Source organism: Lyngbya sp. CCY1209, assembly GCF_055795065.1.
Genome location: NZ_JAYFER010000379.1, coordinates 1 through 53,507 on the forward strand (window position 1 = coordinate 1; position 53,507 = coordinate 53,507).

A 53,507-nucleotide genomic window follows, 5' to 3' on the forward strand; every position below is an offset into this window, starting at 1 on the left:
CACCCGAGGGGGTGAAAGCCTTACCGGGAGGCTATTTCAGGCATTTCAGCCCTATTTCACTCCCGAACGAATCGCACGACTTCCCTATCTATAGCAGTGTGAAAGGATTCGTGAAAATTCGATCCGGTCAAAGCCCCCATAATTGGGGGTTTGGGGGCTAGATATGTTTCATGATGACTTCCCTATCTATTCTGACTCAACGCCCGTTCGTAAACCCGCCGGTTGTCTCGGACGGACTGTTGCAAATCCACCATCGGATGGGGATAGTCCACCCCCAAATGTACTCCAAATTGCCGTTGTTCTGCATTTGATAACGTCCAGGGGGCGTGAATCTTCGATGCGGGAATGGCAGATAATTCTGGCAACCAATGTCTGACATATTCCCCTTTGGGATCGTAATCTTTCGACTGTTTGGGGATGTTGAAATAGCGGAAACCCCGGGCGTCGTTGCCCACCCCGGCCGTATAGTTCCAATTTCCCCAATTGCTGCAGACATCGTAATCGATCAGCAGGGACTCGAACCATTCGGCGCCGATTTGCCAGTCGATTCCCAAATTTTTTGTTAAAAAACTCGCCACATTTTGCCGCCCCCGGTTGGACATGAACCCCGTCGCCGCCAGTTCTCTCATGTTGGCATCGACGAGGGGAAATCCGGTGGTCCCAAGCCGCCAGCGATCGCACTGTTCCCAGTCCTCCCGCCAGGGGATCTCCACCCCCTGCAATCCGGATTTTCGGAAGATTTTGTCGCCGTGTTTGAGGCAGATAAAGCGAAAATAGTCCCGCCACAACAATTCAAATATTAACCAATAAGTCGAATCGTTTTTGACCCGATTTTCTTCGTATTCCCGGACTTGTTGAGCGATGAAGCGGGGAGAAAGGCAACCGGAAGCCAACCAGGGGGAAAATTTGGAGGAATAGTCGGGACCCAACATTCCGTTTCGGGTTTGCTTGTAGTTTTTCAGACAATCCCGCTCCCAAATATAGTTGTTTAATCGATTCAAACCCGCCGTTTCGCCGCCTTGAAAGTTTAAAACGGCGCGGCTGTCAAAAACTGGAGGTTCGAGTCCGAGTTCTTCTAAGGTGGGAATGGAACCGGGTTCGATGTCGGGTAAGGGGGGCAAATTTTTGGGGGTTGGAAAAGCTGGATAAACGGTCGATTTTTTTTCGACTTGTTTTCGGAATTGGGTAAAAACTTCGGGGATATTTTGTATGGGAAAGGGCAGGTCTTCGAGATGATAGAGGGTCGCGCCCCAAAAGGATTGGGTCGGGATATCGGTGCTGTTTTTGAGATTATTTTCGACGGTAATTTCTTCTGATGTGACTTCTTTGTGATAGTAAATTTTATCGACGTTTAATTTTTTTGCGATCGCGGCAATTGCCATTTCGGGATGTCCGACTCGCACCACCAAATCGCATCCCAATTGTTGTAAATTATGGCGCAAATTTGTAACACTTTCAATTATAAACTGCGCTCGAAATGAGCCGGTTTTCGGAAATCCGAAGGCAGTTTTTCCGAATTTTCGCGGGTCGAAACAGTAAACGGGTATAATTTTGGCATCCGCTTTCAGGGCGACGTGCATCGGTTCATGATCGTGCAGGCGGAGGTCGTTTCGATACCAAATTAAAATTATTTTTTGATTCACCACAACACTCGACTATCGCTTTTTTTTAAGGGACTTTTTCAGCAGATCGGGAATTTGGGAGGGGCGTGTGGCGACGGGAATTTTTGCTTTTTTGAACGCCGCAATTTTGCTCTGGGCCGTGCCGGGGTGGGCGGCTTCCGTAAATTTGGAGGTGATGATCGTGCTGGCGTGGCCGATGAGTTGGACTTGGGGGGCGTGGAGTCCGGCGATGTAGGCGACGACGGGTTTATCGATGGTTTCGGCGATGTAGGATGCGGCCTCTTCTTCGCTCGCGCCGCCCACTTCTCCCACCAAAACGATCGCATCGGTATTGTCGTCCTCGTCCAAAATTTGCAGCCACTGGATGAAGGACGACCCCACAATCAGGTCACTGCCGATGCTGACACCGAGGGACTGGCCAAATTTGGCGCGGGTCAGGATTTGAGCGACTTCGTAGGTGAGGGTGCTGCTGCGGCTGATCAGGCCGATGGGACCGGGGGTGTACAATTCGCCGGGGTGGGTTCCCAACAGTAAAGTGTCGGGGACGATGATCCCGGGACAGTTGGGGCCGACGACGAGGGTTTCCGTGGCTTCGGCCTTCCGAACCAGGCGCACCATGTCCAGCGGTGGCATTCCCTCGGTAACGATCACGAGTTGGCGGATGCCGGCGTCGATCGCCTCCAGGGCCGCGTCGAGGACTTCGTAGGGGTGGACGAAGATCACCGTCGTATCCAGGGGGCCCACAGCCGCCTGGGCCTGTTCCACCAGGTCAAATACGGGGATGTCGTCCCCCTTCGCACCCCCCCGGCCGGCGCTGACGTAGGCAACGACGTTAGTCCCGTAGGCTTTCATCTTCAGGGCCGCGCGGAGCGACGAGTCGGAGGCTCTCAAACCCTGAATAATGACTTTGCTATCTGGCGTTAAATTCATGTCAGTTCTGGGAATCGTGAACTATCGGGCCGAAGCCACCGCTTCGGTGACGGCATCATCCAAGGTTTCGACGAGCGTCACCGGCAGGTCTTCAAAAAGCCCTTGGGTCGTCTTGAGGTCAGTCACGTTCAGGCGGAGGACGATTTGGGGAAGGGGGCGATTTTGTCCGCGCCCTTTCAAATGGGCCGCGATCGCCTCGGCCAGGGGATCGGCGGCGGTCTGGTGGCCGAGCCAGTTGACCAAAACCACTTTCACCCGGTTCGATCGCATCACCAATTCCAACCCCCGGCAGAGGCGGTCGCGGAGACTCTCCGAGGCCTCGAAATCATCTTCACCGCCCAAATTCAAGAAATTCGCCGGTTTGCCCTGGGCTGCGATCACCTGGTCGAGGGTCGTCATCGTCAGGGCCGCGCCGTTGCACAGGATGGCGATATTGCCGTCGAGTTCCACCAAATCGGGGCGGTCGGGGGGCAAAACCGCCTCCCGGACAGTTTCCAAATGGTCTTCCCGGGACGGTTCCGGTTGGTTGCGGACCAACATCACCAAATCCGCGTGGCGCCCGAGTGCCCCATTGTTGGCGACCACCTTCCCGTCCAGGGCCATCACCTCCCCGGTGGGACTGATGCCGAGGGGGTTAATTTCCACCAAATCCAGGTCTTTGTCCACGAACAGGCGGTACATTTTCTCCACGATATTGCTAACGGCGAGGTGATGGTGGTCTTGCAACCCCATTTTCACCATCAGGCGGCGAGCGTAAAAGGGGGAAAATTCCTGATCGACCACCACCTGTTTGATGTGGGACAGGGTCGCCTCCACGTTCACCCCCCCTTGCAGGGAGCCGAGGAGCAGGGGGCGGCGGATCACCGGGTCAAGGATCACCGCCAGATAGAGTTCCTGGTCCGCGTCGTATTTGGCTTCCGCCAGGAGGACCTGGGGATATTCGTCCCGGATGGGGAGGTTAAAAATCGTCTGGGCGGCGGCCACCGCGTCGATGGTATTTTCGACGAACTTGATCCCCCCCGCCTTTCCCCGCCCCCCCGAGCGGACTTGGGATTTGAGAACCACCGGATAGGGAATATTCAACCCTTTGAGATCGTGGGCGCGATCGATTCGCTGGGAGGGCAACACCGGGATTGCCATCTGGCGAAATAGGGTTTTTGCTTGGTACTCTAGCAAATCCATGGGACTCCGTTCTAAAAAACCGACTCAAACCTATCCATGGGTTGTCCAAATCTCGGCTGGCGTTGGATGGGCTCGATGTTTTCTTCGGAGCTTCGCCGAAGGAAGTGTCGGCACTCTCCGGTCCACCGGCTGACACGGGCGAACTGCCCGCCATCCCTCGACTCCGCTCGGGAACCATTGCCAAATTTTTAGCCGCATTCAAGTCTCGATCGCAGTCAAACCCGCATTTTTCGCAGCGATACACTCGCTCCGATAACGGCATCGAGTCTTTGACGTCAGAGCCGTTTGAACGACTAAGCCAAGATGACAACTTCCAGAAAGATGGGATGGACCCATTGTCCGGCTCGATGCAACAAAACGCCTCAACCCCCGAAAATTCCGTGAACAGACCAATATTGAGAATGTTTAGCTAGATTTTGGGTTTCTGTCAAACACCCTCAAGGGCGATCAGGGGTTCCTTGATGGACCGTCTTCACCCATTTGAGACGTTTCGGACGCACCGAGATGCGGACGGTCGTGCTGGCGACGACGATCAGCCAATGAAACATATACACCGTACCACGGAGGGTCTGAAACAATGTAGTGACGTAGGACACCCGGGGGAAGTTGGGGGTGCGATCGCCGGTTTCCGAGGTTTCCGTCGCGCCTTCAGCGGGGGCGTCCGGCAGCGGTTTCACCGTCCCCAGGCTGCGGCGCAGGCCGACGAACATCCCGAACAGGGAGAGGGTGACGGCCAGCAGGGTGATGGGGGTGGTGACGGGCGGACGGCGGAGGATGGCGGACAGGAGCAGGTCGGGGACGGCGGCCATCGGCAGCAGGTATTGGGTGACCAAAAAGCCGAACAGATCGACCTTTTTGCCGAAGTTGAGGCGATCGCCGAGGAGGAATTTCCCGTAGTCGAGATAGCGCTGGTAGCCGCCTTCGGCCCAGCGGTTGCGCTGGTGCCAGAGGGCCCTCGGGCCGGTCACGCCTTCTTCAAAGACGACGGCTCGATCCAGGAAGGCGATGTCCCAGCGGTCTAGGTGCAGGCGGAGGGTGAGGTCGAGGTCGTCGGTGATGGTTTCTTCGCACCAGCCGCCGCAGGTTTCCAGGGCGCGGCGGCGGACAAATTCGCCGTTGCCCCGCAGTTCCCCGATGCCGCCGACGGCGACGCGCTGTTTTTGGAAAAAGGCATCCAGAGCCATCTCGGCGGCCTGGGAGCGGGTCCAGAAGTTGAAGGATGCGTTGGCGATCGCCTTTTGCAGTTGTACGGCTCCCACCCGTGCGGCCCGAAATTCGGGGACGACGTGCCGCAGCAGGTCGGGGGCCACCTGGGCGTCCGCATCGAAGACGCCGACGATTTCGCCGCGGGTCAGGGGCAGGACTTGGTTGAGGGCGCCCGACTTGCCGCCGGTGGCGGTTTCGTCGCGGCGGAGGACGTTGAGCTGCCGGTAGCGTCCGGCCAACTCGTCGAGGACCGAAGGGGTGCGATCGCTGCTGTTGTCGTCGATGACCCACAATTCGTAGCAGTGGGCCGGGTAGTCGAGATTGCAGAGGTTTTTGACCAAGTTGCCGATCACGGCCTCCTCATTCTTGGCGGCGACGAGGAGGGAGACAAAGGGCCAGTCGTCTCCGGCCGGCTCCGGCTCGATTTCCCCCCGGCGGGGGTCGGCGAACAAAACCCGCAGGGCGTGCAGGGTCAAGACACCGCCCAGACCCCAGAGCAGCCAAGCCCCCCAGGAAATCAAGTGCAGGGTGAGAGTCCCGCCCCAGATGACGGTGAGGGCCGCGGCCGCCTTGCGCCGCCGGTGTTGATAACACTGGGGGGGGACCGACAGGGCGTCCGCGTCGCGGGGGGCGGGTTGCGGGGGCCGGTGGGGGGCCGCGATCGCGCCATTTGGCAGGTTTCGGAAGCGCCGGATATTCCGCAGGGGAAATCGGGGAGTCCGTCGGGTGCTATGGGACGGGCCCGAATCCCGGGGGTTCTGGCGCATTTCATATAACCCGGTCGTGCCTCGACTGGTCGGATTCTGACGCTGATGGTTCGGCCGAGATGTCTCTGGCATAGATGATCTCAATTCAATACTCAATGGTCGTTCCTCTACATTGTCCTCCACCCGGAGCGGGGATTCACAGGTCGTCGAGTTCCCCCGCCCGAAGGCATCGTCAGGCGATCGCGCCGGCCGGTTTTCGAGCCGTAATTCCGACCCCCGATGAGAATCAATGCTGCTATATAGTATCCAACATTGTCGGGAAATTCGCCGGTTGATCTTCGGGTATCGGCGCATCCGAGGAAGGCTCGGGTCCGCCAAGGGACTCACCCGTCGCCTAAGATGGAAGAGATGGGCGTTCGCAGGAGTTTGACCATGACCGATTCGGCCGCAGTCCTCAAAGAACTCAAACCGGCGGAGAAGCGGGAAGTCGGGGTTTATCTGCCCTACTACGATGACAAAAAGCGGCGGTATTTGCCGTTGTCGATCAGTCTCTACCGAGAAAAAAGCCTGGAGGGGGCGCGAAAAATTGACGGCGGGGAGGACATCCCCTTCGTGGCCACCTGGAGCGTTTCGACGCTGCCGGCGGACCTGACCCGATGTCGGGTGATGTTCGACGGAAACGCCGATCTGAGCTACGAAGTGATCATGGCGAATTATGAATTCATCAAGTACCTGATCGATATCGTCCACAATTTCCGCCTCAACCACACGATCGATTTTTCCCAGGAGTTTTACAAGCGGTTGCTGCACATGGAATCGTGACCGGAAATGCGATCGCCTCGCCGACCCCTCTCACCCCCGGCGGAGGGCGGGCGATCGATGAACGTGGAAACCTTTATAATGGGGGCACCCGTCGCCCGAGTGCGTCCGGAGAAGGGGAGAATTGGGGTCGCCCCGCTACCCGGCATGACGATGACAGGTCAGCGACACCGAACCCGCCCCCCGTGAAGTGATGTCCGGAAACATCAGATTCTAGGAAATGGCGTTGAATGCAAGTGGAGGAGTCAATTGCGTGGCTAAATCTGCCAAGTATCTTTTAATCGGATCGATCGAACCTTACAGCGGCAAGTCTGCGGTCGCCCTCGGTTTGGCTTATCAGTTGAAAAATCGGGGGTTTGACGTGGCTTACGGCAAACCCCTCGGGACGGACATGGATGGCGCTCCGGACGGGGGGGGAGATGCCGACTTTCAATTTATCGCCCAAACCCTGGGACTTTCCGAATCCCACCTGCGACCGCCCGTCGTGATGCTCGACGACGCCACCATTGACCAGCATCTCCACCATCCGGACAGCGCGGGCTACCGCCGGGAGCTGGCCGGTTATCGGGAACGGACGGGGGGGGATTGCGTGTTGCTCGAAGGTCCGGGAACCCTGCAGGAGGGGAGTCTGTTCGACCTGTCGCCGATCCGGATCGCCGAGGTGTTGGACGCCGCGGTGATGTTGGTCGTCCGCTTCGACTCCCAGCGGTTTTTGGACGAGTTGCTCTCGGCCCGGGAACGGTTGGGCGACCGCCTGCTGGGCATCGTCGTCAACGACCTGACGCCGGAGCACTCCGAGACCCTTCAAACTCGGGTCCAACCCTTTTTGGAAAGTCACGGCATCCCGATTTTGGGCCTGCTCCCCAGACACGCCCTGCTGCGGAGCGTCACCGTCGGCGAACTGGCCCGGCAGCTCGACGCCCAGGTCGCCTGCGGCCGGGAGCGGTTGGACCTGATGGTGGAGAGCCTCAGCGTCGGCGCAATGAACGTGAGTTCGGCGATGAAGTATTTCAGCCAATCGCACAACATGGCGGTGGTGACGGGGGGCGATCGCCGGGACATCCAAATGGCCGCCCTGGAACAATCGACTCACTGCCTGATCTTGACGGGACAACTGCCCCCTGACCCGATGGTGATCGCCCGGGCCGAGGAGCTGGAAATTCCGATCCTGTGCGCGGACCTCGACACCCTGACGACGGTGGAGATCATCGACCGCGCCTTCGGCCGGGTCCGCCTCCACGAAGCCAGCAAGGTGGAGTGCATCGCCCAAATTATGGCGGAACACTTCGACCTGTCCCGACTCCTGGAAATGACGGGTTGGGAAGCGATCGCCCCCGCCAATTTGGCTTGAGATCCCGTCTGTCCGGCGACCCGAAACTCCCCGTCCGCGCCCGGGCCGCTCCGCTCTCAACGGTCCGACCGGACGAATTTGAGTCCGAGCAGTCGGCTCATTTTTTTCAACAATTCCTCATACTCAAACGGCTTGTCTACAAAATCATCGCATCCGACGGAGAGCAGCGCTTCGCGATCGCGGTCGAAAACGCTGGCCGTCAGGGCGATGATCGCCGTTTCCGCCCCGCCGGGGGAGTTCTTGATCTGGCGGGTGGCCTCAAAGCCATCCATCTCCGGCATCCGCATATCCATCCAGATCAGGTGCGGGTGCCAGTCCGACCAGATTCGGACCGCCTCCCGGCCGTCCCTAGCCCGCCGGACTTCAAAACCGGCGCGGGTGAGAAACTCCGCCAAAACGAAGCTGTGGCTGGGGTCGTCCTCGGCCACCAAAATCCGATAGGTGCGGCCGTCGGGGACCCGTTTCGCGGTGGTGTCGGACGGGATTTTTGCACGGTCCGCGATCGCGGCGGTGGTGACCGGAATTTCAAAAAAGAATTTCGCCCCCCGACCCACTTCACTGGCGACATCCAATTCCCCCCCCATCACCCGCACGAACTGATAGCTGATCGCCAAACCCAAACCCGTGCCTTCAAAGGCCTTCAACCCCGCTTCGGTTTGGGCGAACGGCTCGAAGAGTCGGTCCCGTTCTTCTCGGGAAATTCCCGGCCCGGTATCCTCCACTTCAAACCGCAGGTGCAACAGGTGATCGTCCGGCGTCAAAACTTGTTGGGGTCCGCTGCGCGTCACCCGCAACGTCACCGTCCCGGCCTCGGTAAATTTGATGCCGTTGTCCAACAGATTTAACAGCACTTGGCGGAGTTTGCCGGCGTCCGCCACGACGGGTTGGGGAATGTCCGGATCTCGCTCGAACTCGAGTTTTAACCCCTTGGATTCCGCCCGCATTTTCAGCAGGTGTTCGAGGTTGTCCAACAGTTGAAAGACGTCGAATTCCGTTTCCTTGAGTTTGATCTGTCCGGCTTCGATTTTGGACATATCCAACACGTCGTTGATCAGCGCCAGCAGGTGGCGCCCGCAGCGGATCACCGTCTCTAAATATTGGTGGTGCTTGACCGAAAGGTTCGGGTCCCGCAGCATCAGTTGGGTAAAGCCCAGGATCGAATTGAGCGGCGTCCGCAACTCGTGGCTCATCCGGGCCAGAAACTCACTTTTCGCCCGGTTCGCCCGGTCGGCCGTCTCCTTCGCCTGCTGCAAAATGACGGTCTGCTGCTGGGCGTGGATGAGCAGTTGCGCCAACTTCTGCTCCGCCTGCTTGCGATCGCTGATATCCGTCACCATCGCCAGGGTGGCGATGCACTCCCCCGCTTCGTCCCGGATGGGATTGGTGGAAATCAAGGTCCACAGGCTGCCCCCGTCCCGCCGGGGCAGACACAGCTCGTGCTGGCCCGGGTCGCCCCGGCGGGAATTCTCGCACAAATGTTCGGCTTCGGGGATGTCGGCGAGGGCGACGCACTCGGTGGGGGAGCGCTCCGAAATGTCCTCGGCCCTATAGCCCAGCATGGCGGCCATCTGGGCGTTGGCGTAGATCGTCCGGCCGTCGCGGGCGATCATCCAAATTCCCTCCCGGGCCGTCTCGACGATCTGGCGGTATTTTTCCTCGCTTTGGCGCAGGGCCTCCTCGGCCCGCCGGCGGTTCGCCCGTTCCCGGCTTTCCCGCATTGCCCGCCCCACGGCCAGGGGCAGCCGCGACAGCCGCCGTTTCAAGACGTAATCCGTCGCCCCCAGTTTCAGGGCGTCGATCGCCTGTTCTTCCCCCAACTGTCCGGAAACCAAAATGAAGGGCATCTCCGGGTCGAGTTCCCGGGCAATTTGCAGCGCGCTGATGCCGTCGAAGGCGGGAAGGGCGTAGTCGGCCAGGATCAGGTCGTATTTTTCGGTGTTCAGCGACCGGACAAATTCATCCTGGTTTTCGACGCGCATCCAGCGACATTCAATCCCCGCATTGGTCAGGATCGTGCGGATCAGTTCCACATCGACCGGATCGTCTTCGAGCAATAAAATACTCAACATGGATGGGGCAGGACTATATAATGGTGGGCGATCGCGGATTCTGACCGTGCGGGTTGAGAATGCACAATTGACCATTCAAATCTTACCAAATTTTGGGGGGACAACTCATCCTCCCCAAGTCAGATTTCCGCGTCCGCCCGCCGTTTGTATTCTTTCAAAATCGCCCCCGCCAGGTACAGGGACCCGCACAAAATCACCGGTTTCTCAGAGGTGGTCAAAACGCTCTCCAAACCGGCGATCGCATCGGCGTGGGTGCGGCAGGACCCCAAATCCGGACACACAGTCCGGGCGAGGGCGGCGAGGTCTTCGGGAGCGGCGGAACTGTGGTCGGGGACGGGAACCAAATCCAAGCGGTCGCCGGGGCGCAGCAGGGCGCGAAAAATGTCGGCGTGGTCTTTGGTGGAGAGCATCCCCATCACCCAATGAATGGGAGGGACAATCACCCCGAATGCTTGCAGGTCGTCCGCGTACCGTCGCAACTCAGCCGCGGCCGCCCGGTTGTGGGCTCCGTCGATCAGAAATTGGCGGTCGCCCCGGGCGACCCACTGCAGGCGCCCGGGCCACCGGGTTTTGGCGATTCCGTCTGTAACCGCCCGGTCCGGAACCGCCCACCCCTGTTCCCGCAGGACGTCGATGGCCGCGATCGCGATCGCCGAGTTGACCAGTTGCACCCGCCCGGGCAGGGGGAGCCGGTACTCCAGACCGTTGTAGGAAGCGACCGGCTCGAAGGGGTGGGATGTCACGAGTCGGGCCGGCTCCACCCACATAGCCGGACAGCCGAGTTCGTCCATGCGGTCGGCGACCACTTTCCGGGCTTCCGGGGGCAGGGGACCGACGATGGCCGGCCGGCCGGGTTTGAGGATTCCCGCCTTTTCCCGGGCGATGTGGGCGAGGGTGGGGCCGAGGCGCTGCCGGTGTTCCAGGCTCAGGCTGGTGATGACGCAGGCGATGGGGCGCGCGATGACGTTGGTGGCATCGAGACGCCCCCCCAGCCCCACTTCCACCACCGCCACGTCCACGTCCTGTCCGGCAAAATACAGCCAGGCCGCCGCCGTGATGACTTCAAATTGGGTGGGGGAGGGTTCGTCTTCGGGGATGGCCGCGGCGACCTCTCGGAGGAGGTCCCGGAAGTCGGCTTCGGAAATGGGGACGCCATTGATATTGATGCGTTCGGTCCAATCGACCAGATGGGGGGAGATGTAGCGCCCGACCTGATATCCGGCCTCCGCCAAGATGGAGGAGAGGTACGCGCAGACGGAGCCTTTCCCGTTCGTCCCGGCGACGTGCAGGGTCGGGACTCGCCGCTGGGGGTCGCCCAAGCGGTGCAGGAGGGTTTGAATCCGCTCCAAACCGAGGTGGACGCCGAAGCGCTGGAAGGGTTGTAAGAGAGTTTCGAGGTTCACGGTGTCGCTGTGTCGGGGGGTTCGGTCGCGTTGCTCTCAAAAATTAACCGGGCGGGGTCCCCGAATCCCCAGGCAGGGTTCGACCCCGATACCGGTCAGGTTTTTTTCGGCTCGGATGGGGCGGTCTCCTCCAGGGGAAACCGCTTCAAGAGCGATCGCAGGGAGTTGCGCGGAATGTAGGGCCACCCGCCTTCGGATTCGATCTCCCGCAGCAAATGATACAGTTCCTGTCTGTTTTTCGGCAACGTCTTCTGAAACAAATCGTCCCGGATTTCCTGGTGCAACCGCTCCAAAGTCCGCAGCAAGGCCAGCAGGGCTCGCCCGTCTCCCCGCGCTTCCTCCGCCAGCTCCTCAACGGTCTGAGTCAGCATTTGCAATGCCTTGTCAAAATCGGTCTCGCGCTCCATCATCATCGGTCACTTATTTCAAGGATACGAATCGCGGTGGATTCGGCTTCGATCATAGCTCCAACTCCCCCGCTATGAAAGCGCGATCGGGAAATTGACTCGCGTCCGTCAACTCGACGCCGAAAAATTTGTACTTCCCGTAACAAAAAGGTCCCGAGCCGTGTAAAATGCTGTATTGGACAGCTTACACTCGCGGTCGGGCAGACCGTGAAAGCTTGGGTCGGGCCCGGCTACAACCCGGACGTTGTAAAATTCCGGTGCCCCGCGAAGCCAGAATCCTCATCCCTATTCGGGCGAGGAGCGTTAACCTGTCCCCATCGCCGAACAATTTTCCATGGGACTCAGAAATTGGGTCTCAAGTCTCGTCCTTTTGGGGCGGGGAGCGTCAGAACGTATCGACCGACATCTGGTCAGGGGGTCTCCTCGGAAAAAAGAGTCGCCGTCGGGGCGATGTCGGCGCGTTTCCTCTGGGGAAAGAAGGGTCGCTGACGACGGGGGACGACCATCCCGCCAGTTCAGTCGGCCCGATGTTACATAACGTGTTCAAACCGTGGCTTCAGAAGTCGTTGCCGATTTCTGGAAACTCGAAAATTGCATCACATATCGATTTTGGATATTGAGGTTGAAAATGAGATATCGCGCTTTAGTGGCAACACTTTTGGCTTTGTGCCTGAGTGTGCTGACAGCTTGCTCGGAGAGTCCCGAAGCAAAAGATCCGGCATTGTTGACTTATGATGATATTCGGAACACCGGTTTGGCTGTGAAGTGTCCCAGCCTTCCCGAAACGGCTCGGGGTTCGATCCCCCTCGACTCGGACACCACCTATGAAATTTCCGGTTTGTGTTTGGAACCGACCACCTACTTCGTGAAAGAAGAACCCAGCAACAAACGCCAAGAGGCGGAATTTGTCCCGGGCAAATTGCTGACCCGCTTCACTTACAGTCTCGACCAGGTGGGGGGAACTCTCAATTTTGAGGAGGATGGCAGCCTCAAGTTTACCGAAGAGTACGGTATTGACTTTCAGCCGATTACGGTGCAACTGCCCGGTGGCGAGCAGGTGCCGTTCTTGTTCACCATCAAAGGACTCGTCGCCAGCAGCCAATCTGGGTTAAATAGCATTAATACGTCTACAGATTTGGAAGGGGATTTTGACGTTCCCTCCTATCGGGGTTCCACCTTCCTCGACCCGAAGGGACGCGGTTTGGCCTCCGGCTACGATAATGCCGTCGCCCTGCCGGCGACCGCCGACGAAGAAGACTATATTAAAGCGAATGTCAAACTCGCCGACACCCAGTTCAAGGCCGGTCACATTTCTTTACAAGTCGCCAAAGTTGACGGCGAGAGCGGCGAAATTGCCGGCATTTTTGAGAGCGAACAACCTTCCGATACCGACCTGGGCGCTCAGGAAGCGGTTGAGCTCAAAATTCGGGGCACGTTTTATGCCCGGATTCAGCCCAAAGCCTGATTGGGCGGTTTGCGAAGCGAACTGATTCCCTCGAGTTGAAGAGCCGTTTTCAGAGGGACGATGCGTCCCTCTTTTTTGAGCTTTTGTCAACTTTTTGACAAACCGTTGCCTGGGGGGCGGGAGTCATCTTGCCGGCGATCGCCTTTTTGGTATATAATGGTTAGTCGGGATCATAATAATTGAGCCGGTTTCCACAGACCCAGCTCGCCGTCCGAGCAGCCCGGGCCGCGCCGTTTGACCCGTCCGGTTCCAAAAGCGCGGACGACTTCCCCGAGAGATTGAAAGCTGGAAAGTGTCGGGACAGGGAAACCGGGTCGTGTTTGTCAGCCCTTTGTGACTCGGGTTACAATTTATACAAGCCAGTACCCCCGCTCTACCTACACCAGGACGCCATGCAGACGACAGTCACCAACCAGCTCAAATCTGACAGTTTGGAGTTGCTGCGCGAGTATCAGCACTCCCCATCCAACGACCTTCGCAACCGGCTCGTCCAGCTCAACATCGGGTTAGTCCGCAAGGAAGTTCACCACTGGATCAACCAGTGTGCCGAAAGTTACGACGACCTGTTGCAAGTGGGCTGCATCGGCTTGATTCGGGCGATCGAGCGGTTCGATTTGTCCAAGGGCCACGCTTTCAGCTCCTTCGCCATCCCCTACATCCGGGGCGAGATCCAGCACTACCTGCGGGACAAAAGTCCGTCCGTCCGGGTTCCCCGCCAGTGGTTGACCCTGCATCGGAAAGCCGCCAAATGCACCCAGGTGCTGCAAATGGAGCTGGGGCGGAAGCCGACCGACGCCGAAATCGCCGCGGCACTGGAGATTTCCGTCGAGGAGTGGAACGAGGTGAAACTGGCCTCCCGCAACCGATCGCCGCTGAGTTTGGACGCGCCGGTTCAAGACGAAGAGGAAGGGGCGACGAGTCTGGGCGACCTGGTTCCGGACACCCGCTACCGCAGCTTCCAACTGGCCCAAGAAGATCAAATTCGCCTCCAACAGGCCCTCGCCCACCTCGAAGACGGAACTCGCAAGGTTTTGGAATTCGTGTTTCTCTACGACCTGACCCAAAAGGAAACCGCCGAGCGGATGGGAATCAGCGCGGTGACGGTATCCCGTCGCGTCAAGCGGGGGTTGAATCTCCTGAAAACCATGATGGGCGGGACCACCGACGAGTGACGTCGCCCTCGGATCTGCCTTGATCGCAGGTGGGTACTGTTTGCCGAAAAGCCCGATGATTCCTTGCATCGGGCTTTTTTTGATGTCGGTCCCGGGGGGTGGGAAGCAAACTGAAAGAAAATGCCGGTTCGGGCAACCGGCCAGAACGGGCAACAGCCTAAAGCTGCTCCATTTCTGCTTCTAACATCCGGACTAAATGTTCGTCTCCCTTGGCTTTGGCGACTTCGAGCCGGTGTTCCAGGCGCTTTTGGATGTTGGCCCGGTGGGTTTCGGATAATTTGCTGGCGCCTTTACGGTGATTTTTGTTCAGCATGGACTGTTTTTGACTCCCATTTGTGCAGGTTTTTGTTCCTGCCCCCATTATATCCGCTTTGGAGATGCCTTGAAAGCACCGCTTCCAGGCGATCACCAGCCTGATCTATCTAATCGGTCGCATTTCGCCACCTCAGAATCCTGTTGTGCCCGACCGAAAGACCCATTTCGAGCAGGCGAATCATCGGGGCGGGTTTGGCGATCGCCCACAGGTTGACCGCCAGGCAGGTACTCCCCAAACAGAGTAAGATAAACGTGGGGGCCATCACCACGCCGATGGCGAACCAGGTCCAGACGTGGGCGACCATGATCCCCGCGTACAGACTGGCGAACCCCGCCATCACGAAGGTTTGTCTCCCGGGCCGCCCCAGGGCGGTAAATAGAATCGTCTGCAGGGTGGCGATCAGGTTCATCGGCACCAAGAAGGCGCAGATCGTCCCGCAGTTTTGCCGGGAAAATTCGGCTAGAGCATTGAAGTCCAAAATCATCGAAATTTAAAATTGCTGCAACTGCCCCAATTGTAATCGCAGACTTTTCAAATTGCGATCGCATTTGTGAAAATTTAAGACTTCCGAAATAAAGCGGCTCTCCGCGAACAATTTAATCGAAATTTAATCATCTTTTTTGCGGAGTGCGGTCGTCCAAAAGTTGGTGAACATCATCAGCATCGCCCCCAAAAAAATAATTCCGGCGAGTCCGAGGGCGATCGCACTTTCCCAATCAATTGTATCCATCGATATCGCTCGAATCCTTCACTGGCATACCTTAGCACAAATACTCCCCCGATGCGGGGGCCGCCCGAAATATCCCGTCGGAGAGAGATCCCCGCCCCGCCCAGATTTTGTAACATCTCTTAATATAGTAGACAGAAAGACGCGAGACACCACACACCTATGGCTACAGACAATCAAAAAGCAACTTGGGACGGCGGTCGGTTCCTCAAAACCCTCGGCTATTTCGGCGTCATCCCCTTCGTCGGCAGTTTTCGCTGGATACAGAAATTATTCGGCGGGGACGCGCCCAAACCGGGCCAACCCGCCGAAGTCGTCCTCGTGGCGGGGGCGACGGGAGGCGTCGGCAAACGGGTCGTCCGACGCCTGCAACAGAAGGGTGTCAAGGTGCGGGCACTGGTCCGAGATGCCAGACGGGCCCGACAAATCCTCGGTCAAACCGTCGATGTCGTCGAAGCCGACATCACCATCCCGGAAACCCTCACGCCACAGGTGATGCAAGATGTCGCGGCGGTCATCTGCTGTACGGGGACGCGGGTGCAACCCGTCGAGGGCGACACCCCCACCCGAGAAAAATATTACCAGGGCATCAAATTTTACCTGCCGGAAGTCGTCGATACCCCGGAATATGTGGAATATAACGGCATCAAAAACCTCCTCGACGCCGCCCCCAATTATTTGCGAAATTCCGGTCAAAAAGTCTTGTTCGATTTCACCAAACCTTCGACAGAATTGAAAGAAACTTGGGGGGCTTTGGACGACGTGGTGATGGGGGGGACGAGCGAAAGTTCGCTCCGTTTGATCGGCGATGCGGCCCTATTTGCTGGGACGGTTTCGACGGCGAATTCCGGGGGGTTCGTCTCCGTGCGGACTCGCAATTTTGAACCGGCCCTGGACTTGTCGGAATTTGAAGGCATCGAATTGCGCGTCAAAGGGGACGGAAAGCGATATAAATTGATCGTCCGCAACGATGAAAAGTGGGACAGCATCGCCTACTGCTATTCCTTCGATACGATTTACAATATTCCCATCACCGTCCGGATTCCCTTCGATCGCCTCATTCCCGTGTTTCGTGCCCAAACCCTCAAAGACAATCCCCCCTTCGATGCGCGTCAGGTTTACGCCTTCCAGGTGATGCTGAGTAAGTTTGAATACGACGGGGAATTGAACCCGAAATTTGAAGCCGGAAATTTTCAGCTTCAAATCGAGTCCATCAAAGCTTATGGCAGTGCGGTCAAACCCCGCTTCGTGATGGTGAGTTCCGCCGGAGTCACTCGGCCGGGGAAACCGGGATTGAACTTGGAGGAAGAACCGCCGGCGGTGCGGATGAACGACCAACTGGGGGGGATTTTGACCTGGAAATTGCGGGGGGAAGATGCGGTGCGGTCGAGCGGTATTCCCTACACCATTATCCGGCCTTGTGCGCTGACGGAAGAAGCCGGGGGGGAACCGTTGATGCTGGATCAGGGGGATACGATCAAGGGAAAAGTCAGCCGGGAAGATATTTCCGAACTCTGCATTCGAGCGTTAAATGACCCCGAAGCTGCCCATGTTACCGTCGAAGTGAAAGAAGCCGAAAGTGGCGATCGCATCGATGGCGATACGAGCCTATTTTCTGCGGTCAAATCCGACCGCGATCGCCAGGCGATCGGAGTTTAAAATTCATCTCCCCCGACTCGGGGGAGGTCGAATCTTGTCGAACTTGGACAATTGGGGTATGATCGCCGTATCGATACGGAGGTCAGACCCCAGTTTCGATCTCTTCACATTGGGTCAATTCCGAACCGCCATCGCGATCGCCCCCAAATCTGGCAGAAATTCACCCCACTCTCAGCCGTCTCAGCTCAACTCTGGAGGGCACGATCGTCGTTCAACAGACCCGAAATTACCCCGATTTGGGGTGGGGAGCGTCGTCGCGATCGGCCGTTTCTTGGCTGCAAGCCGCGCGATCGCAGGGATCGCGATCGTGTCAAGTTTTAGGGGCAGAGAAAACTAAAATGGGGGCGCAACATCACCCCCACTTTGCCACTCATTTCAGTCCCGAAATTTTAAATCTCGTCCCAGCCACCGACACCGGAGGACATCACATAACTGGTGACGCTGGCTTCAAAAAAGTTCGCCTTGGTGTGGGCTTCTTTTTTGGTGTCAGAAAACCGCTCCAAATGAGTGTAAGGACTCTTGTTGTATTTCTCATCGGAATAGAGGGGATCTAACCCGATCGCCCGCAGACGGATGTTGGCGAGATATTTGGTGTACTGTTCGGTACTGTGTTCGGTGATTCCCAAAATGTTGTTCCCGACGATATGGTTCGTCCACCGACATTCGTGCTGGACCGCCGCATCGAACATTTCGTAAACGTAATCCTTGGAATGGGGAAAAATTGCCATCGCTTCGGGAATGATTTTTTGGAAGAGCCGGACATGAGATAGTTCGTCCTTTGCGTTCGGTGGGTTTCGTTAATCCCCACCCGTCTTTTTAGACTGCTACCCGTCACCGGGCAGAACAGACCATATCATAATCCTCAATTGAGGATTCCCCCCGCTTCGAGCCACTTGGCCCTACTCCGTTTCCGGATGGTCGTTGCACGTTCCCTTTCAGGCTTCGCTCAGGATTATCTATTTCTAGATTTCCCCTGAATTCAAGGGGTTTTCGATTGCCATTGCTGACAAAAGCCGCTACTTGTTAACGGTTAATCATCTTGAAAATGTCGGCACTTCCCGGCATCAACATTCGGGATGCGAGGTTGTAAAAGAAGATGACGCTATTACCCATCCTTTCGGTAGGGGCTAGAACATACCATTGTCCCGGTCGGGACACTCACCCTCTGTTCGTTGAACGTTCCACCGAGTCGGCGGCTTCGCTGCTGATTGCCCATTGTTCTGGCCGGATGCCTTACGGCTTACGACCAATCCCCCAACTTTTTTCTGCTCTCGCACCTTCGCGTTTATCCTTTCGGATTCCGATTTGGTATGGAGGCTTTAGGGCTTCCCAGCAATTTGGCGAGTTTTCATCAACACCTTGCGATGCTGCGGGGCTACTCAACTAACCCGTTGTAAAAATACATCCCCTCCAACAAGTAATCTGCCACCAGGGAAACAAAGTAATTTTCCGGGGTGGGATCGTCCACATATTGCTGATACAATCCAGCGATAAACTCGCAGCGATCGCGCAATACTTTGTCCGTCCGCCAGAAGTCGTAGACGTAGTTTCTCCGATCCGAAGGAATGATGGTTTCAATCATGTATTGATACCCGAGTTCAGAAAGGTTCGCAAAGCCTTTCCCGTGGACTAACCACAGCTACCTATCACTAGGTAGAGCAGACCATATCTTCATCCCTTTGGGATGCTCCCCATTTCCACTACCATTAGCTTGTAGTGTACGAGCGTCGCGCTCTGGTCGTTGAACCAGAATCAGCTATCTAGTCCATTGACTTATGTGCTGATTATATTGGCTGCTGATTGTCTCTATTATATTCTAATTAACAGAGAGTTCCCAGCAATTAGAGGAGTTTTCGACAGCCGTTACCGACTGAAGGAGCTATCGATTAACTCTGATTGTGCATTCCTTCTTGGGAGATTTGTTCCGCCATGCACAGGCTAACTTCGGGGGCGGTGACGCTGTTTTTAATGTACGGAATGTTGCAGGTTTGAATGGAATCCAAGAACGTCAAATAAGACAGAATTCCGTCAAATGCAACCCGTTCATCCGGGGTTAAATTCGTGTAATCCACCACATCCTGGGTGATGTCCAATTTTTCGGGTCATCGTGTTCGGTAAAGTTCGCTAGGCTTTACCCGCTTTATTCAAGCTGCTGTATGTCGCCACACAGATCGGACTATATCATCATCTAAAGGTTTAGATGTCCCCCGCTTCGACTGTCGATCGCTTACAGCCTACACCCTTTCGGGTTAGTCTCTACACCTTCTCATTTTTAGTGAGCTTGGCACGGTATTGTCTGCTCAGAGTTCCACCGTTTTCAGGGGATTTAGTCTGGGCTACCCTTGATTTAGTTAACCCAGAAATTCTCGCGCATTTGTTTGTACAAGCCAACCGCCCAAGAATAGCGGACATCGTTGAGTTGCATCAGGTTGGTAGTTTCTCCAAACCACATCGAACGGTGTTCGACGTCATCATTCCCATCGGGGTTGAAGATGGGATTGAGTGGCATTTGGGTAACTTCTTTGTTGTTGTGACCGTTAAAATTGAGGATGAGCGACATTTTTCCATCTAGAGAATAGATTATTTGCTGCGATTAAAAAAAGCTGAAAAATCGGCTTTTAATCGGCGGCAAAAACACCAAACAAAGACTGGAAAATCAGGGATTCTCCCGACCGAGGATTTGGTGACAATGAGTATTATAACGAATTCTTTTTAAATTGACCATGAAAGACCCCCGGCTTTCGCCCGGAGGCCCTTCATTGAGTCCCGCGTTATCACAAAATGAGACGATCGCTAATTCGCACAAGCCACGCAGGCATCGTCCGCTTCTTTAAAGCTGTCCCGCTGCACCGTCCTCACATAATAGACGGCTTTGCAGCCCTGTTCCCAGGCGCCCATGAGGGTTTCAAAGATGTCTTTAGCTTTGATACAGCGATCGGGTTCTTCGGGGAAGTAAATGCCCTGATTTAAGTTGAACATTAGTTCCATGGAAATCCCCGTATCGATCCACTGCTGCATGGTGGCGACAGCCTCGACGACCACTTGCTGGTTAAGGGTTTTATTTTCCGGGTAAAACCAGAAGTAATCTTTGATAAAGGGAGGAGCGATGGGGACGGTTCCTTTCGCCCATTTGTCGTAGAAAAAGCGACTGTAGCAGGGCAGGACGCTGGCGGTGCAGCCCTGAACCAAGGAAGAGGAAGTATTGGGCGCGATCGCAGTTATATGGGAATTTCTAATCCCATATTTTTTGATATCTTCGCTCAACTGCTGCCACCGTTCGGGATAGTAGGCGCGATCCAAAAACCACTCCACCGGCTTGGCGCCGATCAACTTTCCTTCACTCCAGGAACTGCCCGCAAATGCCGGATAAGCGCCCCGTTCCTTCGCCAATTCCATCGAGGTTTGGGTACAATAAAATCCGATATCCTCAAACAGGTGGCTAATTTCCCGCAAGTCGCGGTAGGAGAGGCGACGTTTCGCCAGCCAGTCCGCCAACCCCATCGCGCCGACGCCGATGGTGCGATATTTGTCGTTATGGACGCGGCTACCTTCAAAAGGAGGGTGGCTCAACTCAATGGTATTGTCCAAAATCCGCACGGCGATCGCGCAAACTTGGGGGAGATCTTCTAAGTCCAAATTCGCCAAGTTTAAACTGTTGAGGTTGCAGGTGTGGCTCTCTTCCCCCGGCTTGACATTAGACCAGCTCTCTTGACATTGCCCTGTTAGAATCCCATTAAACATTCCCAGGTGACGCTTGGGTTCAGTGAAGCAGTAGGTGTCATCCCGACGACAGGTTAGCTCGACTCGTTCGACCTTGATGAAGTGGCTGGCATTCCGCTGAGGTTTGCGCGGATTCCAACTCAGTCGATGTGTTTGAAGTCCCAACTCGGACAGCCGGTTCAACCCGTTAGACGAGATAGTAAGACGGTAAGCACTTTGACATCGGTAGTCTTTGTACCCCCCTTTACCGTCAGGCATGGGCTGCCATCCTTCTTCAACGTGTTGACCAACTTTCGAGTCAACACCGAGAGTTTGCAACATGAAACGAACGTCGAGCAGGAATCTTTTTTGGGTTGACACGATCGCCAGACTTTCGTTTACACCGTTGCGGTAAACACAGCCATCAGAATCGAGCAACCCAGCCAGCCAATCCAACCGAGAGCGCAAGGTATAGCCGTTCAACGGAACCGTGTATTTTTTAGGAATGTCTGGGGGTAGCTTGCAAACGAGACGGTCTTGCTTGATATCATCGCAGACGGCGATCGCCCCAGTCTCCCGAGAATACCAACGGCTCCCCTGACGTTTGTTCCGGACATCGAGTTGGCTCAACAACTCTTTTTTGACCCCGTACAAATCTAACTCGGGCAACCCCTCACCCGAGTAGCTTCCGTCGCCGGTAAAGAAACCGGAGGTGTAAGCATAGGGAAAGTCGATGTCATCTTCAGACTCAACCAAAGGTAGCTGATATTTAATCAGCTTGTCACCGGGCTTCAACTCGCTCGCTTCAACACGCCGGGGCTGGGATTTGTAGGAGTCCTGAATCCAGAAATGGTGGTAATAGGTACATTCGAGACTCACCCCGTTGCTAAAGTGGACTTTGAGCAGGGGTTGATTTTCCCCGGTCTTCCGCACCAAGACGTTAGACCACTCAGACCCATTCCAGACGTTAACGTATCGATCTTTGAGGTCAACGATGGGAATTTGTCCCCGGTCAGTCAAGACTCGGGTTTCGGGGGCGACACACAAATTGCCCCCCGGAATATAACCTTCGTGTTGGTTGGGGTTGGCGCGGTTGGAGGTATCTTTAAACCACAGATAAGGCATCCCCGTTTCCACCTGCGATCGCATGATCGTTTTGAACAGTTCCCGGGCGTTGATCCGCTTGTAGAGCACCAATTCCGACTCGACGGCGGCTTCGATTTTTTGATAGGCCCTCTCAAATTCTTCGCCCCACAATTGGGCCAATTCGATCCCCAATTTGGTGCGGACTTCGTAGGGGTCAACCAGGGTCCAATCCCCGCGATCGCGCACCCGTCGCATGAACTCGTCAGTAATCACCAATTGCGGGAAAATATCGTAGGCTTTGCGACGCTGGTCGCCGTTTTCCGTCTGCATTTCCAGGAATTCCGGGACGTCCAAATGCCACACGTCCAGACTGACGGTAATCGCCCCGGCCCTGCGGCCCCCCTGGTTGACGGCGATCGCGGTATCGTTGAGCAATTTAATCCAGGGAATTACCCCCCCAGAAGTGTTGGCTTTGCCCATCACCCAGCTACCCGTCGCCCTAACCGGGCTGACATTAACCCCCACACCACCGCCATTTTTGGAGATGCGGGCGGCATCTTTGATGGTGTCGAAAATGTTCTCCAGATTGTCGTCCATGCCCATGATAAAGCAGGAACTCAGGGACCCGTGGGGAATTCTCAGGTTGCCCAAAATCGGTGTCGCCAGGGAAATTTGACGGCGGGCGATCACTTCGTAGAATTTCTTGGCCCAAAACAGGCGATTTTCCGGGGCCTCCACCGCCGCCAGCAACAGGGCGCAGGTCAGCAGGGCCTCCTGGGGCAGTTCTTCCGGCAACAGATACCGCTTGGTGAGTAACACCGCCCCGGCATAATCATAATCCTTGTCCCACTCCGGTTTAATCCAGGTTCCGGCCTCCTGCAATTCCTCGTGAGTGTAGGTTAGAATGCGATCGTCGTACTGACCCGCCTCAACTTTGGTGCGGACGGTTTGCGCGTAATCCCCATACTCGTATCCGCGGCTGACGAGGGTATCTTTCCACAGACTCCAGATGTGCAGGCGCCCGGCCACATAGCGCCAGTCCGGGTCCGAAGGGCTGCACAACTCCAGGGCACAGCCGATCAGGTTATCTTGAATTTCGCGGGTGGTGACTCCGTTTCTGAGGCGGGTGGTGAGTCCGGCTTCCAAGGTGATGGGGTTGGCGTCCAAATCCGCGCAGGCCCAATTCACGACAGCACGAATTTTGGAGACGTCTAGGGGAGTGGGCGATCCATCGCGCCGGATCACCTCAATTTTGCCGTTGAAGGGGCTATCGGCTGTGGGCGAAAGGGTCTGTTGCATGATCTGCATGATCGGTTCGAGAAGTGTTAAGTAACGCTTTCCCAATGTACTGCAAATCTATATCTGGTGACAGGTATTGACAAAATTTTTTTTTTCCGCTATATCTGGTGTATCTCAACGTGTGTAAGGCGATCGGGCGATCTCAAAGTTCAAATCGAAAATCTGTATAAAGTCATACCAACCGCCCCGAATCCGGGGGATCGGGTGGGGCTAAAAATTTAAAATTATCAATTGTCAACTATCAATTATCAATTAATCCAGTGTTATGATGGATATCTTTGACGATCGCAGAATTTGACTATTGTGGCTACCCAATCAACGACGCCAAACCTGACCCCCGAAGACCGAGCCGCCCTGGACGACAAGCTCTCGCAGCGTTTTATCGAGCTGGACCCGGCGGGCTACTTTATCATTTACATCGATCGCGATGCCGGGTTGATTTGCGCGGAACACTACAGCAACGACATCAACGAAAAGGGCCTCGCCGTCGATCCCGACACCGGGGAACCCTTCCCCTGCAAGGGGCCCCTCAAACGTACCCCCATCGGCATCTACCGGGGCAGAACCGCCAAGGAACTGGGGATCAAAATCACCGAAGAAGCCGACCCCTGTCCCCTGACTTGTTACGATCACGCCCTGTACCTAGGACGGGAATTCGTGCGGGCGGAAATGGCGTTGAACGGCGGACAGGAATACATCCAAGATTGACCCAAAAATGAGGAGGCTCGGGTCGAGTCAACCCGGCCTCCCGGCGACCGACGCCAGGGGTGGAAACGAATTAGAGATCGCCACCCCGAAACGCCAGCAGAACAATCACCACCGGACCGGCAATCACGATCAGCGACAGCATGAGTAACTGGGCAATCAGTTCAAAATTGATGCTGCTGAACAAGTTTGTAATAAAGTCCATTGTGCCTCCCAACAAAACCGGATTCAGTCAAAAAAAGCTGATGATACAAACCAAGGGTTTATCATATCAGGCGATCGCGCCGTTATTTTAAGGAACGTTACAAAACTCAATACTGCGATCGCCTTTTGCGATCGCGGCCCCGTGCTAACGCGACCCCAACGGGGTTAAAATGTCTCACAACGCCCACCTTAGAGAATCATTCAGTACCTACCGTGACCGAACAAAAATCCTACAAAGACACGGTCAACCTACCCAAGACCAAGTTTGACATGAGGGCCAACGCCGTCAAACGGGAACCCCAACTGCAACAATTCTGGGCCGAAAACCGAATTTACGAACGCCTGTCCGAAAGCAATCCCGGCGATCGCTTCATCCTGCACGACGGCCCCCCCTACGCCAACGGCGCCCTGCACATCGGCCACGCCCTGAACAAGATTCTCAAGGACATTATCAACCGCTACCAAATGCTTCGGGGGCGGAAAGTTCGCTACGTCCCCGGCTGGGACTGCCACGGACTCCCCATCGAACTGAAAGTCCTGCAAAACATGAAGCAGAAGGAGCGGGAACAACTCACCCCCCTCACCCTGCGCCAGAAGGCGCGGGACTTCGCCCTGAAAACCGTCGAAGAGCAAAAGGCCGGATTCCGGCGATATGGCGTTTGGGGGGACTGGGACGACCCCTATCTGACCCTGAAGCCCGAATACGAAGCGGCCCAGATCGGCGTCTTCGGCCAGATGGTCCTCAAAGGTTACATCTACCGGGGCATGAAACCCGTCCACTGGAGCCCGAGTTCCCAAACTGCCCTCGCCGAGGCTGAATTGGAATATCCCGAGGGCCACACCTCCCGCAGCCTCTACGCCGCCTTCCAGGTGACGGGTGCGGCGGAACCGGTGAAGGAAATATTGACCCCCTATCTGCCGGAATTGGGGGTGGCAATCTGGACGACGACACCCTGGACGATTCCCGGAAATTTGGCCGTCGCCCTCAACCCGGAATTGACTTACGCCGTGGTGGAAACCGGCGAGGGCGAAACTCCCGTCCACTTCAAATATTTGATCGTGGCGGCGGAATTGGTGGAACGCCTCTCAGCCACCTTCGGGCGCGATTTGACCGTGAAAACCACGGTGAAAGGGGAACACCTGGAAAATTGCACCTACAAGCATCCGCTGTTCGATCGCGAAAGTCCGGTTGTCATCGGCGGGGATTACGTCACCACCGAATCCGGGACGGGTTTGGTGCACACCGCACCGGGACACGGCCAGGAAGACTACATCGTGGGGCGGCGCTACGGTTTGCCGATTTTGTCCCCCGTGGACGGCAACGGCAACTTCACCGAGGAGGCGGGACAGTTCGCCGGGTTGAACGTGCTCAAAGAGGGCAACGGGGCGGTGATCGAGGCGTTGCAGGCGATCGGTTCTTTAATTAAAGAGGAGCCCTACCAGCACAAATATCCCTACGATTGGCGGACGAAAAAGCCGACGATTTTCCGGGCGACGGAACAATGGTTCGCCTCGGTGGAAGGGTTCCGGGAGGAGGCTTTAAAAGCGATTAAAGATGTGCGTTGGATTCCCGCCCAGGGGGAAAACCGGATCACGCCGATGGTGGGCGATCGCTCCGATTGGTGCATCTCCCGACAGCGCAGTTGGGGGGTTCCCATCCCAGTTTTTTATGATGAAGAAACTGGGGAAGCTTTGCTCACGGAAGAAACCATCGCCCACGTTCAAAACATTATCGGCGATCGCGGATCGGATGCCTGGTGGGAACTGTCCGTCGAGGAATTACTGCCCGAATCCTACCGCAATAATGGCAAAACCTACCGCAAGGGCACGGACACGATGGATGTCTGGTTTGACTCCGGTTCTTCCTGGGCGGCGGTGGCCCAACGGCGGGAAGAATTGGGCTATCCGGTGGAGATGTATTTGGAGGGGTCGGACCAACACCGGGGCTGGTTCCAATCCAGCTTATTAACGAGTGTCGCCAATAACGGATTTGCCCCCTACAAAACCGTTTTGACCCACGGATTTGTCTTGGATGAAAAGGGACAAAAAATGAGCAAATCTTTGGGCAATGTGGTCGATCCGGCGATCGTGATTGAGGGGGGTAAAAATCAGCAGCAGGAACCGCCCTACGGCGCGGATATTTTGCGGCTGTGGGTGTCTTCCGTGGACTATTCCGCCGACGTTCCGCTGGGTAAAAATATCCTCAAACAGATGTCGGATGTGTACCGGAAGATCCGGAATACGGCGCGATTTTTATTAGGAAATCTGCACGATTTTGACCCCAAAAAAGATGCGATCGAGTATGACAAACTGCCGGATTTAGACAAATATATGTTGCACCGGATTACCGAAGTGTTTGCCGAGGTGACGGACGCTTTCGAGAAGTTTCAATTTTTCCGGTTTTTCCAAATGGTGCAGAATTTCTGTGTCGTGGATTTGTCTAACTTTTATCTGGATATCGCCAAGGATCGCCTCTATATCAGTGCGGCGGATTCATTCCGGCGGCGCAGTTGTCAGACGGTGTTGGCGATCGCGCTGGAGAATTTGGCGAAGGCGATCGCGCCGGTTTTGTGCCACATGGCCGAGGATATCTGGCAAAATCTGCCCTATTCCACGTCTTATTTATCCGTGTTCGAGTCCGGCTGGGTGACGCTGGACGACACCTGGAAACAGCCCGATTTGGCGACAGTTTGGGTAAAGCTGCGGGAGATCCGCGGCGAGGTTAACCAGGTGATGGAACAGGCGCGGAAGGATAAGGCGATTGGGTCTTCTTTGGATGCGAAGGTGTTGCTTTATGTGGAAGATGAGGGACTGCGGCAACAGTTGGAAGGGATGAATCCGGCATTCGGAGAAAATAACGGCGTTGACGAATTACGCTATCTGTTCATTTCCTCCCAGGTGGAATTGTTGGAGAGTACCGAACCCCTGAAAGGTTTGGAGTACAAAATGGAGTCCGAACCCCTCGGGGTGGGGGTGGTGAAAGCGGACGGGGAAAAGTGCGATCGCTGTTGGAATTACTCCGTCCATGTGGGCGAGTCCTCCGAAGATCCGACCATTTGCGAACGCTGTGTTTCGGCTTTGGGCGGTGAATTTTAAACTCATTTTTGACCGACTTTTCGTTCCCGCACCCACGTCAAACTCAGCCATTCCCCCGTCTCACTGTAACGCCGGATCAGGCGATCGCGCCGATTGTCTTCCACCAGCCAACCCGCCTCCAAAAAGAACGGGTTTCCCCTCGGTGCCCGTTCCGGAAATGTCGCCGACGCCCCGTCCGGCAACATCGACACCCGCACGGGTGGGGAACCGTCATCAAAATAGAGGTTGGAGTCCTCAATTCGCGCCGTCGAGCACACCCGAACCGTGCCAAATTCCAACGTTTGTACCAGCCGTCCCCCCCCGTCCAACCGCAACTCCAACCGGGTGGGGACGATATCCGGAGACAGCCAACTCGGAGAAATCGTCACCGCCTCCCCTTCCCAAGTCCCCAGCAACGCCTCCAGCGTCAGGGGGGGACGTTCCGGGGCATCCGTGCCCGCCCTTTTTTCCCGGATTAGGGTGAAGCGATCGGGATCTCCTTCCGGGGTGAAGATCTCCACCAGACGCAGGCGACGATTGTCCGCCACAAACCCGAACTCCGCACCGAACGCGGACAGGGGACTGCGTTGAATCGTGCCCTGGGAAAACGCGCCGCCATCAAAAAATAAAATATCCTTTCCCAGCGATCGATACTCCCGCACCACCTCATCGGCGGGGGAGTCGGGGGGAAACCGCCGCAGGGTGAGGCGGACGGCTTTGTCATCCTCCAACCCTTCCAACAACAGCCGACTGGGGGTATCCTTCAAAATCTCCCCCGCCGGAGAAACTTGAGTAAACGAACCCTCCCAGTCTCCCAAATTCGTCAGAAAATTTTCCCACTGCGATCGCATCTCAAATCTCCCGCCCTTCTAAAATTCTGCATTCGGAATTTCGTCAGGTTCCCTCAGTCAATTCGCAAATTGAACGGCAACCGAGTATAAACCCCCCGGGGATCGTTGAGATTTCGGAGAACCGCCAGTTCTTGGTAAAGTTGCATCAGTTCGGCGGTGAGGGGATCGGTTTGTCCGACTTCTCCGATGACGAGACTTTCCAAAAGCCGTTCCTCGAAACTGCGGGTTTTCGGATATTCTTCGATTTTCCAATCGTCTCCGAGTTCCGCTTTTTCGGCGACGGCGACGATCGCATCTTCCAAACCGCCGATCTCGTCCACCAACCCCAACTCCTGAGCCTGCATCCCCGACCAGATGCGGCCCTGGGCAATTTCCTCGACCTGGGTTTCCGGCAATTTTCGGAACTCCGCCACCCCGGCGATAAAGCGATCGTAAATCAGATCCACGATCGCCTGAATCCGTTCGAGTTCTTCGGGGGTTTTCGGGCGGCTGGAGGAATCGAGATCGGCGAAAGGTCCCGTTTTTACCCCGTCCCAGGTAATGCCATTTTCGTTGGCAATTTCTTGGAGATTAAATAAGAGTCCGAACACCCCGATCGAGCCGGTGATCGTGTTGGGTTCGGCAAAAATGCGATCGCCGGCCATCGAAATCCAATAGCCCCCCGATGCGGCGTAATTGCCCATCGAAACCATGATCGGTTTTTCCTCCCGCATCAACTCCACCTCCCGCCCGATCACCTCGGAGGCCGTGGCGCTGCCCCCCGGACTGTTCACCCGCAGGACGACACCTTTCACGTCTTCATCTCGGCGCAATTTCTGCAACTCCGACGCCAGACGATCGCCCCCAATTTGACTGCTCAAACCCCGGCCGTCAACGATTTCCCCGTCGGCGTAAACCACCGCAATGGTGTTGCGGCTGGTGACATCCCCCGCCGCCATTTTCACCACCTCCGGCGTTTTGGCGTAGGCCGCGACTCCGATTTGCTCGAAGGGTTGTTTTTCTTTCTCCTTTTCTCCCGTCAGTTCGCGGAAGTCGGCCGCGACTTCATCCGTGTAGGCGATGCGATCGACGAGTTGGCGATCGACGGCATCTTCGGCTACCAAAATCCCGTTCTGCTCGACAATTTCCCGAACCTGCGGGGCGCTCAAACTGCGACTTTCCTGGATGGGGAGCACGAATTCCCCCCACAGGTCGGCCAGCAATTGCCGGGTTTGTTCGCGATTTTCCGGACTCATTTCTTGCCGTAAAAACGGCTCGACGGCGGATTTATATTCGCCGACCCGCGTCACCTGCACCCCGACGCCAAATTTTTCCATCGCCCCGGCCAAAAACATCGTTTCCGAACTGAGTCCGTTCATTTCCACCGTTCCCATCGGGTGGATGACGACGGTATCGGCGACCGAAGCGAGATAATATTCCCGTTCCGTCCAGTCGGTATCGTAGGCGATGATGGTTTTGCCCGCTTCCCGGAACCGTTCCAAAGCTTGGCGGACTTCTTTCAAGTTGGCAAATCCCGTGGGGGTGGTGCCACTGGCCCCCCGCAGGTACAGGGCGACAATTTGATCGTCCTGGCTGGCGCGCGCGAGGGTTTCCAACAACAACCGCAACTGCATCGAACCCGTCGGGTCTTCGGCCAGAGTCTTTTGCAACACTTCCGGCGCCGTGGATTCGGGAGAGGTGTCGCTGATGCCGAGGGAGAGGTCGAAAACCAGCACGGATTTGTCCGTCAGACCGGTTTCCGCCTTCTTGGAGGTGCTCGCCACGATCAAAAAAGCCAGTCCCCCGATGCCGAATATCGTCAGGAGAATCAGTCCCAGGAGATTTCCGACCAGACTGGCTAGGGTGTATTTCAGAAAGTCTTTCATGGGGAGAGGTGCGGTGTAGGAGTGGGAGCGAATCTGAGAACCGTGAGCGTCAACTGATTCTTTAGATCTATTTTATCTATTTTAATTCTTCCAAGGCCCGCGATCGCTTCAGGGCTTCCGGAGTCGCATTCCCCGTACAAAATAGCGCGGTGGAGAGTTCCGCCACCAACATTTCCAACAGGCTATCGACGGCGGCCTCCGATTCGGCCGCGGCCTGCAAAAACGGCCAGGCCAACCCCGCCAAGTCCGCCCCCAGGGCGATCGCTTTGGCGACGTCCAACCCGTTGCGGAGTCCCCCGGAGGCGATCAGGGGGATCTCGGGTGCGATCGCCCGCACTTGTTTCAGACAGGTCGCCGTCGGCAAACCCCAGTCGGCGAAGGTGGTCCCCAATCGCCGCCCTCGGGGATCTTTCGCCCGTTCCCCCTCGATCCGCGCCCAGGACGTGCCGCCCGCCCCCGCCACGTCGATCGCCGACACCCCCGCCGCGATCAGTTTTTCCGCCATCTGCCCGGAAATGCCGTTGCCCACTTCCTTGGCGATCACCGGGACAGGGAGTTCATAGCACAAGTCGTTGATTTTGTCAAGCAATCCGCGAAAATTCGTGTCGCCCTCGGTCTGGATGCACTCCTGCAGCGAGTTCAAGTGCAAAATCAGGGCGTCGGCCTCCAGGAGATCCACCACCCGCCGACACTGTTCCAAACCGTAGCTGTAGTTGAGTTGCACCGCCCCCAAATTGGCGAACAACAGGATATCCGGGGCCAGCGATCGCACCGCGAAGGTGGGGGCGACCTCCGGCCTTTCCACCGCCACCCGCTGGGAACCGACTCCCATCGCGATTTTGTGTCGCTCGGCGACTTTGGCGAGGCGGGTGTTGATCAGCTTCGCCTGTTCGGTGCCCCCGGTCATCGAGGAAATCAGCAGCGGCGCCCCGAGGGATTTTCCCAGAAATTCCGTCGAGATGTCCACATCACTGAGATTGATTTCCGGGAGACAGGAGTGGATGAACCGGTAGCGATCGAATCCCGCCGTCTGCCGGCGAAACTGCACGTCCTCCTCCAAACAAATTCGCAGGTGGTCTGCCTTGCGGCTTTGGGTCTGGCCGGAGGAGTCAACGGAATCAGACGGCCGGTTGGTCGGTGTGGGTGGTCGAGACATTGCTGGCAAAACGCAAACTGCACGTTATTCAGTATCCCTCAATCTGGATGTCCGTTCCTGAAATCGAAATATTTCTTACCTCGCCGAGAAACCGGCGATAACTAGAAACCGGGTTTCTACTCAGATCTCGGTGGGAAACCCAAACGCCTTCTAGAAACCCGGTTTCTTTCTCCGAATTTACAACGGCGCGATCAACTCCACGCGATCGCACCCGTCCTCCTCTTCCAGATACACCCGCACCTGTTCCTCCCGGGAGGTGGGGAGCTCCTTGCCGATAAAATCCGCCTGGATGGGGAGTTGGCGGTGGCCGCGATCGACCAAAACCGCCAGTTGGATGGCTTCCGGGCGCCCGTACTCGATCACCGCATTCAGCGCCGCCCGGATGGTGCGTCCGCTGTAAATGACATCATCGACCAAAACCACGGTTTTGCCCGTCAGGTCGAAGGGAATCCGGGTCTGGGCCGGCGTCCGCATCCCCACCTTATCCAAATCGTCCCGGTAGAAGGTGATGTCGAGGGCGCCGATGGGGACTTCCAACTGTTCCAGGAGGGCGATCTGGTTGGCCAGCCGTTGCGAGAGGGGGACGCCGCGGGTGTAGATTCCCAATAAAACCAGATCGGACAAATCTCCGGCCCGTTCCACAATTTGGGAGGCCAGACGGTTCACCGTCCGACGCAGTTCTTCGGGGGAGAGGATTTCGACAAGTTTCGTCATGGTTCAAAACGGGCAGATTCCGACGGGGGGTCAAATGGAAGGCGAATTCAATTGCATTTTAGAATCAAAACGGATATCAATCGCTCCGATGCGGTAGAATTTTACCCCCGCAGCATCCAACCGATACCGATCGCCAATCCCAACCATAAGAAAATGCAAAAACGGGTCATCTGCAAGGCCGCGTCGATGGTATCCGATGTAATCGGATGAATCGGATCTCCCAATTTGGGTTTTTCTTTGATTTGTCCCCGATATCGATTGATTCCCCCCAACTGCACGCCGAGGGCGGCGGCGTAGGCACATTCGCTCCAACCGGCGTTGGGACTCGGGTCGTGAATGGCATCCCGCCGACAAATTTTTAAAACCCGTTTGGGTTGTTTGGATAACAGAGCGATGGTGAGGACGGTCAGACGGCAGGGAAGCCAAGTTAGAAAATCTTCAAATTTCGCACTAAACCACCCGATATCGGTGTAAGGAGCCTCTCGATAACCGATGGTTGAATCGAGGGTACTCGCCGCTTTGTAGGCGATCGCCAGGGGGACACTTCCGATTCCCGGTATCGCCAAGCCGAGGATGGCATAAAACAGCGGGGCCGTCACCCCATCCGTGGCATTTTCTGTTATCGTTTCTAAGATAGCCCGCCAAATTTCCGACTCGGATAACTGTTCGGTATCTCGACCCACATACTGACTCAATCGCCCTCGGGCCGTCGGCAAATCGCCGCCTTCGAGGGGGTCGAGTACGTCCTTTGCAGCCCGTCTCAAACTCCGGGCGGCAAAACAACTGGCTAGGAGAATACTTTGTACTGCAATGTCCAAAATTGGATGGAGGGGAAATGATCCGGGAAGAACCGCGATCGCCCGGACGATCGACCAACTGGTAAATCCGCTACCAATCACGACCCCGAAACCGAGTAAAATACCGGCCAGCTTCTGAGAGAAAGGGGCTCTCAAGTATCGGAAGACCGGCCGGGTCAATTGGGCGATCGCCCACCCCATCACCTGCACCGGATGTATCCAATTCCACGGGTCGCCGATCAGGTAATCTAAAAAAGCCGCGATCGCCAAAACGGCCATTGAATTGATGTCGCTCATCTGTGCGGGTCAACTGTGGAATGAATGTTCAAATTTACCGCCCCGGTCAACCGCCGGCGGTCGGCGAAGTGGAGTTCGGAAAAGGGCAGGTCAGACGACAAAACCGGTTTCCTCTCCTCGGGTTGCCTGCCAGCTTCGGGCATCATAATATAGATCCTCGAGGGAAATACTGTAGAGGGCCTCTTTGAGTTTCTGGTGCAGGCGATTCCAGATCGTAAATGTCACCCAGTCTTCCGCTTGTTCTGCATCCGGGATATGATTGGATAGCGGTTCGATCGTTTCTCCGACCGCTTCGAGAATTTGTCCGAGGGAAATTTGGGCGGGCGGACGCGCCAATTGATACCCCCCCCGGGCGCCCCGCACGGAACGAACCAAGCCGGCCCGCCGCATTTCAATTAACAGCTTTTCCAGATAGGGCGCCGGCAGGTTTTGTCGGCGGGAAATTTCCCGGACGGAAACCGGCCCGATTTCCCGATCGAGGGCGAGATCCAGGAGCGCCTTGACGCTGTAGTGTCCGCGAGTCGTTAATTTCATCCAGGTGTTTAGATCCGATCGCGATCGCAATTCGACGGTGGGTTGTGGCAACCTCCACTCCCGCACCTCCCCGCAGGTTGTCCGGTCTAAAGTGATGGATACTCTACCTTTAGATACTTGCCATGACGCCCCGGGCGATCGCACAACTGACGCACCTACCAGTTTAGGACATTTCGGGATAACTCTCATCCTCTCGTCCCGAACCGGGGGGGGAATCCATCTCCCAACAGACAGATGGAGAATCTTTAGAAGACTTGCTATCAAATGATTACTCCCCCCAAAAATGTCCCCCATCGGATGAACAAATTGACCGATTCGTGTAATATAGTTAATAGGTACCAATTCCGACAAAGTATCCCGGCAGCCACCGGCATGACCGGGACAAACCGATGACATTACCATGTCGAATTTTGAAGGGAAACAGTTAATGGCTAAGAAGAAAAATTCCGACGCTCAACCTCAACCGCTCACGGGTCAAGCGCTGCTTGAGAAAGTTCGGGATCTCGAACACATGAGCAAGGAAGAGAAAGCGAGAGAATGTGGCTACTACACCCTGACACGGGGTGGAGTCGAGCGCGTCAACATGATGAAATTCCTCAACGCACTGATCGATGCGGAGGGCATTGAACTCGACGGCAAGCAGCAAGGAAACGGCCGTGGCGGACGCTCCGCGAGCTACCGAATTAGCGTCCAATCGAACGGCAACTTGCTGATCGGTTCGGCCTATACCAAGCAAATGGATCTCGAACCGGGCGACGAGTTCGAGATTTCCTTGGGACGCAAACACATTCACCTGAAACAGGTGGGTTCTGACGCATAATTGCCGATCGCAGCGATCACACACCTATCGTGAGCATCTTCAACCTCAAAATTACCCCTCAATCTCCTTTCCGGTTGAGGGGTTAAAACCCGTGCGATCGCGACGCTTTTTTCGGCGTTATCGGGCTAAAATTGCCCGGATCAAGACGGGATAGGCACCGATCGCAGCAACTGTTCCATGATCGTCTTCGACCGCCGTCCTCCGGCGGGAATCAGGCGATGGGAGAGGACGTGGGGCGCCAAAAACTTGATGTCGTCCGGGACCCCATAATCCCGCCCCGACAGGAATGCCAGGGCTTGGGTCGCCCGGTGGAGCGCGATCGCCCCCCGGGGGCTGACGCCGAGCATGATCTCCTCGTGTTCGCGGGTCGTCCGCACCAGGTTGAGGATGTACTGCTGCAGGGACGGCTCCAACTTCACCCGGGAACATTCGAGTTGCAGCTCCAAAACCTCCGCCAAACTCAAACAGGGCTGGAGTTCTTCCACCGTCACCCCCGTCGTCACCTGCTGCAACATCTGCAACTCTTCCGCTTCGCTGGGATATCCCAGCGTCAGGGACAGCATGAACCGGTCCATCTGGGCTTCCGGGAGGGGGAACGTCCCCTGATACTCGATGGGGTTTTGGGTGGCGATCGCGAAAAATGGCCGGGGAACCGGACGGGAGACGCGATCGACCGTCACCTGTCGCTCCTCCATCACCTCCAACAAAGCCGACTGGGTGCGGGGCGTAGCCCGGTTGATCTCGTCGGTCAACAGGATATTCGCGAACACCGGACCGGGCAGAAATTCAAACTCCCCCGTGCTGGGATTCCAGATATTGGTTCCGGTGATATCCGTCGGCAACAAATCCGGCGTACACTGAATCCGCTGAAACGAACCGTCGATCGACCGCGCCAGGGATTTCGCCAGCAGCGTTTTGCCCACCCCCGGCACGTCTTCCAGGAGGGCGTGACCCCCCGCCAGCAGCGCCACCAAGGTCAGGCGGATGGACTCTTGCTTGCCGACAATCGTCCGACTCAAATTTTGCTTCAAGCGCTCGATGCGTTCTCTCATGTCACAAGGGTGTGGGAAGAATTGATAATTGATAATTGATAATTGATAATTGATAATTGATAATTGTCAATTCATTTCTCTTCCGGGACTTTCGCCTCCCCCAACACCGATCGCGCCTCGATACAATCCGCTTCAATTTGCGCTTTCAGGGCATCGAGGGATGCAAATTTCCGTTCGGGCCGCAAAAATGCTTCCAAACTCACCGTCAGGGTGCGGCCGTACAAATCCCCGCCCCAGTCCAACAGGTGAACCTCGACGGTGGGATGCGGTGCCCCGGCGACGGTGGGGCGAGAGCCGACGTTCATCACCCCAATTTTGGGGGACGGCGCGTCCCCCACCGATCCGCTGACTCCGGCGACACGCACCGCATAAACCCCGTACCGGGGCAAAAACTTGTCGGCCGGAAGTTGTAGGTTCGCCGTCGGGAAGCCCAGGGTCCGTCCCAACTGTTGGCCCCGCATCACCTGGCCGGCGAGGAGGTAGGGACGCCCCAGCAAATGGGCGGCCCGCTGCGGATCGCCCCGTTCCAGGGCTGTTCGGATCATGGAACTGCTGATCCGCTCCCCATTTTCGCAGGGATGTCGGGAGACGATATGGACTTCTAAACCATATCGGGGCGCGATCGCTTTCAAATCCTCCGTGCTGCCGGTCCGGCCGCGGCCGAAGCGAAAGTCGAAACCGACGCTGACCCGGCCGGCCCGCAGCCGGCGCACCAAAATTTCTTCCACGAACTCGGTCGGGGTCAGACTCGCCAACTGTCGGTCGAAGGGCAACAGCACCAACTGATCGACCCCGAAAGCCCGGAGTACCTCGACCTTCTCATCCAGCGGCGTCAGCAGTTTTTTGGGTTGGCCGGTAAAAAATTCTTGCGGATGGGGGTTGAAGGTGACGACGGTCGAATAGATGTGTTGGGCGATCGGAAGCAGTCCGGGCGGCACCTCGGCGGTCGGGCCGGGGGGTCCCGACGCTTGTCGGGCAGCCCGGGGGGAATCCACCGCAACCCGACGGGGGTTGAGGATGGGTTGGACGACCTGTTGATGTCCCCGATGAAATCCATCGAAGTTCCCCAAGGCAACAGTCGTCGGGGTTAGAACGGTATCTGTCGATGAAGTTATCCACACGCTTTACATTTTGACACAATCTGGGGAAGGAATTTTAGATTTCAGATTTTAGATTTTAGATTCTCCCCGAATCCGGTGTGACCTGGCGTGTGGGAGCGAAGGGAGCGGAGGGAGTCTCTGTCTTCCTATTCCCTATTCCCTATTCCCTATTGCTAGCTTGCCTATTCCCTATTCCCTATTCCCTACACCCTACACCCTACCCCCTACACCCTTCTTCCTAAGCCGAAACCCGCGCATCTTTCGCCGCTCCGTCCGTGGGGGTGAAGCCCGATGGGGGAATCAACTGCAGGGACAACCCCTCCCGGGCGATCAAACTGTTGGGGAAGGCATCGGCGACTTCCTCCCCCATCTCGTCCATAAATTCGTCGTCGTGGAGGGGATCGTGATGGAAAATTACCAATTTTTCGACGTTCGCCGCCCGGGCCACTTTGACGGCCTCCTGCCAGGTGGAATGTCCCCAACCCACTTTGCTGGAGTTGGGGGAGTGGTATTCTTCGTCGGTGTAGGTGGCGTCGTAAATTAACACGTTCGCGTTGCGGGCCAACTTGAGTACGTTCTCGTCGAGGCGATCGGGGAAATGTTCGGTATCCGTGACGTAGGCGGCGGCATATCCTTTCCAATTGACGCGATATCCGACCGCTTCTCCCGGGTGGTTGAGCAGGGCCGTTTCGACCACGATCTCCTCTTCGAGGTGGATGGACTCGCCGATGGTGATGTCGATGAAGTTGAGATTCGCCCCCATCACTTGCAGGGGGACGGGGAAGTTGGGGTGGAGCATCTGATCGTTGAGGCGCTGCTCGATGGTGGAGCCGTTGGGGGCGATCGCACCGTAGATGTCGAAGGCATTCACCGGAACGAAGGCTGGGGTGAAGAAGGGAAACCCCTGGATGTGGTCCCAGTGGGAGTGGGTGAAAAACAGGTGGGCTTTGAGGGGCATTTCCGCCAGCAGCGCCTGTCCGAGAACCCGCAAGCCCGTCCCGCCGTCGAAAATTAACCGCTGCGAGCCGACCCGCATTTCGACGCAGGGCGTGTTCCCGCCATATCGAACCGTTGCCGTTCCCGGACAGGAAATGCTCCCTCGGACGCCCCAGAAGTGAACCGTGAATTGGTGTTTCATGCTCGACATGGTTGGGTTTGCAAGATCAGCTAGGCGGTTTACCAGTTGTACGTTCGTTGAGTCCCCATCAATTCGAGTCGGGGGATTAGATTATCAAACAAAGCTGAGTTCGGCGGGTCAGGAATTTTCATCGATTCCTTGGTCTGCAAGTGACTCATGTCCTGTAGGGTCCGGAGGGTTTCCGTGGCATAGCCGAACGGATGAACGGATGCGTGAATCGTGGCAAAAGGTCGGATCGTCTTTACCATTGCCCATCAAATTTGATGGGGTCTTCCCGACGGAACTTGATAAACTATCGATAATGCTGATTTTACCATTACCGTTCGTCTAACCCCACAGGATTTCAACTCGACGCTCTCCTGAAAATGTAGCATTTTCCAGCTGGTGTCACGGGGGGCGATTCCACAAATTGCAGCCAACTCGAACCATGTACAGCCTCAATTCACCCGCCGATCGCCCGATGCCCTCGTCCCGGGAAGCGATCGCGGAACCCCGCAAAACCCTCGATATCCGACCCGCCGATCACATTCCGGCGCCGATGACCCGACCCCACGTCCTCCGCCTCAAATCCCCCGCCCCGACGGTGAAAAAGCGATCGCTCCGCTACCGCCGCACCCGCACCGGACTGTTGCTCCTGGGGGCTCTCGCCCTGGCGGCTTGGTACGGCTGGAATTCTCGCCTCTTATTTTCCACCTGCGGCGGTGTCGGGGCGGTGGCGCTCATCTACCGACTGCCGCAACTGAATTGGCAATTGTACGGATTGACAATTCGGCAACGATTGGCGCGGGCGAACCCCCGATGGTCGAAAGCGATCGCGGGCGGAGTCGCCACCACCTTATTGTTATACGGGATGGCGTCCGTGTGGGCGACGACGGAAACCCCCTGGATGGGTATCAGTACCATGGTTCAGGATTTCGGCGCGATCGCGATCGTGGGACTTTTGATCGGGCATTTTCTCGAACGTCGCCGGCAACAGTTGGAAACCTCGCGACAGGTTTGGCTGCGGGAGTTGACCGCCGAAGATCCCCTGAAGCGGTTGATTGCCGTGCGGGAACTGACGGCGGACGCCGATCGCAATGCGAGTAGATTTCGGCAACGGTCGCGATCGCATTTGAAGGACTATTTGCGTCTCATGCTCGACCGGGAGTCCGACTCCTGCGTTCGGGCCGCGATCGTCGAAGGTTTGCAACAGTTGGAACCCGAGGCAGCGTCACCAGTTAAAAGTCAACAGTCAAAAGTCAAAAGTATGACCTCTTGATAAGAGAGAAACTTTTTCCTCACTCCCCGTTGCTCACTCCTAAAAAGGGGAGGCTTTTGACGCAATTGGTTTGACGGCAGAGGCGATCGCACGGCGCGATTGATGTCTCAAATCCATTCAATTATGAATAATCGATTATCCCGGCAGCTATCTAAGCGACTGTGGCCGATTTTTCCCGGCTTGGCGATCGCCTTGATATCCAACCCGTTTGATTCCGAGCATTCAACCGGATTGGATTTGAGCTGGTAGGGGCGCCTGGCTTGCGCCCTGGGGGCGGATCGATTCCCAAGCGGTTCGGATATTAAACCCGTTTTGATTCGAGGATTTAACCGGATTTGATCGGACTTGGGATCGTCAGAAATCGAGATGATATGGCGCTGCGATCGGCGTGTCTTTGCACGCCCGACTCCCTTTTTTCTGTTTTCTGACGCCCGTCAAAACTCGACTTGGAAGCGCTCGACGATCAACTGGGCGTCAAAGGTGTAGAACGTGACTTTATATATATTCTCCGATCTGACCCGAAGTTCTCGACTCGGCAACAGGGAAGTCATCGAGTCGCCGGACTTGGAAACCGTCATCTCATCCTGGGCGATGAGAGTCCCATCGCGATCGCAGGCCGATAACATCGTGGTGTGGGGACTCGTCACCCGGGCGACAACCTGGCGGACGGGGTGGCTGAAGGTCACTTCCACGGTCCCGCCTTTGGGGGCCCCCATGAGGACGGTGACGCCGGGTTTGATGCCGAAGCGGGGATTAGACGGTTGCAGTGCGATGGCGTTGACAAATTTGATCCCCCAGTGTCGAAATTGATCCTCGACGGGCTCGAACCCTTCCAACTGTTCCAAAGCCAAGCGAATTCGGGTGGCGGGGGGCGGCGGGAGTAATGTCACGTTGCTGGCATTGGCCTCGGGGTGGGCCAGCAGTTCCGATGTCGCGTCCCGATCTGTCTTTCGGTTCGGGTTATCTGTGTCTCCGAGGCGATCCATCTGAAAGCTACAATCCTCTAGCATAGAAACGTTCATCACCTGAGTTCCTCAATAGGGTTTGGGCGGCGGATTCTGGATGTCCGGTGTCTCCCGGCCGGATGTCGAATGAATGTCCCCAAATATCAGGCTTCAGCCCGTGGGGTCCCGAATCCGGATCGTTTCAGAGAAAAAGGATTTCACCTCGAACTCGGACAACTCCGGAAATTTACGGTTTGACGGTCGGGATGGAAGGGCCCCGTCACTGGGGGGTTTCACCCCTCATCCATTATAGGGGCAACGGAGTCCAATTTCATGGGGGCGGGCGATCGCGACCCGACACGGCGGAATATTTCCGGAGAGATACCCGGTCGGACGACCGAAAGGCATACAATTGGAAGGGTCGCTCTCGCCCGTTCGAGCCGAGTTCAAACCCGACCACCAAAAAATCGTTTCATAACGCCGTCATTGCCAGAGGAATTTTCATGTTTTATCCCCTCGGATTTACTCAACAATCCACCGTCACATCTCTGGGGCGAATGGTGTACTACACCGCCACAGAAATGCCCTGGAAAACGCCCGAAACTTTGACCGGAAAAACATTACCGACCCTATTGTTCCTGCACGGTTTCGGCGGTGGATCGTCCGCCTACGAGTGGTCGAAGGTGTACCCAGCCTTCGCGTCGGAGTACAAAATCCTCGCCCCCGACCTGATCGGCTGGGGCCGTTCCGAACATCCGGCGCGGGACTACACCCCCGAAGATTACGTCACCACGATCGCGGAATTTATCGAGTCAACCTGCGAAGAACCGATCGTCGCGATCGCCTCCTCTTTGACCGCCGCCTTCACCATCCGCGTCGCCGTCAAAAAACCCGAATTATTCAAAGGTTTGATCCTCACCACCCCCTCCGGTTTGTCCGACTTCGGGGGAGACTACATCAACAGCTTATTCGCCCAAATCGTCAAAACCCCCGTCTTAGATCGGGTCCTCTACGCCACCGCCGTCGCCAACCCCGTCGGAATCCGCAGCTTCCTCGAACAGCGCCAGTTTGCCCGTCCCAACCGTATTTTTGACGAGATCGTGGAAGCCTACCTCGAATCCGCCCAGCAGCCCAACGCCGAATATGCCGCCCTGTCCTTCGTGCGGGGGGATCTCTGCTTCGATCTGTCCCTGTACATCCCCCAACTGAGAGTCCCCACCGGGATGATTTGGGGCAAAAAAACCCAATTCACCAGCCCGGAGCTCGGAAAGCGCCTCGCCGCCCTCAATTCCGAAGCCGTCCGCAAGTTTGAACAACTCGAGGATGTGGGACTGACGCCCCAGTTGGAACTTCCCGGCGTCACTGTCGGGGTGATCCGCAGTTTGCTCCGGACCCTCGCGATCGCGTAAGCTAGGAAAAACAAAAAAATTGCAGCGGAGCGAGTCCCGACTCCGACGAGACTTGTCAATCCCCCCGAATCGGACATAAATCTCTCAAACGGCTCCCCCCGCGGCTTTTTGCCTTTTGCCTGTTGACTTTTGCCTTTTGCCTGCAGTGCCATGTCAGACTCCGACTATCTCGACGAACTCAAGTGGCAGCCCGAAGCCACGGCCAAACTCAAAAATATCCCCTTCTTCGTGCGGGGGAAAGCCCGACAGCGCATCGAACAACTGGCCCGGGAAGCCGATCGCGATGTCGTCACCGTGGACCTGGTGGAACAGGCGCGGGTGGAATTCGGCCAGTAGCGGATTTCCGCAAATGCCCCCGACGTTTTAAACTAAAGTTTGGCATTCGGTTGTATTTTGAGGTTTATTGGTTCGACTGTGAGAAAAGTCATTATTGCCGGGAACTGGAAAATGTTCAAAACCCAAGCGGAAGCCCAGGAGTTTCTGAAAGGGTTTGTCACGCAATTGGAAGAGACCCCCGAAGATCGGGAGATCGTGCTGTGCGTCCCCTTCACGGATCTGGATATCATGTCCAAGAGCCTGCACGGGTCGCGGGTGCGGCTCGGGGCTCAAAATGTCCACTGGGAAGAGTCCGGGGCCTACACCGGGGAAATTTCCGCCCCGATGCTCACGGAGATCGGCGTCCGGTTCGTGGTGGTGGGCCACAGCGAACGGCGACAGTATTTCGGAGAGACGGATGAAACCGTCAACCTGCGGTTGAAAGCGGCCCAGAGCCACGGTTTGACCCCGATTTTGTGCGTGGGGGAAACCAAAGAGCAGCGGGATGCGGGACAGACGGAATCTCACATTTTCTCCCAACTCGAAAAGGATCTCGTCGGCGTGGATCAAGATAATTTGGTGATCGCCTACGAACCGATCTGGGCGATCGGCACCGGGGACACCTGCGAATCCAAGGAAGCCAACCGGGTGATCCGTTTGATCCGAAGCCAATTGACGAATCCCGATGTCACCATTCAATACGGTGGTTCGGTGAAGCCGGAAAACATCGACGAGATCATGGCCCAGACGGAAATTGACGGCGCTTTGGTGGGCGGGGCGAGCCTGCAGCCGGACAGTTTCGCCAAGATTGTCAACTACAAATAATCGCGCCGATGGTCGAACCCACAGTCATTCGAGGTCGCCCGTTCGAGTGGGGAACGCGAACCTATCTGATGGGCATTTTGAATGTCACCCCCGACAGCTTTAGCGACGGTGGGTCCTTCGATACCCCGGATGCCGCCCTCCTCCGAGCCGGGGACATGGTTGGGGCGGGGGCGGATCTGATTGACGTGGGCGGACAGTCCACCCGCCCGGGGGCGGCGGTCGTGTCCCTGGAAACGGAACTGGATCGGGTGATCCCGGTGGTGGAACGGTTGCGAAAACAGGCTGGTCCGGTGGGGGATGCGGTGATTTCCGTGGACACGACCCGGGCGGCGGTGGCTAAGGCGGCGGTGGAAGCCGGGGCGGATTTGATCAACGATATTTCCGGGGGGACTTATGATCCGGAAATGCTGCCGACGGCGGTGGCTCTGGGGGTGCCGATCGCCCTGATGCACATCCGGGGGACGCCGCAGACCATGCAAACCCTGACGGACTACCGGGATTTGATGGGGGAGATCCGGGAGTTTCTGGCCGATCGCACCCAGGCAGCGATCGCGGCGGGAATCGATCGCGCCCACATTATCCTCGACCCGGGGATCGGATTCGCGAAAAACTCAGACCAGAATTTGGAGATTTTGCGGGAACTGCCCCGAGTGCGATCGCTCGGTTTCCCCCTGTTGGTGGGGCCGTCCCGGAAAAGTTTCATCGGCAACATCCTCGATCGCCCCGACCCGAAACGACGGGTTTGGGGGACGGCGGCGGCCTGCGTGGCGGCGATCGTCGGCGGGGCGGACATTTTGCGGATCCACGATGTCGCCGAACTCTGCGATGTGGCGCGGGTGGCGGACGCGATTTACAGAAAATAATTAACAATTAATAATTAACAATTAATAATTGATGATTGAAGCGACTTCAAACTTTTGCTGATTGCCTCTTGCCTATGGATTTTTCTCGACGTTAAGTGTCAGTATTTAAACGGAGTTGATATTAAACAATCCACAGATTTCGCAGATTTTCGCAGATGGGGAATTGGGGGGGATAACGATTGTGTCAGTATTTAAACGGAGTTGATATGACTGAATATCTGGAAATTTTGGAACGGGCCGCGCGATCGCTCCACTCGAATGATCGCGATCGCCCCGCCGCCGAGGAGGTGGTCGCCGCCCTGTTGGAGGCGGAAAAGGTCGCCCGCAAACGCCGGGAATCACACCCCTTCGAGGGGCTGTGCGGCACCTGGCGGTTGTATTTGATCACCGGAACTAAAAAGACCCGCGATCGCCCTGGAGTCTTGATGGGGGCGGGTCGTTACATTCCCGCCCTCGTCGAGATCGGCTTGACTTATTCCCCCGTTGCGGATATCAAATCGGGCGATCGCGAACCCTTTGAAGCGGGCCGGATCGAAAATCGGGTCGGCGTCGGGTTGATGACGTTGACCGTCGGCGGGCCGGCGAAGTTTTTGCTCAAAAATGATATCCTCGCCTTTGATTTCACCCGCATGGGGGTCCGGGGGTTGGGACTCAAACTCTACGACGGCTACATCCGCAACGGAAAAAGCAGTGAAGAAACTTTCTATCAAAAGCGGGTCGCGGAACTGCCTTTTTTCGCCTATTTTTTGATTCGAGACCAATTCATTGCGGCCCGAGGGCGGGGCGGCGGACTGGCGTTGTGGGTGAAGGCCTGATTGATGTCTCCAAAAAAGACAGCTGGGTTGAAAAGTTAAAAAATGTAAAAATTTTTGCCGTTTTTGGGGGTTTGGGTTGCTTTTGCGCTTGACTTCTGGTATTATTTTAGATAATGGGAATATGTGTAAAAATATTTTTTTGGCAACCACTCCCATTATGGGGGTTTATGTCAATATCTTACCCCGAATGGTCGCCCCCTGTCAACCCCTTTTTTGGGGCCTTTTTTGGGGGAGTGGGGGGCGAGTCCGATCATGTTTCATTTTTCATTGTCCATTTTTGCCGAGTCCTGGGGGAAAACCGGATCTCGATCGCGGTTTTGCCACCCGATCCAGAAGCTGCCCGCGATCGCGGCAATTAATAAGCCAATGATCAACAGAATCCAGGCTAACTTTTGCGATCGCCTTCTGCGGGTCGCCTTTCCGGCCAAAGTCGCCGAATCCTCCTCCATCAGGGCCCGGGAAGCGGCCGTGAATTCCGACTCCAAAGGTTGCGGTTTCTGGGGAGGTTCCGGAGGTTCGACGAGGACCAATTTCTGAGGAGAAACGCCGAAGTAATTGAGCACGACGGAAATATTGTCGTGGCCGTTGTGGAGGTTGGCGATTTCGACGAGATCTCGGACCGCCGATTCCAAAGATTTTTCCCCCCGCAGCACCGCCGGGGCGTAATCCGCCCAGGTTTTTTCCACCCACCCGTTATCGCTGAGTCCGTCGGAACACAGCAGCAGCAGCCCGTCCGACTCGACGATCAGCCGCTTCACCGCCGGTTTCAGGAATTCCGCCTCCCGGGTCCCCAAAGCCTGGGTGAGGGCGCCGGCATCCCGCCGCTGTTTGGCGTCCCAGTACAACGCGCGGCCCGTGCGGACTTCCCGAGTCGCCACGTCGTCGTCCACCGTCAACAACTCGCAGGATTCCGAAGTGATCCAGTAGGCGCGGCTGTCGCCGATGTTGACGATATAGAGTTCGTGGGCGTTGTTGAAATCCGATCGCCCCTCGATTTGCACCCGCTGGCACAGTTGCAGGGCCATGACCAGGGTCGTCCCCATCCGCTGTTTGGACGATCGCCCCTGTTCGTCATTTTGGGCGGCGATGACGTTGTTGACCACCCGGGTAATTTCCTGGAGTTGGTGGGCGACCAGGTGCGGTGGCTGGGGGGTCTGCTGTTCCCCGATTTCCAACATCAAACTGTGAATCAGGGGTTTGATGGACTGGACCGCGAGTTGGCTGGCGACCTCGCCCCCCTCGTGCCCCGCCACCCCGTCGCAGACCAGACTCAAATGGGGGATCAGCTTGTCGTTGGGGTAAATCTCCTGCTGTTTGAGATCCGCCGCCGTGGGATAGCAGCAGTCCTCGTTGTGCGATCGCATCCGCCCCACGTCCGTCTGTCCCGCCGTGGCCAGGTGCAGGGGAAGCCTCGCCGCGGAGTGCAATAGAATTTCGTTGAGGTGGTCGGCGATCGCACCCGGGCCGGAACCCTCCGGACTTTGCCGCAGCCGCTGTAGGATATCTTGCAGGGGCGATCGCAAATTTTCGTGGGCCGTCTCCACAAACGCCGACCAGGACTCCGCCAGGTCCGGCAGGGTGGGCTGGATCTTGCCCCGGTGCAACTCCCGCAACCGCAGCCGCCACCCGTCTACCCGCAGGTTGTCTTTGATCAGCAAACTGTAAGCCGCCCCCTGTTCCGAGAGGGGGTCCCACAACGACCACATCTGCCACAGCCAGTAGACCTGCCGCACCGCCGTCGCCTGGGGCCAGGATTCCACCAGGGAGGGGTGCAGGTTCCCCTTGTCGTTCACCGGGACGTTATCGAGAAGTAAAATATCCGCCGTTTCCGGGGATGTCGCCCGGGTGTAGATGCCGTAGAGGTTGGGGAGGTGGAGTTTGTGGGGGTACAGGTAGAGATAGTTGCCGATCGCGTCCGAGAGGCGATCGGGCAGCACCGGCGGCACGGCGGGTTTGGTTTCCAGCCAAATTTGCGGCGCCGTGACGTAGTAGCGGTTGCCGACGATTTGCCCCGGTTTCATCTCCCGAGCCGCCGAACCGACCGCCCACAGGTAGCGGTAGGTGAGGGGCGTCTCGCAGGTGACGCAGCGGGACTGTCCCAAGGCATTGCGGGGTTGGGGACAGGCGGGGTTGGTGCAGTAAATCGGCGGTGGCGAGGAACTGCTGATTTGGAAGAGTTTATCTAAAGACACTTTGAAGATCTATTGCCGGGGACACTCAATACAAAATCTCAAATATAAAATGATTGTAGCTCCTGTCGATCGCACCCTAGGTGTCAGCAATAACAAATTGCCATCGACTCATACCTTAAATTTCCGCAACGCTATCATTAAACCCATGTTTGTCAATCCTACCCTTTTTTGGTTGCTGGCCGGGGTACTCCTCTGTCTGATGGAGTTGTTTTTGCCCACGGCATTTATCGAATTCATGATGGGTCTGAGTGCCTTAGCCGTGGCGGGGATCTCCCTGCTGGTGCCTAATGTGGGCGTTCAGGTCGTCCTGTGGATGATTTTATCGCTGGTGTTTGCCTTGGGGGTTCGTCGCCTGTTGCCTTCCCGCCGGGTGTCCGTCCTGGAAGCGGCGACGGAGGCTGAAAGTTTGACGGAAATTTTGCCGGGACAGACGGGGCGGGTGCTGTGCGAGGGCGTGTCCTGGCGGGCTCGGTGCGAGGGGGAATTTGCGATCGCCCCCCAACAAAGAGTGCTCGTGGTGAGTCGGGAGGGTAACACCCTGATCGTCGTCCCCGAAAAGTTAATTCATTCCTAAATTGTCGGTGCATTCGGCGAAATGGGGGACTCTTGAGGTGTAGGTTCTCTCGATCTCGGCGGTGCGATCGATCATCGGTCAAACATAATTGTATAGGAGATACAAAATGGGACAGCTCTTGTTCTTCATTCTTTTGATCTTCGGCGGGTCTGCCGCCGTGGGTTCGGTCAAAATTATCAATCAGGGGGATAAAGCTCTGGTGGAAACCCTGGGAAAATATAACGGCCGCACCCTCGAACCCGGTTTAAATTGGGTCGTTCCCTTTTTCGATCGCGTCGCCTACCGCCAGACTGTCCGGGAACAGGTGCTCGACATCCCCCCCCAACAGTGTATCACCCGCGATAACGTCTCCATCAGCGTCGATGCGGTGGTCTACTGGCGGATCATGGACTTGGAAAAAGCCTGCTACAAAGTCAATAATTTGCAGGCGGCGATGGAAAACTTGGTCCGCACCCAAATTCGCTCGGAAATGGGCAAGCTGGAGCTCGACCAGACCTTTACTGCCCGCACCGAAGTCAACGAATTATTATTGCGGGAACTCGACATCGCCACGGACCCCTGGGGGGTGAAGGTGACGCGGGTGGAACTGCGGGATATCTGCCCCGCCAAGGCGGTGATGGATGCGATGGAATTGCAGATGTCGGCGGAACGGCAAAAACGGGCGGCGATCTTATCTTCGGAAGGGGAACGGGAGTCCGCGATCAACTCCGCCCGGGGTCGCGCCGAAGCGGAAGTGCTCGCGGCGCAAGCCCACCAAAAAGCACTGGTGCTGCGGGCTCAGGCGGAACGGGAGGCTCAGGTCCTCAAAGCCCACGCCACGGCGGAAGCCTTGCAAATTCTCGCCAAGATCCTCAAAGCTGACCCCGAGGCGAAGGAAGTCCTGCAATACCTGCTGGCGCAGCATTACATAGACATGGGGACGACCATCGGCAACAGCGACAGCAGCAAGGTGATGTTTATGGACCCCCGGACGATTCCGGCGACGTTGGAGGGGATGCGATCGCTGATCTCGGACGGCGATCGGTAAGCTGTCGGGGGGAAGAATTGATAATTGATAATTGAATTGTCCTTTGATCGATTCTCTAACCCCCCACGCTTTCCCCCAATTTTTGGTTGTTTAGGGTGTTGCCCCCGCCATTCCCAAGCGGTCTTGATATCCAACCCGTTGTTTTTTAGCCTTCAACCGGATTTAATATAATTAGAGTCGGATTTCTCCTGGTCCTCTGTGTCTGGAGTGGTAAAATTTTCTGAATGTTATAAAAAAAGCCCGTAGTCGGATACAATCGGGGGAGAAAACGGGAGCACTCTCGAACTGCCCCGACAAACGTTATCGAAAAATTTGATAGTTTGACATGACGATGAATTCCGAATCTTGTATTTTTCTGGCCGGCGCCAGTCGGGGTGTGGGGCGTGAAATTGCCAACTGTTTGGCGGACGCGCAGATGAAGGTGAGAGCCTTGCTGCGATCGCCCGACACCCGCCCGGAGTTGGAGGCGATCGGCCTGGAAGTGGTGATGGGAGATGCCCTGGACGCGACGGCGACGGAACGGGCATTCCTGGACGGGACACCGCCGGTGCGGGCGGCGATCAGCACCATCGGCGGCTTGCCGAAGGACGGGCAGCGGGCGGATTATTTGGGCAACCGAAATTTGATCGATGCGGCGGTGAAAGCGAAGGTGGAGAAGTTTATTTTAATTTCCTCTATCGGCAGCGGAAATAGCGCGATCGCCCTCCCCCCCCAGGCGATGGAAACCCTGAAATCGGTGTTGATAGAAAAGGAAAAAGCCGAGCAACATTTGCTCGAGAGCGGACTCACCTACGTCATCATCCGTCCGGGGGGTTTGAAGTCCGAACCCGCCACGAAAAACGGCGTGTTGACGGAAGATTGTCGGGTGGCGGGAACCATCCACCGCCCCGATGTGGCGCTGCTGGCCTGCGCCTGTCTGATGTCCGACAAAGCGGATAATAAAATCCTCTCGGCGGTCGATCGCCAGATGGCTTACGGTCAGACGGATTTTGAAGTGTTAGATATCGCTTAAATTACACTCCCTCCAACTCCTCCGGGAGTTGGGGGGGGAAACTGTCAATTCATGGGATTTGGGAATGGTTTCGGGAACAGTTGCGATCGCTTTTTCGCCCTCAATGCACAAAATTTGGTTTTTGTCAACCCCCCGTCCCCGGCTCCCCGTCTCACCGCCCAAAATTGGTGCATCGTAGTTTTCCAATTTTCCCGAAATTTTCGGAAATTTTACGGAGGAATCGGGGTTGTAGCCTCCATTTTGACGGCTGGACACAAGAACCCCTTGGGAGCTATTTCCCCTAGTCTACCAGAACCCCCATAAACTCGTCAACTTTTTGACAGCAATTTTCGATAAAAAATCAGAATTCCCTGACAAAATTTAAAAAAACAAAATTATTTTCTCGAATCGATTAGCTTGACTTAAGTTTTGGTGTCCCCCGTCGCGAACGGTTCCGGTTTCGGTTTTCCATCCCCCTTCGCAGCGATTGCAACCGCCAGAACAGTTGAAATATCGGCAAACTTCTGCTGAAAGCTGAAAGCTGAAAGCTGAAGCTCTGTACCATCAGACCAGCCGAACTTCCTCTACAATTTCATCCCGGATCGGATCGTCGTGACTGAGGGGGAGGCGAATCCAAAACGTCGTCCCCGCCGCCGGGTTGGACTCGAATCCGATCGCGCCGCCGTGGGCTTCGACAATGGATTTTGCGATCGCCGTTCCCAGGCCAGTTCCCCCCTGTTTTCCGTAGGTGACAAAGGCATCAAATAGGTGGTCTTGAATCATCTCCGGAATTCCGGGTCCGTCATCTTGAATGGAAATTTCACACCAGTTATCGCGAATTTGAGCCGTGATAGTGACGTGTCCCTCGCGGTCTTCCAAAGCCTCGATCGCATTGCCGACCAAATTTTGCAGCACCCGCAGGATCTTGTTACTGTCAGCTCGAATATAAATCTCTTCTCGGATGTCAATTTTCCATTCAATTCCGCAGGATTGAAAATAGACGCGATTCAGGTTTTCAAACCGTTCGAGCATCTCGCGGACATCCACCCGGCGGCGGCTGAGGGTGGTGCTTCCCCGGCTGAACTCCAACACCTCTTCCGCCATCCCCAGCATCCGCTGAATTTGCATCGAAATTAAATCGCACCATTCTTGGGTTTCCTCGTCCGGGTGCAGTTCCCGAATCATGGAGCTCGAAAGCTGAATGCCGGTGAACGGACTGCGAAAATCGTGCAAAATCGTGTTCACCATTTCCCCGAGCAGTTCCATTTTTTGCTTGCGAACCATTTGTTTGACGTATTGGGTCGTCGTGACCCGCAGTTGCCGGGTAATGTAGCTAAATAGTTGCAAAACCACCTCTCCCCGGGCATCTCGGAGGATGGTCATCAGGTGATCCCGGGAAACTTTTGCGAGGGTTGCCCCTCCTTTTGCGATCGCCCGGGCACTGCGGGGCTGTCCGTCCAACACCCCGAATTCCCCGAAAAAACTGTTAGGTTCGGCGACGGTGACGACCTGGTAGCGATCGCCTTCCGCCCGTTTGCTGAATTCAACCCGTCCCTTGAGGACCAAATACAAATAGTCGGGAATTTCGCCTTCTTCAAAAATCAGGTCTCCGTCCGGATGGTCTTCGACGAGGGCCAACTGACAGAGTTTTTGGGCTTGTTCGGGTTCAAAATAACCGATAAACCGATGGGATTCTAAATCCATGATCCAGTACCGGGGGGTGCGTTGAGGGAGTCGAGAGGTCGTTTCTATGCAATAATTTTAGAACAATTTATCCCCCCCGAGTCAATTTTTTATTTTGGACGGGGAGGGGAAGCGATCGCCCCCCTTCTCAATCCGGCCGTCCGCCGGCTCTCAAACGGCTCGGACCATCGATTTGCGATCGAAATATGACTTGACAACAGTCCAAACATCGGAGACGAATGGAACCGAGGAAATCGGGTTTAACCCGGCGATCGCATCACCTTCGGTATCGAGGGGCGGCCCGGGATGCCGCCCCCATTGTCGGAGCAAAAGAAAATTTAACTTTCCCTTCAAGTCTCCCGATAAAAAATCGTCGATTCGTAGTCCTTTAAATCGAATAAATATTCCAAATTGAGAGTGCCGATCGCGGCGAACCCCTGGCGTTTGTGAAATTGTAAAGAGCGGTGGTTGGTGATGGGTCGGGTGACGACCAAAGCGGATAAAATAGAATCGGAAAATTGTCGATAAACGGAGGCGTAGAGGTGGCGGGCGATTCCTTTTCCCGTCCAACCCGGTTTGGTGGCGATCGCCTGAATGTAATGGTGGCGATGGTCGGAGAGGCGATCGCCGTAATCCGTCCCCGTCCAGCGAATGTTCCCCACGATCTCCGGCGAAATCTGCGGCCGGGCGATGGCGACAAATCCCACCAATTCTTCACTTTCGGGGGCGATCGCCACGAAAAAACGGGTCCCGTTCGCCATCTCCTCCCTGACCATCTCCTCGGTGCTTTCCGCCAGGAGAAATCCCCCGTCGAGATTGGGGATGTGGCGGCGAGATTGGGAGGTGTGGAGGGAGGCGATCGGATTGATATCGGATTCGACGGCTTCCCGGACATTAAAAATCGTCATGGCGGTCAGATGATGGATGGCTTGGAAGTGTGACAACAATTTGACGCTCGATCGTCCTTTTCTCGAAGAAGAATCCCCCCACCGGCCCTGACCAGCTCCGCCCGCTCGAAACAGGCGCTAAAATATAACGGGAGGGACGAGATCTCTGTCCGTTCCCGGGGAGCGGGCGGTCTGTTCGGGTTCCCACTCGAATGGGTGGCAGACGCACTGTTCGACCGGACGGAATTGCTTTAGAATACATGGAAAACCGGCAAGTTGAAATCCAACCCGACACAAGACAAGGTGATGGCGAATTCGATGCTTCGGGAAGTGTCCGGCAACCCGGATCGATCGGGTACAGTCTAGAACTAATATTAGTGTAAGAGCAGAGTAAACCGTGATGAATGCTTTGTGGCCGAGAATTTTGAAGTCCGCCTACCGGAGAGAGCCGATCGTCAGTTTCGTGGTGACGGTGGGGGCGGTTGACACCATGATTGGCGGTATCGGAGCCAGTTTGCCGCTGCTGAGTTTCGGTTTGGGAACCATCGGGGTGGCGTTTGCCCTGCGGTGGTGGCAAATTCAGCGATCGCACTCGGAACAGCAAGCCGAACCCGCCCCGGAATATTATCTGCCGCCCCATGCATCCCGCCCACCCCTGCCGCTGCTAACCCAGACCAAACGCCGGCGTCCTCCCTATTAACGGGTGTCGGGTGTCGGGTGTCGGGTGTCGGGTGTCGGGAACAAAGAGAAGAGACAGCAGACAACGGAGAAACGTCTCGTTTCTAACTCCCCACTCCTCACTCCTCCGGGAGAAATTCTGAACTCCCGCCATCATCGATGTTTTCGGATTGCCCATCAGAATTTGATAGCAATTGTCAACCGGGGGTTACAATCATGTCTGCGCGTCCTGCAACCGCTGACAAATCGCTCAAAATTGGAGAAGTTGCCGCCCGCAGCGGTTTGTCGGTGAAAACCATTCGCTACTACGACGAAATCGGGTTGTTGAGCCCCACCGTCGATCGCGCCAAGTCGAACTATCGACTCTTCAGCCCCGGCGTTTTGAACCGACTCTCATTTATCAAGCGAGCCCAGGGGTTGGGGTTGAGTTTGGCGGAAATTGGGGAAATTCTGGAGATCCGCGATCGCGGCAACCTTCCCTGTCACGAGGTAAAATCCCACTTAGAAGCGAAAGTGAGGGAAATTGACCGGCAAATTGCGGCTTTGGAAACCTTGAAAGGCGAACTACAAGTTCTACTCGATCGCTGGCAAGATCACCCCCCTCCCAGCCGCATCGCCCGCACCATCTGCCCGAACATTCAATCCGAAACCGATATTTGACAAAAAAAGAGGGAAGGATTTTGATGGTTCCTTCCCTTCGGTTGGTTGGTTTTTGTTTCGCTTTTGGTTTGGGATCGGGTCGTCGCCTTTGAGTTTGCGCCGCAACTGCTGTTCCCGTTTCTTGAGTTGTCGCGCCCGGGCTGCACCGCCTTTTCCTTTGACGTTTCGCCCCTGGCGGCGGGGGGATTCCCAGCGCTTGAGCTGTTGTGCCATGTCGGTTTAAATCGCCATATTTGTGGACTGATTTAATTATAATATCGGGGAATTGATTGTGTCAAGTCCGGGCAAAACATATCTGTTTTACTGGGAGTGTTCGATGCGATCGTCCGGTATCTGCATCGGTTCCATTTGGTGTTGCTGGTCCGGCATCTCGATACCGGGAGACAGGGGTTGGGGGGGATATTCACTTTTTGAGAAACGGAACGATCCCCCTAAATCCCCCTTAATAAGGGGGACTTTGAATTCAATTCTCCCCCCTTGCCAAGGGGGACTTTGAGTTCAATTCTCCCCCCTTGCCAAGGGGGGTTGGGGGGGATATTCACCTTTTTTTAGAAACGGAACGATCCCCCTAAATCCCCCTTAATAAGGGGGACTTTGAATTGAATTCTCCCCCCTTGGCAAGGGGGACTTTGAATTGGAAAGTGTACCTCATTGACTGGAAAATTGCTGTAAAACGGTCGCGATCGCCCCAATTGACGGGTTTTTGATGAACCCGTCGGAAATCATCCCAGAGTTTCTGTAACTCCCCTTCCGCCCGGGTTGACACGGGCACCCAATCCGCATCGAGGAAATAAAGTTTTTTAATTCTCACAATAGAAGACGATGTGATCAAAACCTTGAGTTTGCAGATACCGATGTCAAATTTTTCGATATCTTGCAATAATATAGCAGTGCGCGCTCGTCTGTTTACAGTTTCCTCAGAGGGACAAACCTTTAAACCCTGATGTCGAGGGAATTTC

General features: G+C 56.1%; 48 protein-coding genes and 2 pseudogenes. 19 read left to right on the top strand and 31 right to left on the bottom strand.

Annotated elements, in window-relative coordinates; translation table 11 throughout:
• Positions 1-182: 182 nt before the first annotated feature.
• The 5 genes and pseudogenes from AC0QHF_RS10820 to AC0QHF_RS10840 all read right to left on the bottom strand — a co-directional run bounded on the left by AC0QHF_RS10820 (position 183) and on the right by AC0QHF_RS10840 (position 5,779).
• Complete coding sequence (locus tag AC0QHF_RS10820) at positions 183-1,643, bottom strand: DASH family cryptochrome (protein WP_324704220.1); 1,461 nt, start codon at positions 1,641-1,643, stop codon at positions 183-185.
• A 12-nt stretch (positions 1,644-1,655) separates the two neighbouring features.
• Complete coding sequence (locus tag AC0QHF_RS10825; RefSeq protein ID WP_324704221.1) at positions 1,656-2,552, bottom strand: succinate--CoA ligase subunit alpha; 897 nt, start codon at positions 2,550-2,552, stop codon at positions 1,656-1,658.
• A 21-nt stretch (positions 2,553-2,573) separates the two neighbouring features.
• A complete protein-coding gene (locus AC0QHF_RS10830) occupies positions 2,574-3,734 on the bottom strand; it encodes a succinate--CoA ligase subunit beta (RefSeq protein ID WP_324704222.1) in 1,161 nt (386 codons plus the stop codon).
• 190 nt (positions 3,735-3,924) lie between these two features.
• Positions 3,925-3,996 (bottom strand): annotated as a pseudogene (locus AC0QHF_RS10835) (zinc ribbon domain-containing protein); the annotation flags it as partial.
• A gap of 175 nt (positions 3,997-4,171) precedes the next feature.
• Complete coding sequence (locus tag AC0QHF_RS10840; RefSeq protein WP_324704223.1) at positions 4,172-5,779, bottom strand: glycosyltransferase family 2 protein; 1,608 nt, start codon at positions 5,777-5,779, stop codon at positions 4,172-4,174.
• Between the two features lie 300 nt (positions 5,780-6,079).
• Here AC0QHF_RS10840 and ebsA point away from each other — a divergent pair, with 300 nt between their 5' ends.
• The gene (ebsA, locus tag AC0QHF_RS10845) at positions 6,080-6,469 is read left to right on the top strand and encodes a type IV pilus biogenesis protein EbsA (RefSeq protein ID WP_324704224.1); all 390 of its coding nucleotides are present in this window, start codon (positions 6,080-6,082) and stop codon (positions 6,467-6,469) included.
• A 250-nt stretch (positions 6,470-6,719) separates the two neighbouring features.
• Complete coding sequence (locus tag AC0QHF_RS10850; protein ID WP_324704225.1) at positions 6,720-7,817, top strand: phosphotransacetylase family protein; 1,098 nt, start codon at positions 6,720-6,722, stop codon at positions 7,815-7,817.
• A 56-nt stretch (positions 7,818-7,873) separates the two neighbouring features.
• Here the strand turns inward: AC0QHF_RS10850 and AC0QHF_RS10855 are convergent, their stop codons facing one another.
• From AC0QHF_RS10855 to AC0QHF_RS10865, 3 genes are all read right to left on the bottom strand, one after another.
• The gene (locus AC0QHF_RS10855; protein ID WP_324704226.1) at positions 7,874-9,886 is read right to left on the bottom strand and encodes a hybrid sensor histidine kinase/response regulator; all 2,013 of its coding nucleotides are present in this window, start codon (positions 9,884-9,886) and stop codon (positions 7,874-7,876) included.
• Positions 9,887-10,005: 119 nt separating this feature from the next.
• Positions 10,006-11,289 (bottom strand): bifunctional folylpolyglutamate synthase/dihydrofolate synthase, encoded by a 1,284-nt coding sequence (locus tag AC0QHF_RS10860; RefSeq protein ID WP_324704227.1) that lies wholly within the window; start codon positions 11,287-11,289, stop codon positions 10,006-10,008.
• Between the two features lie 95 nt (positions 11,290-11,384).
• The gene (locus tag AC0QHF_RS10865) at positions 11,385-11,660 is read right to left on the bottom strand and encodes a hypothetical protein (protein ID WP_324704228.1); all 276 of its coding nucleotides are present in this window, start codon (positions 11,658-11,660) and stop codon (positions 11,385-11,387) included.
• A 664-nt stretch (positions 11,661-12,324) separates the two neighbouring features.
• Between AC0QHF_RS10865 and psbO the strand changes: the two genes are divergently transcribed.
• The gene (gene psbO / locus AC0QHF_RS10870) at positions 12,325-13,161 is read left to right on the top strand and encodes a photosystem II manganese-stabilizing polypeptide (protein WP_324704229.1); all 837 of its coding nucleotides are present in this window, start codon (positions 12,325-12,327) and stop codon (positions 13,159-13,161) included.
• A 392-nt stretch (positions 13,162-13,553) separates the two neighbouring features.
• Positions 13,554-14,333, top strand: coding sequence for an RNA polymerase sigma factor SigF (locus tag AC0QHF_RS10875; RefSeq protein ID WP_324704230.1), 780 nt, complete (start codon positions 13,554-13,556; stop codon positions 14,331-14,333).
• Positions 14,334-14,490: 157 nt separating this feature from the next.
• On the opposite strand, the gene pirA is transcribed toward AC0QHF_RS10875, so the two are convergent.
• The 3 genes from pirA to AC0QHF_RS10890 all read right to left on the bottom strand — a co-directional run bounded on the left by pirA (position 14,491) and on the right by AC0QHF_RS10890 (position 15,379).
• Positions 14,491-14,646: an arginine synthesis PII-interacting regulator PirA gene (gene pirA, locus AC0QHF_RS10880; RefSeq protein ID WP_324704267.1), complete on the bottom strand. Its 156-nt coding sequence runs from the start codon at positions 14,644-14,646 to the stop codon at positions 14,491-14,493.
• Positions 14,647-14,755: 109 nt separating this feature from the next.
• Positions 14,756-15,133, bottom strand: a complete 378-nt coding sequence (locus AC0QHF_RS10885; RefSeq protein ID WP_324704231.1) for a hypothetical protein — start codon at positions 15,131-15,133, stop codon at positions 14,756-14,758.
• A gap of 123 nt (positions 15,134-15,256) precedes the next feature.
• Positions 15,257-15,379: a hypothetical protein gene (locus AC0QHF_RS10890; RefSeq protein ID WP_324704232.1), complete on the bottom strand. Its 123-nt coding sequence runs from the start codon at positions 15,377-15,379 to the stop codon at positions 15,257-15,259.
• A 159-nt stretch (positions 15,380-15,538) separates the two neighbouring features.
• Here AC0QHF_RS10890 and AC0QHF_RS10895 point away from each other — a divergent pair, with 159 nt between their 5' ends.
• Positions 15,539-17,035: a CIA30 family protein gene (locus AC0QHF_RS10895; RefSeq protein WP_324704233.1), complete on the top strand. Its 1,497-nt coding sequence runs from the start codon at positions 15,539-15,541 to the stop codon at positions 17,033-17,035.
• Between the two features lie 389 nt (positions 17,036-17,424).
• Here the strand turns inward: AC0QHF_RS10895 and AC0QHF_RS10900 are convergent.
• The 5 genes and pseudogenes from AC0QHF_RS10900 to AC0QHF_RS10920 all read right to left on the bottom strand — a co-directional run.
• Positions 17,425-17,802 (bottom strand): annotated as a pseudogene (locus AC0QHF_RS10900) (ribonucleotide-diphosphate reductase subunit beta); the annotation flags it as partial.
• Positions 17,803-18,410: 608 nt separating this feature from the next.
• Positions 18,411-18,617: a ferritin family protein gene (locus tag AC0QHF_RS10905; protein WP_324704234.1), complete on the bottom strand. Its 207-nt coding sequence runs from the start codon at positions 18,615-18,617 to the stop codon at positions 18,411-18,413.
• A gap of 304 nt (positions 18,618-18,921) precedes the next feature.
• Positions 18,922-19,128, bottom strand: coding sequence for a ribonucleotide-diphosphate reductase subunit beta (locus AC0QHF_RS10910; protein WP_324704235.1), 207 nt, complete (start codon positions 19,126-19,128; stop codon positions 18,922-18,924).
• A 254-nt stretch (positions 19,129-19,382) separates the two neighbouring features.
• Positions 19,383-19,544, bottom strand: a complete 162-nt coding sequence (locus tag AC0QHF_RS10915) for a ribonucleoside-diphosphate reductase (RefSeq protein WP_324704236.1) — start codon at positions 19,542-19,544, stop codon at positions 19,383-19,385.
• 284 nt (positions 19,545-19,828) lie between these two features.
• Positions 19,829-23,128: a ribonucleotide reductase N-terminal alpha domain-containing protein gene (locus tag AC0QHF_RS10920; RefSeq protein ID WP_473113661.1), complete on the bottom strand. Its 3,300-nt coding sequence runs from the start codon at positions 23,126-23,128 to the stop codon at positions 19,829-19,831.
• Positions 23,129-23,422: 294 nt separating this feature from the next.
• On the opposite strand from AC0QHF_RS10920, the gene AC0QHF_RS10925 reads away from it, so the two are divergent.
• Positions 23,423-23,827 carry a DUF4346 domain-containing protein gene (locus tag AC0QHF_RS10925; RefSeq protein WP_324704237.1) on the top strand — a complete coding sequence of 135 codons (405 nt, stop codon included), beginning with the start codon at positions 23,423-23,425 and terminating at the stop codon, positions 23,825-23,827.
• A gap of 70 nt (positions 23,828-23,897) precedes the next feature.
• On the opposite strand, the gene psb30 is transcribed toward AC0QHF_RS10925, so the two are convergent.
• Positions 23,898-24,029 carry a photosystem II reaction center protein Ycf12/Psb30 gene (psb30, locus tag AC0QHF_RS10930; protein WP_324704238.1) on the bottom strand — a complete coding sequence of 44 codons (132 nt, stop codon included), beginning with the start codon at positions 24,027-24,029 and terminating at the stop codon, positions 23,898-23,900.
• Positions 24,030-24,241: 212 nt separating this feature from the next.
• On the opposite strand from psb30, the gene ileS reads away from it, so the two are divergent.
• On the top strand, positions 24,242-27,124 hold the full coding sequence (ileS, locus tag AC0QHF_RS10935) for an isoleucine--tRNA ligase (RefSeq protein WP_324704239.1): 2,883 nt from the start codon (positions 24,242-24,244) through the stop codon (positions 27,122-27,124).
• Between the two features lie 2 nt (positions 27,125-27,126).
• Here ileS and AC0QHF_RS10940 read toward each other — a convergent pair whose 3' ends face one another.
• From AC0QHF_RS10940 to AC0QHF_RS10965, 6 genes are all read right to left on the bottom strand, one after another.
• Positions 27,127-27,954 (bottom strand): DUF3598 family protein, encoded by an 828-nt coding sequence (locus AC0QHF_RS10940; RefSeq protein ID WP_324704240.1) that lies wholly within the window; start codon positions 27,952-27,954, stop codon positions 27,127-27,129.
• Between the two features lie 53 nt (positions 27,955-28,007).
• Positions 28,008-29,819, bottom strand: coding sequence for a signal peptide peptidase SppA (gene sppA, locus AC0QHF_RS10945; protein WP_324704241.1), 1,812 nt, complete (start codon positions 29,817-29,819; stop codon positions 28,008-28,010).
• A 76-nt stretch (positions 29,820-29,895) separates the two neighbouring features.
• Entirely contained in the window at positions 29,896-30,975 is a 1,080-nt protein-coding gene (fni, locus tag AC0QHF_RS10950; RefSeq protein ID WP_324704242.1) for a type 2 isopentenyl-diphosphate Delta-isomerase, read from the bottom strand.
• Positions 30,976-31,152: 177 nt separating this feature from the next.
• Positions 31,153-31,689: a bifunctional pyr operon transcriptional regulator/uracil phosphoribosyltransferase PyrR gene (gene pyrR, locus AC0QHF_RS10955; protein WP_324704243.1), complete on the bottom strand. Its 537-nt coding sequence runs from the start codon at positions 31,687-31,689 to the stop codon at positions 31,153-31,155.
• Positions 31,690-31,790: 101 nt separating this feature from the next.
• On the bottom strand, positions 31,791-32,783 hold the full coding sequence (cbiB, locus tag AC0QHF_RS10960) for an adenosylcobinamide-phosphate synthase CbiB (protein ID WP_324704244.1): 993 nt from the start codon (positions 32,781-32,783) through the stop codon (positions 31,791-31,793).
• 90 nt (positions 32,784-32,873) lie between these two features.
• Positions 32,874-33,317 carry an Rrf2 family transcriptional regulator gene (locus AC0QHF_RS10965; protein ID WP_324704265.1) on the bottom strand — a complete coding sequence of 148 codons (444 nt, stop codon included), beginning with the start codon at positions 33,315-33,317 and terminating at the stop codon, positions 32,874-32,876.
• 427 nt (positions 33,318-33,744) lie between these two features.
• On the opposite strand from AC0QHF_RS10965, the gene AC0QHF_RS10970 reads away from it, so the two are divergent.
• The gene (locus AC0QHF_RS10970; RefSeq protein WP_324704266.1) at positions 33,745-34,137 is read left to right on the top strand and encodes an AbrB family transcriptional regulator; all 393 of its coding nucleotides are present in this window, start codon (positions 33,745-33,747) and stop codon (positions 34,135-34,137) included.
• A 140-nt stretch (positions 34,138-34,277) separates the two neighbouring features.
• On the opposite strand, the gene AC0QHF_RS10975 is transcribed toward AC0QHF_RS10970, so the two are convergent.
• The 4 genes from AC0QHF_RS10975 to AC0QHF_RS10990 all read right to left on the bottom strand — a co-directional run bounded on the left by AC0QHF_RS10975 (position 34,278) and on the right by AC0QHF_RS10990 (position 37,675).
• Positions 34,278-35,189 carry an AAA family ATPase gene (locus AC0QHF_RS10975; protein WP_324704245.1) on the bottom strand — a complete coding sequence of 304 codons (912 nt, stop codon included), beginning with the start codon at positions 35,187-35,189 and terminating at the stop codon, positions 34,278-34,280.
• Positions 35,190-35,260: 71 nt separating this feature from the next.
• Positions 35,261-36,310, bottom strand: coding sequence for a bifunctional riboflavin kinase/FAD synthetase (locus AC0QHF_RS10980; protein ID WP_324704246.1), 1,050 nt, complete (start codon positions 36,308-36,310; stop codon positions 35,261-35,263).
• Between the two features lie 217 nt (positions 36,311-36,527).
• The gene (locus AC0QHF_RS10985) at positions 36,528-37,436 is read right to left on the bottom strand and encodes an MBL fold metallo-hydrolase (RefSeq protein ID WP_324704247.1); all 909 of its coding nucleotides are present in this window, start codon (positions 37,434-37,436) and stop codon (positions 36,528-36,530) included.
• A 29-nt stretch (positions 37,437-37,465) separates the two neighbouring features.
• A complete protein-coding gene (locus AC0QHF_RS10990; protein WP_324704248.1) occupies positions 37,466-37,675 on the bottom strand; it encodes a hypothetical protein in 210 nt (69 codons plus the stop codon).
• A 161-nt stretch (positions 37,676-37,836) separates the two neighbouring features.
• On the opposite strand from AC0QHF_RS10990, the gene AC0QHF_RS10995 reads away from it, so the two are divergent.
• A complete protein-coding gene (locus AC0QHF_RS10995; protein ID WP_324704249.1) occupies positions 37,837-38,685 on the top strand; it encodes a hypothetical protein in 849 nt (282 codons plus the stop codon).
• A 434-nt stretch (positions 38,686-39,119) separates the two neighbouring features.
• On the opposite strand, the gene AC0QHF_RS11000 is transcribed toward AC0QHF_RS10995, so the two are convergent.
• Entirely contained in the window at positions 39,120-39,707 is a 588-nt protein-coding gene (locus tag AC0QHF_RS11000; RefSeq protein ID WP_324704250.1) for a hypothetical protein, read from the bottom strand.
• 425 nt (positions 39,708-40,132) lie between these two features.
• Between AC0QHF_RS11000 and AC0QHF_RS11005 the strand changes: the two genes are divergently transcribed.
• From AC0QHF_RS11005 to AC0QHF_RS11025, 5 genes are all read left to right on the top strand, one after another.
• The gene (locus AC0QHF_RS11005; RefSeq protein ID WP_324704251.1) at positions 40,133-41,038 is read left to right on the top strand and encodes an alpha/beta fold hydrolase; all 906 of its coding nucleotides are present in this window, start codon (positions 40,133-40,135) and stop codon (positions 41,036-41,038) included.
• A gap of 150 nt (positions 41,039-41,188) precedes the next feature.
• Entirely contained in the window at positions 41,189-41,374 is a 186-nt protein-coding gene (locus AC0QHF_RS11010; RefSeq protein ID WP_324704252.1) for a PCP reductase family protein, read from the top strand.
• A 78-nt stretch (positions 41,375-41,452) separates the two neighbouring features.
• A complete protein-coding gene (tpiA, locus tag AC0QHF_RS11015) occupies positions 41,453-42,178 on the top strand; it encodes a triose-phosphate isomerase (RefSeq protein WP_324704253.1) in 726 nt (241 codons plus the stop codon).
• Between the two features lie 8 nt (positions 42,179-42,186).
• A complete protein-coding gene (folP, locus tag AC0QHF_RS11020; RefSeq protein ID WP_324704254.1) occupies positions 42,187-43,041 on the top strand; it encodes a dihydropteroate synthase in 855 nt (284 codons plus the stop codon).
• A 206-nt stretch (positions 43,042-43,247) separates the two neighbouring features.
• Positions 43,248-43,856 carry a hypothetical protein gene (locus AC0QHF_RS11025; RefSeq protein ID WP_324704255.1) on the top strand — a complete coding sequence of 203 codons (609 nt, stop codon included), beginning with the start codon at positions 43,248-43,250 and terminating at the stop codon, positions 43,854-43,856.
• A 257-nt stretch (positions 43,857-44,113) separates the two neighbouring features.
• On the opposite strand, the gene AC0QHF_RS11030 is transcribed toward AC0QHF_RS11025, so the two are convergent.
• Complete coding sequence (locus AC0QHF_RS11030) at positions 44,114-46,048, bottom strand: 4-Cys prefix domain-containing protein (RefSeq protein WP_324704256.1); 1,935 nt, start codon at positions 46,046-46,048, stop codon at positions 44,114-44,116.
• Between the two features lie 145 nt (positions 46,049-46,193).
• Between AC0QHF_RS11030 and AC0QHF_RS11035 the strand changes: the two genes are divergently transcribed.
• The 3 genes from AC0QHF_RS11035 (at position 46,194) to AC0QHF_RS11045 (ending at position 48,661) form a co-directional block, all read left to right on the top strand.
• Positions 46,194-46,622, top strand: coding sequence for an NfeD family protein (locus tag AC0QHF_RS11035; RefSeq protein WP_324704257.1), 429 nt, complete (start codon positions 46,194-46,196; stop codon positions 46,620-46,622).
• Between the two features lie 106 nt (positions 46,623-46,728).
• The gene (locus AC0QHF_RS11040) at positions 46,729-47,649 is read left to right on the top strand and encodes an SPFH domain-containing protein (protein ID WP_324704258.1); all 921 of its coding nucleotides are present in this window, start codon (positions 46,729-46,731) and stop codon (positions 47,647-47,649) included.
• 331 nt (positions 47,650-47,980) lie between these two features.
• Positions 47,981-48,661: an SDR family oxidoreductase gene (locus AC0QHF_RS11045; RefSeq protein WP_324704259.1), complete on the top strand. Its 681-nt coding sequence runs from the start codon at positions 47,981-47,983 to the stop codon at positions 48,659-48,661.
• 543 nt (positions 48,662-49,204) lie between these two features.
• On the opposite strand, the gene AC0QHF_RS11050 is transcribed toward AC0QHF_RS11045, so the two are convergent.
• Together AC0QHF_RS11050 and AC0QHF_RS11055 are read right to left on the bottom strand one after the other, a co-directional pair.
• Positions 49,205-50,344 carry an ATP-binding protein gene (locus tag AC0QHF_RS11050; protein ID WP_324704260.1) on the bottom strand — a complete coding sequence of 380 codons (1,140 nt, stop codon included), beginning with the start codon at positions 50,342-50,344 and terminating at the stop codon, positions 49,205-49,207.
• Positions 50,345-50,673: 329 nt separating this feature from the next.
• Positions 50,674-51,267 carry a GNAT family N-acetyltransferase gene (locus AC0QHF_RS11055; protein WP_324704261.1) on the bottom strand — a complete coding sequence of 198 codons (594 nt, stop codon included), beginning with the start codon at positions 51,265-51,267 and terminating at the stop codon, positions 50,674-50,676.
• A gap of 343 nt (positions 51,268-51,610) precedes the next feature.
• On the opposite strand from AC0QHF_RS11055, the gene AC0QHF_RS11060 reads away from it, so the two are divergent.
• Entirely contained in the window at positions 51,611-51,910 is a 300-nt protein-coding gene (locus tag AC0QHF_RS11060; RefSeq protein ID WP_324704262.1) for a hypothetical protein, read from the top strand.
• A 194-nt stretch (positions 51,911-52,104) separates the two neighbouring features.
• Positions 52,105-52,548, top strand: a complete 444-nt coding sequence (locus AC0QHF_RS11065) for a heavy metal-responsive transcriptional regulator (RefSeq protein ID WP_324704263.1) — start codon at positions 52,105-52,107, stop codon at positions 52,546-52,548.
• Positions 52,549-53,507: the final 959 nt, after the last annotated feature.

Coding starts and splice junctions, on each gene's coding strand:
- AC0QHF_RS10940 (WP_324704240.1), bottom strand. CDS start 27,954: ATGCGATCGCAGTGGGAAAATTTTCTGACGAATTTGGGAGACTGGGAG.
- AC0QHF_RS10885 (WP_324704231.1), bottom strand. CDS start 15,133: ATGATTTTGGACTTCAATGCTCTAGCCGAATTTTCCCGGCAAAACTGC.
- AC0QHF_RS10905 (WP_324704234.1), bottom strand. CDS start 18,617: ATGATTGAAACCATCATTCCTTCGGATCGGAGAAACTACGTCTACGAC.
- AC0QHF_RS11060 (WP_324704262.1), top strand. CDS start 51,611: ATGAATGCTTTGTGGCCGAGAATTTTGAAGTCCGCCTACCGGAGAGAG.
- AC0QHF_RS10920 (WP_473113661.1), bottom strand. CDS start 23,128: ATGCAGATCATGCAACAGACCCTTTCGCCCACAGCCGATAGCCCCTTC.
- AC0QHF_RS11010 (WP_324704252.1), top strand. CDS start 41,189: ATGTCAGACTCCGACTATCTCGACGAACTCAAGTGGCAGCCCGAAGCC.
- AC0QHF_RS10825 (WP_324704221.1), bottom strand. CDS start 2,552: ATGAATTTAACGCCAGATAGCAAAGTCATTATTCAGGGTTTGAGAGCC.
- AC0QHF_RS10865 (WP_324704228.1), bottom strand. CDS start 11,660: ATGCTGACTCAGACCGTTGAGGAGCTGGCGGAGGAAGCGCGGGGAGAC.
- AC0QHF_RS10965 (WP_324704265.1), bottom strand. CDS start 33,317: ATGAAATTAACGACTCGCGGACACTACAGCGTCAAGGCGCTCCTGGAT.
- AC0QHF_RS11040 (WP_324704258.1), top strand. CDS start 46,729: ATGGGACAGCTCTTGTTCTTCATTCTTTTGATCTTCGGCGGGTCTGCC.
- psbO (WP_324704229.1), top strand. CDS start 12,325: ATGAGATATCGCGCTTTAGTGGCAACACTTTTGGCTTTGTGCCTGAGT.
- cbiB (WP_324704244.1), bottom strand. CDS start 32,783: ATGAGCGACATCAATTCAATGGCCGTTTTGGCGATCGCGGCTTTTTTA.
- AC0QHF_RS10875 (WP_324704230.1), top strand. CDS start 13,554: ATGCAGACGACAGTCACCAACCAGCTCAAATCTGACAGTTTGGAGTTG.
- AC0QHF_RS10840 (WP_324704223.1), bottom strand. CDS start 5,779: ATGCCAGAGACATCTCGGCCGAACCATCAGCGTCAGAATCCGACCAGT.
- pyrR (WP_324704243.1), bottom strand. CDS start 31,689: ATGACGAAACTTGTCGAAATCCTCTCCCCCGAAGAACTGCGTCGGACG.
- pirA (WP_324704267.1), bottom strand. CDS start 14,646: ATGCTGAACAAAAATCACCGTAAAGGCGCCAGCAAATTATCCGAAACC.
- AC0QHF_RS10890 (WP_324704232.1), bottom strand. CDS start 15,379: ATGGATACAATTGATTGGGAAAGTGCGATCGCCCTCGGACTCGCCGGA.
- psb30 (WP_324704238.1), bottom strand. CDS start 24,029: ATGGACTTTATTACAAACTTGTTCAGCAGCATCAATTTTGAACTGATT.
- AC0QHF_RS11000 (WP_324704250.1), bottom strand. CDS start 39,707: ATGAACGTTTCTATGCTAGAGGATTGTAGCTTTCAGATGGATCGCCTC.
- AC0QHF_RS11045 (WP_324704259.1), top strand. CDS start 47,981: ATGAATTCCGAATCTTGTATTTTTCTGGCCGGCGCCAGTCGGGGTGTG.
- AC0QHF_RS11065 (WP_324704263.1), top strand. CDS start 52,105: ATGTCTGCGCGTCCTGCAACCGCTGACAAATCGCTCAAAATTGGAGAA.
- AC0QHF_RS11035 (WP_324704257.1), top strand. CDS start 46,194: ATGTTTGTCAATCCTACCCTTTTTTGGTTGCTGGCCGGGGTACTCCTC.
- AC0QHF_RS10970 (WP_324704266.1), top strand. CDS start 33,745: ATGGCTAAGAAGAAAAATTCCGACGCTCAACCTCAACCGCTCACGGGT.
- AC0QHF_RS11005 (WP_324704251.1), top strand. CDS start 40,133: ATGTTTTATCCCCTCGGATTTACTCAACAATCCACCGTCACATCTCTG.
- AC0QHF_RS10985 (WP_324704247.1), bottom strand. CDS start 37,436: ATGTCGAGCATGAAACACCAATTCACGGTTCACTTCTGGGGCGTCCGA.
- AC0QHF_RS10895 (WP_324704233.1), top strand. CDS start 15,539: ATGGCTACAGACAATCAAAAAGCAACTTGGGACGGCGGTCGGTTCCTC.
- AC0QHF_RS11025 (WP_324704255.1), top strand. CDS start 43,248: ATGACTGAATATCTGGAAATTTTGGAACGGGCCGCGCGATCGCTCCAC.
- AC0QHF_RS10830 (WP_324704222.1), bottom strand. CDS start 3,734: ATGGATTTGCTAGAGTACCAAGCAAAAACCCTATTTCGCCAGATGGCA.
- ebsA (WP_324704224.1), top strand. CDS start 6,080: ATGACCGATTCGGCCGCAGTCCTCAAAGAACTCAAACCGGCGGAGAAG.
- AC0QHF_RS10990 (WP_324704248.1), bottom strand. CDS start 37,675: ATGGTAAAGACGATCCGACCTTTTGCCACGATTCACGCATCCGTTCAT.
- AC0QHF_RS10915 (WP_324704236.1), bottom strand. CDS start 19,544: ATGCCACTCAATCCCATCTTCAACCCCGATGGGAATGATGACGTCGAA.
- AC0QHF_RS11050 (WP_324704260.1), bottom strand. CDS start 50,344: ATGGATTTAGAATCCCATCGGTTTATCGGTTATTTTGAACCCGAACAA.
- AC0QHF_RS10855 (WP_324704226.1), bottom strand. CDS start 9,886: ATGTTGAGTATTTTATTGCTCGAAGACGATCCGGTCGATGTGGAACTG.
- folP (WP_324704254.1), top strand. CDS start 42,187: ATGGTCGAACCCACAGTCATTCGAGGTCGCCCGTTCGAGTGGGGAACG.
- sppA (WP_324704241.1), bottom strand. CDS start 29,819: ATGAAAGACTTTCTGAAATACACCCTAGCCAGTCTGGTCGGAAATCTC.
- fni (WP_324704242.1), bottom strand. CDS start 30,975: ATGTCTCGACCACCCACACCGACCAACCGGCCGTCTGATTCCGTTGAC.
- AC0QHF_RS10975 (WP_324704245.1), bottom strand. CDS start 35,189: ATGAGAGAACGCATCGAGCGCTTGAAGCAAAATTTGAGTCGGACGATT.